General features: G+C 72.5%; 51 protein-coding genes and 1 riboswitch. Of the genes, 20 read left to right on the forward strand and 31 right to left on the reverse strand.

Annotated elements, in window-relative coordinates:
- Positions 1–78: 78 nt before the first annotated feature.
- Positions 79–1,014: an IS110 family RNA-guided transposase gene (locus IEX37_RS13975; RefSeq protein WP_188756904.1), complete on the reverse strand. Its 936-nt coding sequence runs from the start codon at positions 1,012–1,014 to the stop codon at positions 79–81.
- Between the two features lie 1,006 nt (positions 1,015–2,020).
- On the opposite strand from IEX37_RS13975, the gene IEX37_RS13980 reads away from it, so the two are divergent.
- Both IEX37_RS13980 and IEX37_RS13985 read left to right on the forward strand, forming a co-directional pair.
- The gene (locus IEX37_RS13980; protein ID WP_188756905.1) at positions 2,021–2,245 is read left to right on the forward strand and encodes a DUF3107 domain-containing protein; all 225 of its coding nucleotides are present in this window, start codon (positions 2,021–2,023) and stop codon (positions 2,243–2,245) included.
- Between the two features lie 7 nt (positions 2,246–2,252).
- Complete coding sequence (locus IEX37_RS13985; protein ID WP_188756906.1) at positions 2,253–2,543, forward strand: hypothetical protein; 291 nt, start codon at positions 2,253–2,255, stop codon at positions 2,541–2,543.
- A gap of 15 nt (positions 2,544–2,558) precedes the next feature.
- On the opposite strand, the gene IEX37_RS13990 is transcribed toward IEX37_RS13985, so the two are convergent.
- Both IEX37_RS13990 and IEX37_RS13995 read right to left on the reverse strand, forming a co-directional pair.
- A complete protein-coding gene (locus tag IEX37_RS13990) occupies positions 2,559–3,746 on the reverse strand; it encodes a MarP family serine protease (protein WP_188756907.1) in 1,188 nt (395 codons plus the stop codon).
- 38 nt (positions 3,747–3,784) lie between these two features.
- Positions 3,785–4,501 carry a ferritin-like fold-containing protein gene (locus IEX37_RS13995; RefSeq protein ID WP_188756908.1) on the reverse strand — a complete coding sequence of 239 codons (717 nt, stop codon included), beginning with the start codon at positions 4,499–4,501 and terminating at the stop codon, positions 3,785–3,787.
- A gap of 186 nt (positions 4,502–4,687) precedes the next feature.
- Here IEX37_RS13995 and IEX37_RS14000 point away from each other — a divergent pair, with 186 nt between their 5' ends.
- Positions 4,688–6,145 carry a DEAD/DEAH box helicase gene (locus IEX37_RS14000; protein WP_188756909.1) on the forward strand — a complete coding sequence of 486 codons (1,458 nt, stop codon included), beginning with the start codon at positions 4,688–4,690 and terminating at the stop codon, positions 6,143–6,145.
- A gap of 113 nt (positions 6,146–6,258) precedes the next feature.
- On the opposite strand, the gene IEX37_RS14005 is transcribed toward IEX37_RS14000, so the two are convergent.
- Positions 6,259–7,140, reverse strand: coding sequence for a PHP domain-containing protein (locus tag IEX37_RS14005; protein ID WP_229663285.1), 882 nt, complete (start codon positions 7,138–7,140; stop codon positions 6,259–6,261).
- 83 nt (positions 7,141–7,223) lie between these two features.
- Here IEX37_RS14005 and IEX37_RS14010 point away from each other — a divergent pair, with 83 nt between their 5' ends.
- Positions 7,224–8,252 carry an endonuclease/exonuclease/phosphatase family protein gene (locus IEX37_RS14010; protein ID WP_188756912.1) on the forward strand — a complete coding sequence of 343 codons (1,029 nt, stop codon included), beginning with the start codon at positions 7,224–7,226 and terminating at the stop codon, positions 8,250–8,252.
- A gap of 12 nt (positions 8,253–8,264) precedes the next feature.
- On the opposite strand, the gene IEX37_RS14015 is transcribed toward IEX37_RS14010, so the two are convergent.
- Positions 8,265–8,660 carry a DUF3054 domain-containing protein gene (locus IEX37_RS14015; RefSeq protein ID WP_188756913.1) on the reverse strand — a complete coding sequence of 132 codons (396 nt, stop codon included), beginning with the start codon at positions 8,658–8,660 and terminating at the stop codon, positions 8,265–8,267.
- Positions 8,661–8,729: 69 nt separating this feature from the next.
- Here IEX37_RS14015 and IEX37_RS14020 point away from each other — a divergent pair, with 69 nt between their 5' ends.
- Positions 8,730–10,136 (forward strand): aminopeptidase P family protein, encoded by a 1,407-nt coding sequence (locus IEX37_RS14020; RefSeq protein WP_188756915.1) that lies wholly within the window; start codon positions 8,730–8,732, stop codon positions 10,134–10,136.
- Here IEX37_RS14020 and IEX37_RS14025 read toward each other — a convergent pair.
- Positions 10,114–10,776, reverse strand: coding sequence for an alpha/beta hydrolase family protein (locus tag IEX37_RS14025; RefSeq protein ID WP_188756917.1), 663 nt, complete (start codon positions 10,774–10,776; stop codon positions 10,114–10,116). The two genes, IEX37_RS14020 and IEX37_RS14025, sit on opposite strands and share 23 nt — an antisense overlap.
- Positions 10,773–11,408: a YflT domain-containing protein gene (locus IEX37_RS14030; RefSeq protein WP_188756918.1), complete on the reverse strand. Its 636-nt coding sequence runs from the start codon at positions 11,406–11,408 to the stop codon at positions 10,773–10,775. The genes IEX37_RS14025 and IEX37_RS14030 overlap by 4 nt, the downstream gene beginning before the upstream one ends.
- 150 nt (positions 11,409–11,558) lie before the next feature.
- Here IEX37_RS14030 and IEX37_RS14035 point away from each other — a divergent pair, with 150 nt between their 5' ends.
- Genes IEX37_RS14035 through IEX37_RS14045 form a run of 3 tightly spaced genes read left to right on the forward strand, consistent with a single transcriptional unit; the run spans position 11,559 to position 14,547 of the window.
- Positions 11,559–12,851, forward strand: coding sequence for a magnesium transporter MgtE N-terminal domain-containing protein (locus IEX37_RS14035; protein WP_188756920.1), 1,293 nt, complete (start codon positions 11,559–11,561; stop codon positions 12,849–12,851).
- A complete protein-coding gene (locus tag IEX37_RS14040) occupies positions 12,851–13,402 on the forward strand; it encodes a DUF1003 domain-containing protein (RefSeq protein WP_188756922.1) in 552 nt (183 codons plus the stop codon). The genes IEX37_RS14035 and IEX37_RS14040 overlap by 1 nt, the downstream gene beginning before the upstream one ends.
- Positions 13,399–14,547, forward strand: a complete 1,149-nt coding sequence (locus IEX37_RS14045; protein ID WP_188756924.1) for an Mrp/NBP35 family ATP-binding protein — start codon at positions 13,399–13,401, stop codon at positions 14,545–14,547. Before IEX37_RS14040 ends, IEX37_RS14045 begins: the two co-directional genes overlap by 4 nt.
- Positions 14,548–14,566: 19 nt before the next feature.
- Here IEX37_RS14045 and IEX37_RS14050 read toward each other — a convergent pair whose 3' ends face one another.
- Positions 14,567–14,947 (reverse strand): twin-arginine translocase TatA/TatE family subunit, encoded by a 381-nt coding sequence (locus IEX37_RS14050; RefSeq protein ID WP_188756925.1) that lies wholly within the window; start codon positions 14,945–14,947, stop codon positions 14,567–14,569.
- Between the two features lie 78 nt (positions 14,948–15,025).
- Here IEX37_RS14050 and IEX37_RS14055 point away from each other — a divergent pair, with 78 nt between their 5' ends.
- Positions 15,026–15,655, forward strand: coding sequence for an O-methyltransferase (locus tag IEX37_RS14055; RefSeq protein WP_188756927.1), 630 nt, complete (start codon positions 15,026–15,028; stop codon positions 15,653–15,655).
- 58 nt (positions 15,656–15,713) lie between these two features.
- On the opposite strand, the gene IEX37_RS14060 is transcribed toward IEX37_RS14055, so the two are convergent.
- The 3 genes from IEX37_RS14060 to dapE all read right to left on the reverse strand — a co-directional run bounded on the left by IEX37_RS14060 (position 15,714) and on the right by dapE (position 18,291).
- Positions 15,714–15,884 (reverse strand): DUF3117 domain-containing protein, encoded by a 171-nt coding sequence (locus IEX37_RS14060; RefSeq protein WP_188756929.1) that lies wholly within the window; start codon positions 15,882–15,884, stop codon positions 15,714–15,716.
- Positions 15,885–16,000: 116 nt separating this feature from the next.
- Positions 16,001–17,233, reverse strand: a complete 1,233-nt coding sequence (locus IEX37_RS14065; RefSeq protein ID WP_188756930.1) for a hypothetical protein — start codon at positions 17,231–17,233, stop codon at positions 16,001–16,003.
- A complete protein-coding gene (gene dapE, locus IEX37_RS14070; protein ID WP_188756932.1) occupies positions 17,215–18,291 on the reverse strand; it encodes a succinyl-diaminopimelate desuccinylase in 1,077 nt (358 codons plus the stop codon). The genes IEX37_RS14065 and dapE overlap by 19 nt, the downstream gene beginning before the upstream one ends.
- Before the next feature lie 81 nt (positions 18,292–18,372).
- On the opposite strand from dapE, the gene dapD reads away from it, so the two are divergent.
- On the forward strand, positions 18,373–19,317 hold the full coding sequence (gene dapD / locus IEX37_RS14075) for a 2,3,4,5-tetrahydropyridine-2,6-dicarboxylate N-succinyltransferase (protein WP_188756933.1): 945 nt from the start codon (positions 18,373–18,375) through the stop codon (positions 19,315–19,317).
- 15 nt (positions 19,318–19,332) lie between these two features.
- On the opposite strand, the gene IEX37_RS14080 is transcribed toward dapD, so the two are convergent.
- The 13 genes from IEX37_RS14080 to IEX37_RS14140 all read right to left on the reverse strand — a co-directional run bounded on the left by IEX37_RS14080 (position 19,333) and on the right by IEX37_RS14140 (position 32,427).
- Positions 19,333–20,631, reverse strand: a complete 1,299-nt coding sequence (locus tag IEX37_RS14080) for a citrate synthase (protein WP_229663286.1) — start codon at positions 20,629–20,631, stop codon at positions 19,333–19,335.
- 201 nt (positions 20,632–20,832) lie between these two features.
- Positions 20,833–21,948: a succinyldiaminopimelate transaminase gene (gene dapC, locus IEX37_RS14085; RefSeq protein ID WP_188756937.1), complete on the reverse strand. Its 1,116-nt coding sequence runs from the start codon at positions 21,946–21,948 to the stop codon at positions 20,833–20,835.
- Positions 21,949–22,019: 71 nt separating this feature from the next.
- Positions 22,020–22,346: a ferredoxin gene (gene fdxA / locus IEX37_RS14090; RefSeq protein ID WP_188756939.1), complete on the reverse strand. Its 327-nt coding sequence runs from the start codon at positions 22,344–22,346 to the stop codon at positions 22,020–22,022.
- Complete coding sequence (locus tag IEX37_RS14095) at positions 22,343–22,810, reverse strand: histidinol dehydrogenase (protein ID WP_229663287.1); 468 nt, start codon at positions 22,808–22,810, stop codon at positions 22,343–22,345. Before IEX37_RS14095 ends, fdxA begins: the two co-directional genes overlap by 4 nt.
- Positions 22,811–22,838: 28 nt before the next feature.
- Complete coding sequence (locus tag IEX37_RS14100; protein ID WP_188756942.1) at positions 22,839–23,153, reverse strand: AzlD domain-containing protein; 315 nt, start codon at positions 23,151–23,153, stop codon at positions 22,839–22,841.
- On the reverse strand, positions 23,150–23,899 hold the full coding sequence (locus IEX37_RS14105; protein WP_188756943.1) for an AzlC family ABC transporter permease: 750 nt from the start codon (positions 23,897–23,899) through the stop codon (positions 23,150–23,152). The genes IEX37_RS14100 and IEX37_RS14105 overlap by 4 nt, the downstream gene beginning before the upstream one ends.
- 20 nt (positions 23,900–23,919) lie before the next feature.
- The gene (locus IEX37_RS14110) at positions 23,920–24,411 is read right to left on the reverse strand and encodes an NUDIX hydrolase (protein ID WP_188756945.1); all 492 of its coding nucleotides are present in this window, start codon (positions 24,409–24,411) and stop codon (positions 23,920–23,922) included.
- Between the two features lies 1 nt (position 24,412).
- Complete coding sequence (gene typA, locus IEX37_RS14115; RefSeq protein ID WP_188756947.1) at positions 24,413–26,317, reverse strand: translational GTPase TypA; 1,905 nt, start codon at positions 26,315–26,317, stop codon at positions 24,413–24,415.
- Between the two features lie 99 nt (positions 26,318–26,416).
- Positions 26,417–26,995 (reverse strand): PH domain-containing protein, encoded by a 579-nt coding sequence (locus IEX37_RS14120; RefSeq protein ID WP_188756949.1) that lies wholly within the window; start codon positions 26,993–26,995, stop codon positions 26,417–26,419.
- 1 nt (position 26,996) lies between these two features.
- Positions 26,997–28,703 carry an ABC transporter ATP-binding protein gene (locus IEX37_RS14125; protein ID WP_373286269.1) on the reverse strand — a complete coding sequence of 569 codons (1,707 nt, stop codon included), beginning with the start codon at positions 28,701–28,703 and terminating at the stop codon, positions 26,997–26,999.
- A complete protein-coding gene (locus IEX37_RS14130) occupies positions 28,700–29,632 on the reverse strand; it encodes an ABC transporter permease (protein ID WP_188756951.1) in 933 nt (310 codons plus the stop codon). Before IEX37_RS14130 ends, IEX37_RS14125 begins: the two co-directional genes overlap by 4 nt.
- Positions 29,622–30,551 carry an ABC transporter permease gene (locus IEX37_RS14135; RefSeq protein WP_188756953.1) on the reverse strand — a complete coding sequence of 310 codons (930 nt, stop codon included), beginning with the start codon at positions 30,549–30,551 and terminating at the stop codon, positions 29,622–29,624. Before IEX37_RS14135 ends, IEX37_RS14130 begins: the two co-directional genes overlap by 11 nt.
- A gap of 211 nt (positions 30,552–30,762) precedes the next feature.
- Positions 30,763–32,427 (reverse strand): peptide ABC transporter substrate-binding protein, encoded by a 1,665-nt coding sequence (locus IEX37_RS14140; protein ID WP_188756954.1) that lies wholly within the window; start codon positions 32,425–32,427, stop codon positions 30,763–30,765.
- 231 nt (positions 32,428–32,658) lie between these two features.
- Here IEX37_RS14140 and IEX37_RS14145 point away from each other — a divergent pair, with 231 nt between their 5' ends.
- Positions 32,659–33,444, forward strand: coding sequence for a CPBP family intramembrane glutamic endopeptidase (locus tag IEX37_RS14145; protein ID WP_229663289.1), 786 nt, complete (start codon positions 32,659–32,661; stop codon positions 33,442–33,444).
- 135 nt (positions 33,445–33,579) lie between these two features.
- Here IEX37_RS14145 and IEX37_RS14150 read toward each other — a convergent pair whose 3' ends face one another.
- The 3 genes from IEX37_RS14150 to thiM form a co-directional block, all read right to left on the reverse strand.
- A complete protein-coding gene (locus IEX37_RS14150) occupies positions 33,580–35,070 on the reverse strand; it encodes a bifunctional hydroxymethylpyrimidine kinase/phosphomethylpyrimidine kinase (RefSeq protein ID WP_229663290.1) in 1,491 nt (496 codons plus the stop codon).
- A complete protein-coding gene (gene thiE / locus IEX37_RS14155) occupies positions 35,067–35,759 on the reverse strand; it encodes a thiamine phosphate synthase (RefSeq protein WP_188756957.1) in 693 nt (230 codons plus the stop codon). The genes IEX37_RS14150 and thiE overlap by 4 nt, the downstream gene beginning before the upstream one ends.
- The gene (gene thiM, locus IEX37_RS14160; protein WP_188756958.1) at positions 35,759–36,655 is read right to left on the reverse strand and encodes a hydroxyethylthiazole kinase; all 897 of its coding nucleotides are present in this window, start codon (positions 36,653–36,655) and stop codon (positions 35,759–35,761) included. The genes thiE and thiM overlap by 1 nt, the downstream gene beginning before the upstream one ends.
- A riboswitch (TPP riboswitch) is annotated at positions 36,647–36,741 on the reverse strand. Its footprint overlaps the gene before it by 9 nt.
- A gap of 80 nt (positions 36,742–36,821) precedes the next feature.
- Between thiM and IEX37_RS14165 the strand changes: the two genes are divergently transcribed.
- The 5 genes from IEX37_RS14165 to IEX37_RS14185 all read left to right on the forward strand — a co-directional run bounded on the left by IEX37_RS14165 (position 36,822) and on the right by IEX37_RS14185 (position 42,530).
- Positions 36,822–37,520, forward strand: a complete 699-nt coding sequence (locus tag IEX37_RS14165) for an NUDIX hydrolase (RefSeq protein WP_188756960.1) — start codon at positions 36,822–36,824, stop codon at positions 37,518–37,520.
- A 79-nt stretch (positions 37,521–37,599) separates the two neighbouring features.
- Positions 37,600–38,937, forward strand: coding sequence for a quinolinate synthase NadA (gene nadA, locus IEX37_RS14170; protein WP_188756961.1), 1,338 nt, complete (start codon positions 37,600–37,602; stop codon positions 38,935–38,937).
- A 2-nt stretch (positions 38,938–38,939) separates the two neighbouring features.
- A complete protein-coding gene (nadB, locus tag IEX37_RS14175) occupies positions 38,940–40,520 on the forward strand; it encodes an L-aspartate oxidase (protein ID WP_188756964.1) in 1,581 nt (526 codons plus the stop codon).
- Positions 40,514–41,380 carry a carboxylating nicotinate-nucleotide diphosphorylase gene (nadC, locus tag IEX37_RS14180; RefSeq protein WP_188756966.1) on the forward strand — a complete coding sequence of 289 codons (867 nt, stop codon included), beginning with the start codon at positions 40,514–40,516 and terminating at the stop codon, positions 41,378–41,380. The genes nadB and nadC overlap by 7 nt, the downstream gene beginning before the upstream one ends.
- A gap of 7 nt (positions 41,381–41,387) precedes the next feature.
- Positions 41,388–42,530: a cysteine desulfurase family protein gene (locus IEX37_RS14185; RefSeq protein ID WP_188756968.1), complete on the forward strand. Its 1,143-nt coding sequence runs from the start codon at positions 41,388–41,390 to the stop codon at positions 42,528–42,530.
- 6 nt (positions 42,531–42,536) lie between these two features.
- Here IEX37_RS14185 and IEX37_RS14190 read toward each other — a convergent pair whose 3' ends face one another.
- Entirely contained in the window at positions 42,537–44,459 is a 1,923-nt protein-coding gene (locus tag IEX37_RS14190; protein WP_188756987.1) for an ABC transporter ATP-binding protein, read from the reverse strand.
- 230 nt (positions 44,460–44,689) lie between these two features.
- Here IEX37_RS14190 and IEX37_RS14195 point away from each other — a divergent pair, with 230 nt between their 5' ends.
- Positions 44,690–46,204, forward strand: coding sequence for a DHA2 family efflux MFS transporter permease subunit (locus IEX37_RS14195; protein ID WP_188756970.1), 1,515 nt, complete (start codon positions 44,690–44,692; stop codon positions 46,202–46,204).
- Between the two features lie 15 nt (positions 46,205–46,219).
- On the opposite strand, the gene IEX37_RS14200 is transcribed toward IEX37_RS14195, so the two are convergent.
- Together IEX37_RS14200 and IEX37_RS14205 are read right to left on the reverse strand one after the other, a co-directional pair.
- Entirely contained in the window at positions 46,220–46,381 is a 162-nt protein-coding gene (locus IEX37_RS14200; RefSeq protein ID WP_188756972.1) for a hypothetical protein, read from the reverse strand.
- A gap of 63 nt (positions 46,382–46,444) precedes the next feature.
- Positions 46,445–47,050: a flavodoxin family protein gene (locus IEX37_RS14205; RefSeq protein WP_188756974.1), complete on the reverse strand. Its 606-nt coding sequence runs from the start codon at positions 47,048–47,050 to the stop codon at positions 46,445–46,447.
- Positions 47,051–47,236: 186 nt separating this feature from the next.
- Between IEX37_RS14205 and IEX37_RS14210 the strand changes: the two genes are divergently transcribed.
- The gene (locus IEX37_RS14210) at positions 47,237–48,679 is read left to right on the forward strand and encodes a flotillin family protein (RefSeq protein WP_188756975.1); all 1,443 of its coding nucleotides are present in this window, start codon (positions 47,237–47,239) and stop codon (positions 48,677–48,679) included.
- Positions 48,680–48,789: 110 nt separating this feature from the next.
- Here the strand turns inward: IEX37_RS14210 and IEX37_RS14215 are convergent, their stop codons facing one another.
- Positions 48,790–49,893 carry a serine hydrolase domain-containing protein gene (locus IEX37_RS14215; protein ID WP_188756978.1) on the reverse strand — a complete coding sequence of 368 codons (1,104 nt, stop codon included), beginning with the start codon at positions 49,891–49,893 and terminating at the stop codon, positions 48,790–48,792.
- Between the two features lie 92 nt (positions 49,894–49,985).
- Between IEX37_RS14215 and IEX37_RS14220 the strand changes: the two genes are divergently transcribed.
- Together IEX37_RS14220 and IEX37_RS14225 are read left to right on the forward strand one after the other, a co-directional pair.
- Positions 49,986–50,561 (forward strand): mismatch-specific DNA-glycosylase, encoded by a 576-nt coding sequence (locus tag IEX37_RS14220; RefSeq protein ID WP_188756980.1) that lies wholly within the window; start codon positions 49,986–49,988, stop codon positions 50,559–50,561.
- 198 nt (positions 50,562–50,759) lie between these two features.
- Positions 50,760–51,731 (forward strand): DUF222 domain-containing protein (locus IEX37_RS14225; RefSeq protein ID WP_188756981.1); only part of this gene is annotated, 972 nt, incomplete at its 3' end.

The raw sequence follows: 51,731 nt of genomic DNA on the forward strand, positions 1-51,731 counted from the left end.
GTCTACTACGCTGACCTCGAAACGCCATCCCACCCGGTGCTGGCACCCGCATAGGAGCGGCAGAGAACCGGGGACGGTTCAGGGGTCGGTTTTCAGTCTGCCGACGGCGATGAGGTGGAGTGCCTTGTTGGCTTGCCGGTCGCCGCCGCGGTTGAGTCTCATGCGGCGGGTCTTGCCTGAGGAGGCGGGCAGGGGTGCCGTGCCGGTGAGCTTGGCGAAAGCGGCCTCGGAGCGGAATCGGTCGAGGTTCTGCCCGGCGGTGACCAGCAGCTGAGCGGCGGTGAGAGTGCCGATCTGGGGGCGGGCGACCAGGGTGGGCACGGCGGTGGCGACCAGCGGGGCGAGGGCTTTCTCCGCGTCTTTCATCTCCTTGTCCAATGCCTGGATGCGGCGGGCCAGGGCGCGCAGCGCGTGCCGGGCGGCGTGGGCGGGCTCGTGCAACCGGGTCAGGTCGGGACGCAGCGCGGCGGCTTTGACGACCCGGGCGGGCGTTGTCAACGGCAGCAGGAGCTCACGCAGTTCCTCCGGGGCGGTGGTGACCAGGTCCCGGAGCTGCGAGACCGCGGCGGTGCGGGCCTTCACCGCGCCGCTGCGGGCCACCAACAGCGCCCGGACCGCCTCGACGACTCCGGTGGACACCTTCGGGCGTCCCGTGGCGGTGCCGGCCAGGACAGCGCGGGCGGCGTGCTCTGCGTCGATCGCGTCGGACTTGCCTTGCCGGGCGCGGGTGGTCTTGTCGGGCCGGTTCACCTCGAACACGTCCATGCCCTCGGCCAACAGCTGCCGGGTCAGGCCCGCACCATAAGAACCGGTCGATTCAACACCGAACGCCTCGACCTGCCCATACCCAGCGGCCCAGTCCATCACCTCGCGGTAACCAGCCGCGGAGGCAGCGAACTCCGCATCAGCCACGCGCCGCCCCGTGGTGTCGATGATGACCGCGTGATGAGCGCGTTGATGCGTGTCGACCCCGACGATCAGTCGCGGTTGCGGGGTCTCGAGCGTGATTGTCATGCTGGAACCGTCTCCATCCGGTCTACGTCCTGATGGATGACCTCACCGGGTCGGGCGGACACAACAGTGATGAGCCTATGCAGGGTCCTATGAAGTCACTCCCGCCCGATCCGGCCATCCGGCACTGAAGGGCACGGGCCCCCGGGAACGTGCTCGACTCGTCGGTTTCAGGACAGTCAACGACGCCAGTTTCGACTCAGGTCAGAACCACCACCCAAGAACCCACCACCATCCTCACTGTTTCGACTCCGCGGCTCCGCCGCTCCGCTCAACGAGCAACCAAGAGCCCCTACCCCCGCCCCCCCCCCTACCCCTACCCACCGACCTCAACCCCTGTGCGAGCGAAGCGAGCGTGCGGGCGCGAAGCGCCGGCGCGCTGAAGCGAAGCGCAAGCGCCTCCCTCGCGGAGCGGCCCCTCGGGGGCCCGACGCGTGGGAGAAAAAAGAACAGAGCGAAGCGAGCGTGCGGGCGCGAGTGCGCCCGCCAACCAGGCGCGCAGCGCCGGCGCGCTGAAGCGAAGCGCAAGCGCCTCCCCCGAGGAGCGGCCCCTCCGGGGCCCGACGAGCGGGAGGAAAAAGAAACACCACCAACCCCGGCTTCGACTTCGCCGCTGACGCGGCTCCGCTCAGCCCGTTTCGACTCCGCGGCTACGCCGCTCCGCTCAACGACCGGACCTGGACGTCACGTGACCTCCGGGTCGTTGAGCGGAGCGAAGCGGAGTCGAAACGGGTTGAGCGAGCGAAGCGAGTCGCAACCAAGCTCTACCCCGCCCCGACTTCAACCCGGCGCGAGCGCGTCAGTGCGGGCGCGAGTGCGCCCGCCACCAGGCGCGAAGCGCCGACGCGCGCAGCAAAGCGAAGCGCCTCCCCCGAGGAGCGGCCCCACCGGGGCCCGACGAGCGGGAGAAAAAGAAGACCGTAGGCGGAAAAAGAACAGACCACGAACTGCCCTAGAGTTGACGGTACGGTCCGTTTCCGGGCCGAGGCGCGACGAAAGGCAGTCATCCGTGGAGATCCGCATCGGAATCACGAACACCGGCCGCGAGCTCAGCTTCGAGACGTCGGAGAGCGCCGAGGCCGTGAAGTCCACCATCGCGTCGGCGCTCGACCAGGGCGACAGCCACCTCAGCTTCACGGATGTGAAGGGCAACTCCTACATCGTGCCGACGGCGAACCTGGCGTTCATCGAGGTCGGCACGGAGGAGTCTCGCCGCGTCGGCTTCGTGGCCTGAGCCGCGCGTGTACATCCTGCTGGCCCTCATCGCCGCGGTCGCGCTGGGCGTGGCCGTGCACTTCGCGCTGCCTCGCCGGCCGCTGCGCGGCGTCGCGCTCGCCCCGTCGTTGGCGGGTGCGGCGGGCGCTGTGGCGTACGGCGTGTGCACGTGGGCGGGGCTCGGTGAGGCGAACCCGTGGCAGTGGGTCATCTCGCTCGTCGCCGCCGTTGCGGTGTCCGTGGGCGGGACGCTGCTGCTCACCCGCGTGCGCGCCGCGCACGACGAGGCGGAGGCGCGCCGCCTAGGTGTCGCCTGATCGCTCGGGAGGCGGTCAGCGGCGGATGCAGCGCCCGGGCTCGACCGGCTCCTCGGAGCCGTCGAGCTGTGCGAGCACGGGAAGAAGCTCCGCCGTGGTCATCGCGTAGCCGACGTCCGGGCGCACTTCGTCGCGCGCGAACACGACGCCCGCGACCGCTCCGGACTCGGTGAGCAGCGGGCCGCCGGAGTTGCCCGGTGCGATCTCCGCGGCGAGCGTGTAGAGCGCCCGCTCCGAGGGCGCCCCGCCGTAGATGTCGGCGATCGGCGCCGTTCCCACTCCCGCGATACCCGCCGGCACCGTGCGGAACGGTCCGCCGTGCGGGTAGCCCTGCACGACGGCACCGGCTCCGGTCTCGAGCGGCTCGACGATCCTCAGGGGTGGCGCGTCGACGTCGACGGCGATGACCGCGAGGTCGTCGACGGGGTCGAAGTACACGACCCGGCCGTCCCGCGCCGGTCGCCCGGGCAGCTCGACGACCGGCGTGTCGACGCCCGCGACGACGTGCGCGTTCGTCACGACCCGGCCCTCCGCCGCCACGAAGCCCGTTCCCGTGGAGCTCGTGCCGCACGCGTACGCGACGCCGGAGATGCGGGCCACGGACCGTCCGGCCTCCGCGAGCGCGGGATCGCTCGTGTCGATCTGGTCGGCGCGGGGCGCGATAGACAGGTCGGCGTCGTCGAGCAGGCCGTCGATCGCGGGCAGCAGCGCGTCGCCGAGCACCGTCGAGTGCAGCCGGGCGAACGCCTCGGCGATGGGCTCGGGCGTGAATCTGTCGATCGTCCGCAGCACGGTGGACGACGCGACCGAGGACGACACGACGGGGATGCCGGCCGCGGCGATCCCCGACCCCGCGAGCGAGATCGCGAGCGCCGCCGCGACGACTCCCAGCACGCCGCCCAGCAGGCGCTCGGCCACCCGCAGTCGCAGCCGATCGGCGCCGCGGCGGACGAGCACGCCGATGACCGCGCCGATCGCGGTTCCCCCGGCGAGCAGCAGGACGGCGCCGCCGACGATCGCAATGCCGCGCCACTCCCGGTCGGGCACGGCATCCGCGATCAGGGGAAGCAGCCATGGCGCCGCGATGCCACCGGCGACGAGACCGCACAGCGACCCGAGCGCTGAGAACAGACCCGCTCGCAGGCCCGCCACGAGCGCTCCGAGGAGCAGGACGACGATCACGACGTCGGCGAGCTGCAGCATGTCGTCTCCTCCCGGGCCCGGGGCGCACCCCCGGGAACCTACGCGGCCAGTCCCAGCCCGTCCATCCGCCGCGCGTGCGCGGCCATGAGCGCGGTGAACACCGGCTCCACCTTCTTCTCGTCGTCGCTCCCGAGCCGCTGGGGCCGCAGCGCGGCGCGCGCGATCAGCAGGGTGTCGCCCACCAGTCGGCGGGCCCACAGGGACAGCAGCGAGCGCATCTCCTCGTCGCTCTCGATCGTCCCGTGCAGCAGCTCGACGATCTGCTGGCGGTCGCTGCCGACGCTCAGGACCTTGGCGACCCGTCGCCCGGTCTCGCCGTAGCTCGACGCGAGCGCCAGGTAGAAGTCGTCGAGCATGCCCGCCGTGATGTGGACCGACAGCATGGTCTCCCGAGGCCGTGCTCCGACCGTGGCGCGGCGGAACGCGTCGAGCTGGTCCTGGAACGGGCGCATGATCTCGGTCGGCTCGTCGCCGCGGTCGCGGATGATGTCCACGATGGCGCGGTGCTTGACGAGCGCGGCGCCGGCGGCCAGCGACAGCGCCTCTTTCTCCTCCAGCTCGGGCGTCGCGCGGATCAGCCGCGTGAGCGTCTCGAAGTAGCCCAGCTGCAGGTACGCCGCCTGCCCCAGGAAGGTCTCGACGTCCGGAGCGAGCTCCTCGAAGTCGACGCGCCTCGCATCGCCCATGTCGCCGCGCGGCCGCAGGCGCAGCATCCGCGCCGGCGGGCGCCGGCGCCGGAAGAACCAGTTCACCACGGCGCCCAGCCTACGTCGTGGGGAGCGCGCCGCCCCACAGCGCCGCCGCCCGGGAGCGTTCAGGTCGCTCCGCTAGGCTGGTGGCGTCCCCGGCGACGGATCGGGGCCGCCGCGCCTGGAGCTGACAAGGGCGTGGATCGCACTTCTTCAGTGCAGCGCAGGCTGCAGACAGGCTCTCATCACATCGTGACTACCTTCTCCGACCTCGGCGTCGACCAGGACATCGTCGACGCCCTCGCCGCGAAGGGGATCGTCGACGCGTTCCCCATCCAGGAGCAGACCATCCCGCTCGCCCTCCCCGGTCAGGACGTGATCGGCCAGGCCAAGACGGGCACCGGCAAGACCTTCGGATTCGGCATCCCCGTCGTCCAGCGCCTCGGCCTGAACCCGGAGCCGGGCGTCAAGGCGCTCATCGTCGTGCCGACGCGCGAGCTCGCCGTGCAGGTCTACGAGGACCTCGACCTGCTGACGTCCAACCGCTCGACCAGCGTGGTGGCGATCTACGGCGGAAAGGCCTACGAGGGTCAGATCGACCAGCTCAAGGCGGGCGCGCAGATCGTGGTCGGCACGCCCGGGCGGCTGATCGACCTCGCGGGGCAGCGTCTGCTCGACCTCTCGAACGCGACCGAGGTCGTGCTCGACGAGGCCGACAAGATGCTCGATCTCGGCTTCCTCGCGGACATCGAGAAGATCTTCCAGAAGGTCGCGCAGGTGCGCCACACGCAGCTGTTCAGCGCGACGATGCCCGGTCCGATCGTCACGCTCGCGCGCCGGTTCATGTCGAACCCGATCCACATCCGCGCGAACGATCCCGACGAGGGCCTGACCCAGGCCAACATCGAACACATCATCTACCGCGCCCACTCGCTGGACAAGGACGAGATCATCGCCCGCATCCTGCAGGCCGAGGGCCGGGGCAAGACCGTGATCTTCACGCGCACCAAGCGCGCGGCGCAGCGCCTGGTCGACGAGCTGAGCGACCGCGGCTTCAACGTCGGCGGCGTGCACGGCGACATGGGCCAGGAGCAGCGCGAGCGTTCGATGGCGGCGTTCAAGGCGGGCAAGAAGGACGTGCTGGTCGCGACGGACGTCGCCGCGCGCGGTATCGACGTGGACGACGTCACGCACGTCATCAACCACACGATCCCGGACGACGAGAAGACGTACCTGCACCGCGCGGGACGCACGGGACGCGCGGGACGCACGGGCATCGCCGTGACGTTCGTCGACTGGGACGACCTGCACAAATGGGCGCTCATCAACCGGGCGCTCGACTTCGGCCAGCCGGAGCCGACGGAGACCTATTCGTCGAGCCCGCACCTGTACACCGACCTGAACATCCCCGAGGGCACGAAGGGCCGCCTCACGACCGCCCCGAAGTCGGAGAAGCCGCGCACCGAGCGACGCTCGCAGGGTGCCGGCCCCGCCGCCGGCCCGGGTGAGGCCGGGGACAAGCCGCGTCGCCGCCGCCGCCGCCGGTCCGGCGAAGCGGGCGACGGCGCGCAGTCCGAGGACGCGCAGACCCGCCCCGACGGCGCCGGCACGCACGACGGCGAGGGCAAGGAGCACCACGACGGCAAGCCCGCGCCGGCCCGTCGCCGCCGTCGCCGCCGCCCGTCCGGTCAGGCCCCCCAGGGCGCGTAACACTCCCGGCGTTGACTAGCGCCGGTGCGGCTTACTAGCGCTCCCCGGCCTAGTGAACTGCACCGGCGCTAGTCAACGCCCAGGCGTCGGGCGGACGGCCGGAAGCCGCCGCGTCAGGCCGGGTAGACCGGCGTCGTGCCCGAGGCGCGGTCGATGATGCGCTGCACCATCGCGTCGGCCGTGGTGTTCTCGCCGGGGAGGTTCGGTTTGCCGCGGCCGTGGTAGTCGCTCGACCCCGTGACGATGAGGTCGCGCGCCGCGGCGATCCGGCGGAGGGTGGCCTTGCCGGCCTCGGTGTTCTCGCGGTGCTCGATCTCGAAACCGGCGAGACCGGCGTCGATCAGGGCGTGCAGCACGGGCTCGGGCATCATGCGCCCGCGGCCCGCGGGGGTGGGATGCGCGACGATCACCACGCCACCCGCGCGCGTGACCAGCTCGACCACGCGGAACGGATCCGGCGCATAGTGGGGCTCGTAGTAGCCCTCTCGCGGATGGAGGATGCCGGCGAACGCCTCCGTGCGATCTTGCGCGAGGCCGCGCGCCACCAGCGCGTCGGCGATGTGCGGCCGGCCCACGGTCGCGTCCTGGGTCGTCTGGGCCAGCACGTCGTCCCACGTGAGGTCGTAGTCGCGGGCGATGTTCGCGACGATGCGCTCCGCCCGCCCCACGCGGTCGCCGCGTATGCGTTCGATCTCCTCCCGCAGAGCCGCGTCGTCGGGGTCGAACAGGTACGACAGCAGGTGCACGCTCCGCCACTCGTGCTTGGCCGAGAACTCCATGCCCGGCAGGAACGTCATGCCGAGGGACGTCGCGGCCTCGGCCGCCTCGGCCCAGCCCGCCGTCGTGTCGTGGTCGGTCAGCGCGATCGTCCGCAGGCCGTGGCGGTGCGCGGACGCGACCACCTCCGCGGGAGGCTCCGTGCCGTCGGAGCGCAGCGAGTGCAGGTGCAGATCGCTCGGCCCCGAGAACCGCCGCCTGCCGTCACCGTCGCCCACATCCCGATCGTAGACCGCGCGAACTGGGCGCGCCCACCGCGCGCATCCGCCGCTTTCCCAGGTCATCGACCTAATGTCGAGGCGTGCTGCGCTTGCTCGGGTTCCTCACCGCGGCGTTGTTCGCTGTCGCGACCGCCGCCGTCACGTGGCCGCAGTTCTTCCGCCTCGAGCAGACGGCGCCGTTCGCGCAGATCGTCTCGCTCCGGGGCGTCATGGTCGCCGGCTTCGCGGGCCTGACGCTCGTCTTCCTGCTGTTCGCGATCGCCCGCCCGCTGCGCGGCTTCGCCATGGTGATGGCGCTCGTCTCGGCGGTCGGCGCGATCGCCGGCGGCGTCACGCTGGGCATGCGCGGTTACGGCGCGTCGCTGCCCGCCGCGACCGATACGAGCATCCGCGTCATGACCTGGAACACCGCGGGCGAGGCCACGGGCGCCTACGACATCGCGCAGACGGCGGTCGCGATGGACGCCGACATCGTCGCGCTTCCCGAGACCGCCGAGCGGGTGGGCACCGAGGTCGCCGTGCAGATGCGGGAGCTGGGCCGCCCGATGTGGGTGCACCACGTGCAGTACAACAAGGAGATCGAGCTCGGCCCGCACTCGTGGGTGACGACGATCCTGATCTCGCCCGAGCTCGGCGACTACGCGGTCATCCCGTCGTCCGACGACGGATCCAGCAACACGCAGCTGCTGCCGAGCGCCGTCGTGATGCCGGTGGACGGCACGGGCCCCACGGTCGTCGCGGTGCACGCCGTCGCGCCGCGACCCGCCTACATGGACGTGTGGCAGCAGGACCTGCGTTGGATCGCGGACCAGTGCCCCGCCGGTGCGAACGTCATCGTGGCGGGCGACTTCAACGCGACACTCGACCACATGGCGTCCCTGGGCCTGGGCGGCGGCGACCTCGGCTACTGCCGCGACGCCGCCGCGACGACCGGGAACGGCGCGATCGGCACCTGGCCGACGGACGTTCCCGCGCTGCTGTCCGCACCGATCGACCACGTGATGCACTCCGAGCACTGGGAGGCGACCGGATCCGTCGTGCTCACGAACCTCGACGGCGCGGGCAGCGATCACCGTCCGCTCGTCGTGCAGCTCGAGCCCGTCGGCTGACCGGCACCGCTCTCAGCGGCGCTCGGCCCGGGCGGCGCGCACGCGGCGCGCGACGGCCAGGACGAGCCTCCAGCCCACCAGCGTCACCAGCAGCGTCACGGCCGCCACGATGACGAACGGCAGCGCCGTGCCCTGTCCCGACACGGCACGCAGCAGCATCCCCCCGCCGAGCGTCACGAACCACACGACCAGTCCGGCGGCGATCCCGTCCGTCCGGCCCCGCAGCACCACGACCGCCGCGGATGCCAGCAGGAGCGACACGCCGAAGGGCCACAGCGCGCCCAGATAGCCGACCGGGTCGACCAGCGCCGCGTCGCCGTGCGTGTCGCGTCCCAGCGCCACGAACGCGATCACGAAGGCCAGGTCGATGCCCAGCGCCGTGAGCGGCTGACGGGTCGCGGAGTGCATCGCTCCAGCATACGAAAGCGGTCGCCGCGCACCCGGCGCCGTGTCAGCGGTCGGTGAGACACTGGAGGCATGAGCGACACGACCGAGAGGACCGAGGCGGCCACGACCGAGGGCGTCGTCAATCGCCGTCAGCCCTATCCGCAGGGCTTCCTGGACACGATCTCCGAGGGATGGGCCGAGCGCCCCGAGCAGCTGCCCCCGCTGCGGGAGCAGGCGCCGTACGCCGCCGTGCGGCGGCGGGCCGTGTCGGAGGCGTTCCCCGGCAAGAGGCTCGTGATCCCGGCCGGCACGCTCAAGCAGCGCAGCAACGACACCGACTACCCCTTCCGCGTGCACTCGGCGTTCGCGCACCTGACCGGCTGGGCCGCGGACTCCGAACCCGGCGCCGTGCTCGTGTTCGACCCCGTCGACGGCGGGCACGACGTCACGCTGTACTTCCGCGAGCGCGCCGACCGCACGACCGCGGAGTTCTACTCGGATGCCGCCATCGGCGAGTTCTGGATCGGCCCTCGCCCGGCGCTTCCCGGCGTGGCGGGCGAGCTGGGCATCCCGACGGCTCACATCGACGCGTTCGAGACGCGCGAGGGCGATCTGGTCGTCGACGAGGATGCGGAGCTGACGCGCTTCCTCTCCGAGCTGCGCCTCCGGAAGGACGAGTACGAGATCGCGCAGCTGCGCCTGGCCGTGCAGGTGACCGCGGACGGATTCGACGACATCGTGCGCGAGCTGCCCCGCATCATCGAGCACCCGCGGGGCGAGCGCGTCGTCGAGGGCGTGTTCCACCGGCGCGCGCGCAGCGACGGGAACTGGGAGGGCTACGACACGATCGCCGCGTCGGGCCCGCACGCGTGCTACCTGCACTGGACCCGCAACGACGGCGCCGTCCTCCCGGGAGACCTGATCCTGATCGACGCGGGCGCCGAGGTCGACAGCCTCTACACAGCCGACATCACGCGCACGCTCCCCGTCAGCGGCACCTTCTCGCCCATCCAGCGCCGCATCTACGAGACGGTGCGCGAAGCCGCCGACGCCGCGTTCGGCGCCGCCCGGCCCGGAGCGAAGTTCCGGGAGGTGCACGAGGCCGCCATGGAGGTGCTCGCCCGGCGCACCGCGGAGTGGGGTCTGCTGCCGGTTACGGCCGAGGAGGCCCTGGACGGCGAGCGCGGCGGTCACCACCGCCGCTACATGGTGCACGGCACGAGTCACCACCTCGGCATCGACGTGCACGACTGCGCGCAGGCCCGTCGCGAGATGTACTACGACGGTGTCCTGGAACCCGGGATGGTCTTCACGATCGAGCCGGGCCTGTACTTCCAGATCGACGACCTGACGGTCCCGGAGGAGTACCGCGGCATCGGCGTGCGCATCGAAGACGACATCCTGATGACCGAGGACGGTCCCGTCAACCTCTCGGCCGGCATCCCCCGCACAGCGGACGAGGTGGAGGCGTGGATCAGCGGACGAAGCGTGCGATGAGGGGCGCGAGTCGCGCGCCGATGACGTCGGCGCCGCGACGCTGTCCCTTCACCTCGAAGGAGTGGTTCGCGTCGGCGACCCACTCGACCGTCGCGTCCCGGCACGTCGCGACCACCTCGTCGAACTGCGAGCGCGGCTGGATGAACGGGTCGTTCTCGCCCGCGACGAAGAGCTGGGGCTGATCGATCGCGGGGAGGTGCTCCGCGCGCGGCCGCTCGGGCTTGCCGGGCGGATGCAGCGGATAGCCGAGATACGCCAGGCCGGCGACTCCGAAACCTCCCTCAGCGGCCGCCATCGACGCCATCCTGCCGCCGTAGGACTTGCCCGCCGCCCAGACGGGCAGCCCCTCGCCGGCGGCGGACTCGACGACCGCGCGCCACGTCGCGACGGCGTCCGCGGGGCGTCCGGGCATGCGCCGCCCCGCCTCGACGTACGGGAAGTTGAAGCGCACGACGGTGAGACCCGCCGTGGCGAGGGCGCCCGCGAGTCCCGCGAGGAACGGATGCCGCATTCCGGCGCCCGCGCCGTGCGCGAGGCACACCACGGCCCGGGGCTCTGCGGCGTGGTCGATGAGGAGCGGTACCTCGGCCGACGCGCCCTTCGGCAGCGTGACGGAGACGCGCCGCGCTTCGTCCGTCACGCCCGGCCCCGGTCGTCTCCCCTGCCCTCGTCCTCGGGGGCGGCGCCCTCGGGACCCTCGGGGGCCTCCGCCTCAGGCGCGGGAGGCGTCGCGGGATCGATCCGCACGCCGTAGCGCGGCGGCTCGCTGAGCGACGGAGACGACGAGGGCGTCACCGGGCGCGGCGGCGCGGACGGCCCCAGCACGCGGCGTGCGGTGCCCACGCTGCGCGGCAGCACCGTCACCTCGTAGTGATCGGCCGCGACCTGCATGACGCTCGCGAAGTCGCGACGCCGGCGCAGCAGCGCGTAGCTGATCAGGCGCACGAGCATCCCGATCGCGATGCCCACGAACATCATGCCGACGAACACCTGCATCGGGATGCCGGGAGACCAGATCACGACCATGGCGGCGAACAGCAATCCGAGCAGGACGCCGTTGACGGCCCCCGACCACGCCGCCTGGGCGTACCCGAGCCGGCCGGTGACCTTCTCGATCGACCGGAGCGCGGTGCCCACGATAGCGATGTCGGCGGCGGGCACCTCGGACGCGATGAGACGCGACACCGCCTTCTGCGCGGCCTCGTACTCCTTGAAGCTCGCGACGGTCTCGCCGACCTCGAACGTGCGCCCCATCCCGGCCATCATGCTCATGGGCGCCATTCTCGCACGCGCACCCCGCGGGCCCCTGGACGGCCCCGCGCCCCGCCCGCGCGCCCACGCTCCCGCCCGCTGTACCCCTGACGCGGCGCGGGGCCTCCGGCGCCGCGGCCGCGCGCAGGGCCGCGCGACTACTCTGGGACCATGAGCACCCAGAGGGTTTTCGTGGCACGCCTGGCCGGCTGCCCCGTCTTCGACCCCGCCGGAGACCGGCTCGGCAAGGTGCGCGACGTCGTGGTCGTCTACCGCAGCAACGCGGCGCCCCGCGTCATCGGCCTCGTGTGCGAAATCCCGGGACGCCGTCAGGTGTTCGTCTCGATCGGGCGCGTCACCTCGATCTCGTCCAGCCAGGTCATCACGACCGGTCTCATCAACGTGCGTCGCTTCCAGCCCAGGGCCGACGAGGTGCGCGTGCTGGCGGAGGTCGTCGGCCGGCGGGTCCACTTCGTCGACGGCAGCGGATCCGCCGTGATCGAGGACGTCGCGATCGAGCCGAACCGCGTGGGCGACTGGGCCATCGGGCAGCTCTTCCTGAGGAAGCCCAAGACCAGCGCGTCACCGTTCGCGAAGGGGCCGACGACGTTCGCCGCGTGGAACGAGGTGCGCGAGCAGCACACCCCGGGCCAGGCGCAGTCGGCGGAGGCCCTCGCGGCGAGCTTCGCGGAACTGCATCCCGCGGACCTCGCCAACACGCTCCTGGATCTGCCGGAGGAGCGCATGATCGAGGTCGCGGAGGAGCTCTCGGACGAGCGGCTCGCGGACGCGCTCGAGGAGATGCCCGAGGACGAGCAGGTGCACATCCTGGAGAAGCTCGGCGATGAGCGCGCCGCGAACGTGCTCGACGCCATGGAGCCCGACGACGCCGCCGACCTGCTCGCCGAGTTCGCGCCGCAGCGCTCCGAGGAGCTGCTGCAGCTCATGGAGCCCGACGAGGCGGAGGACGTGCGCATGCTGCTGCGCTACGGCCCCGACACCGCGGGCGGCCTCATGACGACCGAACCGATCATCATGTCGGCCGATGCGACGATCGCCGAGGCGCTGGCGCTCATCCGACGCCACGAGCTGCACCCGGCCCTCGCCGCGAGCGTGTTCGTCACGCTGCCGCCGTACGAGACGCCGACCGGCCGCTTCCTCGGCGCCGTGCACTTCCAGCGCATGCTGCGCTACCCGCCGCACGAGCGCGTGGGCGCGATCCTCGACGACACGCTCGAGCCGGTGACCGTGACGGCCACGGCGGCCGAGGTCGCGCGCCTGCTGGCCAGCTACGACCTCGTCTCGCTGCCCGTCGTGGATCAGGCGCGGCGCCTGGTCGGAGCCATCAGCGTCGACGACATGCTGGACTACCTGCTGCCCGACGACTGGCGTTCGCACGACGCGGGCGCGCCGCTGCCGCCCGCTCCCACGACCGGCACGATCCCGACGATCGGACGCGGCTGATGTCGCCGCGCGAGACCGCCCGCCCCGAGGCGGTGCGGGGCCGGAAGCCGCGCCTGGCCTCCGCCGGTCCCGCACGGGACCGGGACCGGTTCGGACGCGCCACGGAGTGGATCGCGCGGGCGATGGGAACCCCCGCGTTCCTGATCGGGCTGACGCTGTTCTGCCTCCTCTGGATGCTGTGGAACTCGCTCGCCCCCGAGGCGTGGCGCTTCGACTCCTCGGCGCTGGGGTTCACCGCGCTCACGCTCGCGCTCTCGCTCCAGGCGTCGTACGCCGCGCCGCTCATCCTGCTCGCCCAGAACCGGCAGGACGACCGGGACCGCGTGCAGATGGAGCAGGACCGGCAGCGCGCCGAGCGCAACCTCGCCGACACGGAGTACCTCGCACGCGAGATCGTCGCGCTGCGCCTCGCCCTGGGTGACCTGGAGCAGCGCGTCGTGAGCCGGGAAGCCCTGCGCGAAGAGCTACGGGAGGAGCTCCGCGGGCTCCTGGTGGAGCTCGACGCGCGAGCCGATCGGGACGCGGCGCCGCCGCGGGACGAGCGCGGATGAGCGACCTCGCCGAGCGCGTCCGCGCGGCCGTCGGCGCCGTCGCGGACCCCGAGCTGCGCCGCCCCCTCTCCGAGCTCGACATGGTGCGCGCCGTCGAGTCCGACGGCTCCGACGTGCGCGTGCAGATCGCACTGACGATCGTCGGGTGCCCGGCCGCCGACCGCATCGAGGCCGACGTGCGCCGCGCCGCGGCATCCGTCGAGGGGGTCGGATCCGTCGCGGTCGACCTCGGGGTCATGACGCCCGCCGAGCGGCAGGCGCTCACGGCCCGGCTGCGCCCGGCCCGGGTCATGCCGTTCGGACCCGACTCGCTCACGCGCGTGATCGCCGTGACCAGCGGCAAGGGCGGCGTCGGCAAGTCCACGGTCACCGCGAACCTCGCCGTCGCGCTGGCCCAGCGGGGCCTGGCCGTGGGGCTGATCGACGCCGACGTGCACGGGTTCTCGATCCCGCCGCTGCTGGGGCTGGCGAAGGACGGCGAGATCGCCCAGCCCACGCGCGTCGACCAGCTCATGCTGCCGCCCGTCGCGCACGGGGTGAAGACCATCTCGATCGGGATGTTCCTGCAGAGCGGCGACGGCGCCGCCGGCGGCCGCCAGGGCGCGGTCGCGTGGCGGGGCCCCATGCTGCACCGCACCGTGCAGCAGTTCCTCACCGACGTGTACTTCGGCGACCTGGACGTGCTGCTGCTCGACATGCCGCCCGGCACGGGCGACGTGGCCATCTCGGTGGGGCAGCTGCTCCCCCACGCCGACGTGCTCGTGGTCACCACCCCGCAGGCCGCGGCGTCGGACGTCGCCGTGCGCAGCGGTCTCGTCGCTCGTCAGACGGGTCAGCGCGTGATCGGGGTCGTGGAGAACATGGCGTCGATGACGCTGCCCGACGGCACGGCGCTCGACCTGTTCGGCTCGGGCGGCGGCGCCGAGGTGGCCGCGGCCCTGTCCGCCGCCGGAGACGAGGTGACCGTGCTCGCGTCCATCCCCCTCAGCCCCGCGCTGCGAGCGGACGGCGACGCCGGCGAGCCCGTCGTGGTGGCACACCCCGGGGACGCGGCCGCCGCCGAGATCGTCCGCCTCGCCGAGCGCATCGCCGCCGAGCCGCGCCGTCTCGCGGGCCGTCGGCTTCCGGTCGCGCCCGTCCGCTGATCGCTCCCCACGGGTGGGGTCAGGTCGCCTCGGAGTCGAAGGGCGGCGGCGCATCCGCGGAGAAGAGCTCGTAGGCGACGGGCGGCCGCCGCGGCGGAGCGACTGCGGCGGCGACGGCCGGCGAGGGCGCGGAGGGAGGCGGGGTGTCCTCCAGGAGCGCCTCTCGGATGATCCGGCGCGGGTCGTACTGGCGCGGGTCGAGCTTGCGCCAGTCGACCTCGTCGAACTCGTCGCCCATCTCCTCGCGCACCCGCGTGCGCGCCCCCTGCGCGAAGTCCCGCGCGCGCTTGACGAACTGCGCCAGCAGCTCGGCATACCGGGGCAGCCGCTCCGGACCGATGAGGAGAGCGGCGATCACGCCGATCACCAGCACCTTCTCGAAGGTGAGCCCGAAGAACATGGATTCAGCGTACCGGCCGCGCCTGCGCGTTCCCCGCGCCGCCGAACCGTAGGCTGGAGGCCGATTCAGGAGGTTCCATTGAGCGACCAGGACGCGATCGCGCGCTTCGCGCGCGAGACCGTGATCGAGCCAGATCACATCGCCCGCGCCCGCCTCCATGCCCTCGAGCTGGGAGCCGCCCCCGTCAGCGCGGGCGTCGGCGCGCAGTGCGCCGTCATCGCCGCCGCGAGCGCCGCCCGCTCGATCATCGAGATCGGCACGGGCGCCGGCGTGTCCGGCCTGTGGCTGCTGCGCGGCGCGCCGCGGGCGGTCCTCACGACGATCGACAACGAGCCCGAGCACCTCGGCGCGGCGCGCCAGGGCTTCACCCACGCCAAGGTGCCGTCATCGCGCGTGCGCATGATCACGGGCCGCGCCGCGGACGTGCTTCCCCGCATGAACGAGGCGTCCTACGACATCGTGCTCGTCGACGCCGATCCCGAGAACGTCATCGACTATGTCGCGCACGGCCTGCGGCTCGCGCGGGCGGGCGGCACGGTCCTGGTGCCGCGCGTGCTCAACGCGCGGGTCGCCGATCCCGTGCAGCGCGACCCGCTCACGGTTGCGTACCGCACCCTGCTGCAGGAGACGCAGTCCTCCCCCGCCGTGATCCCGGCGCTGTCCACGACCGGCGAGGGCCTGCTGCAGCTCACCACGGTCACGGAGTGACCGCGCACAGAAGAGGGGCCGGATCCGATGGATCCGGCCCCTCTTCTCACGACGTCGGTCAGGCGTTCACGACCTCGCCGAGCACACCGTAAAGCTCCTTCGCCTCATCGTCGTTGACGGAGACGACGAGACGACCGCCGCCCTCGAGGGGGACACGCACGATGATGAGGCGCCCCTCCTTCACGGCCTCCATAGGTCCGTCACCGGTTCTGGGCTTCATGGCTGCCATCGTGGCTCCCTTTCGTCATGGACTCCCACGCCGAGTTTACCGTCAGCGCGCCCGCGCGGCCCAACGGCGCCGGCGACACTCCGCGCGGTGTCGTCCCGAACCGGGGCGGGCGCCGCTCACGGGATCTGCCAGAACCGGTTCCCCGAGCCGTACATCGCGGCGATCCACACGGCCTGACCGAGGAGGCACAGGGCGAGCACCGACACGCGCAGCGCGCGCGACCTCGGCGCCGCGACGGCTCCCCACAGCGGCGACAGCGGCAGCAGCAGCCGGAACGTGCTCGACTGGGGGAAGAACACGGCGAACAGATACAGCAGATAGCTCGCCGCCCACAGGCGCACCTCGATGCCCAGCCGGCGCACGGGAGGCGCGAAGAACATCCCGACCACCGCCGCCACCAGGAGCACCAGGGCGGCGTAGCCCATCCAGGCCGGCATCCCCCACAGCCGGAACCAGATCCCGGCCGCCTCGACCCAGCCCTCGAACGGCACGAACACGCCGAACGCGTCGGACCACGCGCGGCGCCACGCCAGTTCGGTCTCCAGGTACGCCTGCGGATTGCCGGTGACCGCGCCGGCGATCAGCTGCCAGGCGAAGCCGACGGCCGTCGCGAGCGCGCCCAGCGCGACGATGTGCGCGATCTCGGCCCCCGGCAGCGGGTCGACCGCACGACGACGCCAGCGCCAGATGCCGTAGAGACCGAGCATCAGCGCGAGCGCGAGCACGCCCGGCCGGGTGAAGGCGAGCACCGGGATGACGCCGTACAGCCACCACCACCGCCGCAGCGCGACGCACAGCAGGGCACAGAACAGCAGCAGGAGGAACAGCGATTCGGCATAGCCAACCTGGAACATCGCGGCCACAGGGGCGGATGCGAAGAAGGCCACGGCCCACAGCGACGCGCTCTCGTCCTGCCGCAGCCGCAGCAGCCGGTACAGCACGAGACACGCGAGGTAGCCGGACGCGAGCGACACGGCGAGCGCGCCGGCGCCCCACGAGCCCAGCCCCACCGCGTTCGCGACGTGCGCATACACCGGCATGAACGCCCACGCGTTCTCCGCGATGTCGCCCGAATCGGAGGTGGGCGGCACCGCCGGGTACCCGAAGACGGCGACGGACCAGTACCACTGGGCGTCCCATCCCAGCACGAAGTCCCCGAGCGAGGGCGACTCGCCGAACCGGGACTCGGCGGTCGAGGCGCGCGCGGCCAGCAGGAGGAACCCGGTCGTGACGAGCCGCGCCGCCAGGTAGATCGCCGCGATGCGCGCCGCGACCGGAAGCCGCCGCCACGCGTCGCCGCGCGAGCCGGACGGCGCGGGAGCGGGTCGGGTCAGCGAGCCGTCAGCCATGCGCGCAGTCCCCGCTCGACCTCCTCGATCTGGGCGACCGGCACGCGCTCCTCGTCGTGGTGCGCCAGCAGCGGGTCGCCGGGGCCGTAGTTGACGGCCGGCACGCCCAGCCGGGAGAAGCGCGCCACGTCCGTCCAGCCGTACTTGGGCCGCGGCGCGCCTCCGACGGCCTGCAGGAAGCGCTGGGCCAGCGGCGCGTCGAGACCCGGTCGCGCCCCGCCGGCGAGGTCGGCGATCTCCACCTCGAAGCCTTCGAAGACCCCGCGCACGTGGGCGACCGCCTCCTCCTCGCTCCTGCTCGGCGCGAACCGGAAGTTGACCTGCACCTCGCACAGGTCCGGGATGACGTTGCCCGCGACGCCGCCCGAGATGGCCACGGCGTTCAGGCCCTCCCGGTACTCGAGGCCTTCGACGGAGATCGTGCGGGGCCGGTACTCGGCCAGGCGGGCGAGCACGGGCGCAGCCGCGTGGATCGCGTTCTCGCCGATCCACGAGCGTGCGCTGTGAGCGCGCACTCCGTGCGTGCGCACGATGGCGCGCAGCGTGCCGTTGCAGCCCCCCTCGACGAGACCGGCCGTCGGCTCCCCCAGGATCGCGAAGTCGCCCGCGAACAGATCGGGGCGGGACGCGGCGAGGCGCGTGAGGCCGCTGTGCTCAGCGGCGACCTCCTCGTGGTCGTACCACATCCACGTGATGTCGACGGCGGGGTCGACCAGCTCCGCGGCGAGCTTGAGCTGAACCGCGACTCCGGCCTTCATGTCGACCGTGCCGCGACCCCAGATGTACGGCTCGCCGTCGATCGTCACGTCCCGCGTGGGCACGTTCCCGTTGATCGGCACCGTGTCGATGTGCCCCGCGATGACGACGCGCTGCGCGTGCCCGGCGTCGGTCCGGGCCACGATCGTGTCGCCGTCGCGATGCACCTCCAGGTGCGGCAGTGGCGCGATCGCCCGCTCGATGGCGTCCGCGAGCGCGCCCTCGTGGTCCGACACGCTCGGGATGTCGCAGATCGCCCGCGTGATGTCGGGCGAGGAGGCGGTGAGGTCGAGCGCGCGCATGCCTCCACTCTAGGAGTGCGCGCACGCCCCGCGCGTCGGGCGGCACCGGGAGGGCCGGGCATCGTCCCTAGGATGGAGGGCATGGATGAGCGCTGGATCTCAGGAGTTGGCCTTGCGACGATCGCCGCGGACGGCACCATGCTGGACACGTGGTACCCGGCTCCGCGAGAGGGACGCGCGGACAGCACGACCGACGAGTACGACAACCTCGATCGGCTCGCGGCGCCCGACGACCGCCGCAACGTCACGCTCGAGGCCGTGACGGTCGAGATCGACCTCGCCGCGCCGCCCGCGTCGACACCCGACGCCTACCTGCGCCTGCACGCGCTGTCCCACCGCCTCGTCCGGCCCAACGAGCTCAACCTGGACGGCATCTTCGGTCACCTGCCGACCGTCGCCTGGACGAACGCCGGGCCCATGCACCCCGACGACGCGACGCGGCTGCGCCCCTACCTCCAGCGCGACGGCGTCCAGGTCGTCTCGCTCGACAAGTTCCCGCGCCTGACCGACTACGTCACGCCCGAGGGCGTGCGCATCGGCGACGCGTCGCGTGTGCGCCTGGGCGCCTACCTCTCGCCCGGCACGACCGTCATGCACGAGGGCTTCGTGAACTTCAACGCCGGCACCCTCGGTGCCTCGATGGTCGAGGGCCGCATCTCCCAGGGGGTCGTGGTGGGCGACGGCAGCGACATCGGCGGCGGTGCCTCGATCATGGGCACGCTCTCGGGCGGCGGCAAGCACCGTGTCGCGATCGGCGCGCGGTCGCTGCTCGGCGCCAACGCGGGCGTCGGCATCTCGATCGGCGACGACTGCGTCGTCGAGGCGGGGCTCTACCTGACGGCCGGCACCAAGGTCGTCCTCGCCGACGAGCCGGTCACGGCGGACGGCACCCCGCGCGTGGTCAAGGGCGCCCAGCTCTCCGGATCGAGCGGCCTGCTCTACCTGCGCAACTCGCTCACCGGCGCGATCGAGGCCCGCCGCCGCACCGGCGTCGGCGTCACCCTCAACCCCGCCCTGCACGCCTGAGCGGCCGAGGGACGACTACACCCCCGGGTAGTCGCGCTCGGGCGAGCCCGTGTACAGCTGCTGCGGACGGCCGATCTTCGTCTTGGGGTCCTGGTGCAGCTCGCGCCAGTGCGCCAGCCAGCCCGGGAGCCGGCCGATCGCGAACAGGACCGTGAACATCCGGGTGGGGAAGCCCATCGCCTTGTAGATGACGCCCGTGTAGAAGTCGACGTTCGGGTAGAGACGGCGCTCCTTGAAGTAGTCGTCGTTCAGCGCGATCTCCTCGAGCTCCTTGGCGAGATCGAGCAGCGGGTCGTGCACGCCGAGGGCCTCCAGCACCTCGTCGGCGGACTGCTTGACCAGCTTCGCGCGCGGGTCGTAGTTCTTGTAGACGCGGTGCCCGAAGCCCATGAGCTTCACGCCGTCTTCCTTGTTCTTGACCTTCTCCACGAAGCGCTGCACGCCCTGGCCCGAGTCGCGGATCTGCGCGAGCATCGTGAGGACGGCCTCGTTGGCGCCGCCGTGCAGCGGACCGGAGAGCGCGTGGATGCCGGCCGAGATCGAGGCGAACTGGTCGGCACCGGTCGAGCCGACGAGGCGGACGGTCGACGTCGACGCGTTCTGCTCGTGGTCCTCGTGCAGGATCAGCAGGCGCTCGAGCGCGCGCGACATGACCGGGTCGACCTCGTACTCCTCGCTGAGGACGCCGAAGTTCAGCTTCAGGAAGTTGTCGACGAAGCTCAGCGAGTTGTCGGGGTACAGGAACGCCTGGCCGACGCTCTTCTTGTGCGCGTACGCCGCGATCACCGGCAGCTTGGCGAGCAGGCGCACCATGTTGAGCTCGACGTGGTCGGGGTTGGCCGGGTCCGACTCGTCCTCGTAGTACGTCGACAGGGCCGAGACGCCCGACGAGAGCACGGCCATGGGGTGCGCCGTGTGCGGCAGAGCCGTGAAGAAGCGCTCCTTGAGGTCCTCGTGGAGCAGCGTGTGGTGCCGGATGCGGTCGTCGAAGCGCTCCAGCTGCTCCGGGGTGGGCAGCTCGCCGTAAATGAGAAGCCACGCGACCTCGAGGTAGCTCGAGTGCGTGGCCAGGTGCTCGATCGGGTAGCCGCGGTAGCGCAGAATGCCCTGGTCACCGTCGATGAACGTGATGTCGGACTTCGTGGCCGCGGTGTTGACGAACCCGTAGTCGAGGGCCGTGTAGCCCGTCTGGCGCGTCAGCGTGGACACGTCGATGCTGGATGCACCGCTCACGGCGGGCAGTACCGGGAACTCGGCGGTCTTGTCACCGATGGTCAGGGTGGCCTTGTCGGGCAGCTGTCCCGCGTCGCTCACGGCGCCTCCTTGCGATTGCATGTCGCGATTGGTGTCGCATTCAAGGGAGTCGGCGCGCCGCCATGTTCCACGCCGGCGCGTCCTCGGGCGGCGCTCCGTTGATCCGGGACCACCCCGTACAGCCTATCGGGCACGGAGAGCACCTGTGACACTCGCCGAAGTCCGGTCGGATCCGTTGCGGAAACCTCTAAGCGGCGCCCGTCACCGCGGCGCCGCGGACCGCAGGCGCGCCGCCGCCTCCGCGACGCGCTCGTCCGTCGCGGTGAGCGACAGGCGCACGTGCTGCGGGAAGAACGGGCCGTAGAAGACGCCGGGTCCGGCCAGGATGCCCAGCTCCGCCAGCCGCCCCATCGACTCCCACGCGTCGCGGCCCTCGGTCGCCCACAGGTACAGCCCCGCCTCGCTGCCGTCGATGCGGAAGCCGGCCGCCTCGAGCGCGGGCCGGAGCAGCTCCCGGCGCGCGCGGTAGCGCTCCCGCTGCTCGTCGACGTGGGCGTCGTCGTGCAGCGCGACCGTCATGGCGTGCTGCACGGGCGCGGGCGGCATGAGGCCGAGGTGCTTGCGGGCGGCGAGCAGGTCGGCGATGATGCGCGCGCACCCGGCGACGAACGCGGCGCGGTAACCGGCGAGGTTGGACTGCTTGCTCAGCGAGTACACGCTCAGCACGCCGGCGCGGCTGTCGCCGATCACCCGCGGATCGAGGATGCTCGGCACCGGCGTGACATCCCACGGTGCGTCCCACCCGAGCTCCGCGTAGCATTCGTCGCCTGCGATCACGGCACCGAGCTCGCGGGCGCGCTCGACCGCGCGGCGCAGCGCGTCGACGTCCCACACGCGGCCGTCCGGGTTGCCGGGCGAGTTGATCCACACGAGGCGGGTGCCGGGGGGCCACTCCTCCGGATCGTCGGAGGCGAGCGGCGTGGCGCCGACGACCCGCGCCCCGACCTCGTAGGTGGGGTACGCGGCGCGCGGGTGGACGACGGTGTCGCCCGGCCCCAGACCCAGCAGCGTCGGCAGCAGCGCGACGAGCTCCTTCGAGCCGATCGTGGGCAGCACGTTACGGGGCTCGAGGCCCGGGACGCCCCGGCGACGGGCGTACCACGCCGCGATGGCCTCGCGCAGCGGCGGGGTGCCCACGGTCTGCGGGTACGCGTGCGCGTCGGTCGCCTCGGCGAGCGCCTCGCGGATCACCGCGGGCGTCGGATCGACCGGGGAGCCGATGGACAGGTCGCACAGGCCCCCCTCATGCGCGCGGGCGCGCTCCGCGTAGGGGGCGACCGCGTCCCACGGGTAGTCGGCCAGGTCGCGGACGCTCACTTCGGGTCCCTTCGGTCGCTCCGCGCAGCACCTGCGGTCGCGCCGGGCGATCGGCGCTCACCGCGCACGGCTCAGTGCTCGTTCCCCTGGGGCGGCAGCGCCGCGACGACGGGGTGGTCCTTCGGGATGACGCCCACCTTGGCCGCGCCTCCCGGGGAGCCGACCTCCTCGAAGAACTCGACGTTCGCCTTGTAGTAGTCCTGCCACTCGTCCGGCAGGTCGTCCTCGTAGTAGATCGCCTCGACCGGGCACACCGGCTCGCACGCGCCGCAGTCCACGCACTCGTCCGGGTGGATGTAGAGCATGCGATCGCCCTCGTAGATGCAGTCGACCGGGCACTCATCGATGCAGGCACGGTCCTTGACGTCCACGCAGGGAAGAGCGATCACATAAGTCACGGGTCGATTCTACGCGTCCCCGACTGGACGTCCCCCGAGCCGGCGGCATCTCCCGTCCGCCGCGTCCCGGGCCCGGCCGCGGGACCCGTCCGCAGCCGCGCAGGGTCGGGCCAAGCCGCGACGAGCAGGACCACCCCGGGAAGCGCGTAGCTCCACACGAGCCCGAGCGGGAACTCCCCCGGCGCACTCTGCGGCACCACGACGGATCCGCCGGGCCCCGTCCCCGAGTACACCGCCAGCAGCGCGATCATCGCGAAGCCGGCCGCCCAGGTGACCCAGCGCGCCTCCACGAGCAGGCGGAGCGCGACGAGCAGCGCGCCGCACCCGACGAGCGCGAGGACGAGACCCACCGGCAGCGGACCGGCCGTGTACGCGTGTGCGATCGTCCCGGCGACGCCGAACACCGCGCCGGCCGCGACAGCCAGCGCGCCCACGGCGATCCGATTCGGCCAGCTCACGCGCATCCCTCCAGCGTAGGGCGCCCCGCGCCGGTCACGCGGCCAGGCCCGCCGCCCGCAGCAGGGCCGCGACCACCGCTGCCGCGAGCACGACGACGAGGAAGGGCGCCCGGAACCACAGCAGGATCCCCGCCACAGCGAGCGCGGGCACACGGGCGTCGACCGTGATCGCCCGTCCGTCACCGAGCGTCTGCACCGCCACGAGCGCGCTCAGCAGCGCGACCGTCAGCAGGTCGGTGATGCGGGCCGGGCGGGGCCGCTCCAGCCACGCGGGCGGGGTGAGGTATCCGGCCATCTTGAGCACGACGCAGGCGATCGACGCGATCAGGATCGGCGTCCACAGCGTCATCGCGCGCTCCCCTTCCGGGGCGTGCCGGGTGGGGCGCCGTCCGCGGCGTCGTCGCGCCCGAGCCAGTTGAACCAGCCGACGACGACCGCGACGACCGCGGCGACGAGCACCGGGACCCCGGGGATCAGCGCGGGCGTGAGCGCGGCGGCCACCACCGCGGCGGCCACTCCCACCGCGATCGCCTGGCGCGACCGCAATCGCGGCCACAGCAGCGCCAGGAAGGCCGCGGCGGCCGCGGCGTCGAGGCCGTAGGCGCGCACGTCGCCGAGCACGTCGCCGAGCAGCGCGCCGGCCAGCGTCGTCAGATTCCAGCCGATGTAGATGCCCACGCCCGTGACCCAGAAGCCGATGCGCCGGGCGCGCGGCTCGGTGTGGGCGAGCGCGACGGCCGTGGACTCGTCGATGGTGAAGGGCGCCGCGGCGACGCGCGCGCCCCAGGAGGTGCCCACGACGGGGTTCATGCGCACGGCGTAGGCGACGTTGCGCGCGCCCAGCAGCACGGCGGAGGCGATCGCCGAGGGCGCGGCGGCCAGACCGCCCGACGCGATCACCCCGACGAAGGCGAACTGCGACCCCCCGGTGAACATGAGCAGGCTCAGCACGCACGTCTGCCATACGTCGAGTCCCGCGGCCACCGCGAGCGCCCCAAACGACACACCGTAGGCGCTCGTCGCGACCGCGACCGCGATGCCCTGTCGCCATGCGCTCCGGGTCTCGGCGGTGACGGGAGGGCGCGGCGAACTCACCCGTGTGAGCCTACCGAGGGTCACGACCGCTCGAAGCGGGCCACTTCGCCGCCCGTGGCCGCCTGCCGGATCCGGTCCCGCATGTCGGCGTTGAGGTCATCCAGCGCGTCGAGCTCGTCGAGCGGCCACCAGAACGCCTCGCTGTTCTCGCCGTCCGCCGGCGAGGGCTCCCCCGACACGTAGCGGCAGCGGAACACGAGGTCCAGGTACTGGGACCGGTCGCCGTTGGGATACGTCATGGGTGGCAACGCGCGCACCCACGACAGCACCTCGGCCTCCGCGACGACGTCGGCCTCTTCGAGCACCTCGCGCACGGCCGCGATCGCCGGCTCCTCCCCTGGATCGACGATGCCGGTGACGGGCGTCAGCCAGCCGTTGTCGGTGCGGCGCACGAGCAGCACCTCGTCGCCGCGGTCACCACGGCGCAGCACGACCGCCGTCACGCCCGTCAGCCACAGCAGTTCGTGCCCGACCTTCTCCCGGAGGCGGAGGACGAACTCGGGAGTGGGCACGTCAGCCCTGACGCTTGAGGCGCGACGCCGCGCGGCCGCGCTCGGTCGCGTCGAGGATCACCTTGCGGATGCGGACGGCCTCGGGCGTGACCTCCACGCACTCGTCCTCGCGCGCGAACTCCAGGCACTCCTCGAGCGAGAGCTGGCGCGGCGGAGTGAGCTTCTCGAGCTCGTCGGCGGTGGACGAGCGCATGTTCGTGAGCTTCTTCTCCTTGGTGATGTTCACGTCCATGTCCTCGGACCGCGTGTTCTCACCGACGACCATGCCCTCGTACACCTCGTCCGTGGGCTGCACGAAGAACGTCATGCGCTCCTGCAGCGCCATCATCGCGAACGGCGTCGCGACGCCCGCACGGTCGGCGACGATCGAGCCGCGCTCGCGCGCCACGATCTGACCGGCCCACTCGCCGTAGCCGTGCGCGATCGCGTTCGCGATGCCCGTGCCGCGCGTGATCGAGAGGAACTCGGTGCGGAAGCCGATGAGGCCGCGCGACGGCACGATGAACTCCATGCGGATCCAGCCGGTGCCGTGGTTGGTCATGCCGTCCATGCGGCCCTTGCGGGCGGCCATGAGCTGCGTGACGGCGCCGAGGTGCTCCTCGGGCACGTCGATCGTGAGGTGCTCGTACGGCTCCTCGATCTTGCCGTCCTCGCCCTTGCGGGTGACCACCTGGGGCTTGCCCACGGTGAGCTCGAAGCCCTCGCGCCGCATGTTCTCGACGAGGATCGCGAGCTGCAGCTCGCCGCGGCCCTGCACCTCCCAGGCATCGGGCTTGCCGATGTCGACGACGCGGATCGAGACGTTGCCGATCAGCTCGCGGTCGAGGCGGTCCTTCACCATGCGCGCGGTGAGCTTGTGGCCCTTGACCTTGCCCACCAGGGGCGAGGTGTTGGTGCCGATCGTCATCGAGATCGACGGCTCGTCGACCGTGATGGCGGGCAGCGGGCGCACGTCCTCGGGATCGGCGATCGTCTCGCCGATCGTGATGTCCTCGAAGCCGGCGATCGCGACGATGTCGCCCGGGCCGGCCTCCTCGGCCGGGTATCGCTCGAGCGCGCGCGTCAGGAACAGCTCGGTGATGCGGGCGTTGGAGTGCGAGCCGTCGTGGCGCACCCAGGCGACCGTCTGACCCTTGCGGATACGCCCGTTGAACACGCGCAGCAACGCGAGACGGCCGAGGAACGGCGAGGAGTCGAGGTTCGTGACCCACGCCTGCAGCGGCGCCTCGTCGTCGTACTCGGGCGCGGGGACGTGCTCGAGGATCGCCCGGAACAGCGGCTCGAGGTCGTCGTTGTCCGGCAGCGAGCCGTCGGCGGGGCGGTTGCGCGACGCCGCACCGGCGCGGCCCGAGGCGTACACGACCGGCACGTCGAGCAGCGCGTCGACGTCGAGGTCGGGCACGTCGTCGACCAGGTCGCTCGCGAGCCCGAGCAGCAGGTCGTGGGCCTCGCCCTCGACCTCGGCGATGCGCGCGTCGGGGCGGTCGGTCTTGTTGACCAGCAGGATGACCGGGAGCTTGGCCTCGAGCGCCTTGCGCAGCACGAAGCGCGTCTGCGGCAGCGGACCCTCCGACGCGTCGACCAGCAGCACCACGCCGTCCACCATCGACAGACCGCGCTCGACCTCGCCGCCGAAGTCGGCGTGGCCGGGGGTGTCGATCACGTTGATCGTGATCGGGGTCTCGGTGTGCGTGCCGTTGTAGGTGATCGCCGTGTTCTTGGCGAGGATCGTGATGCCCTTCTCACGCTCCAGGTCGTTCGAGTCCATCGCGCGCTCCTCCACGTGCGCGTGCTCGCCGAAGGAGCCCGTCTGTCGCAGCATCGCATCGACCAGGGTCGTCTTGCCGTGGTCGACGTGCGCGACGATCGCGACGTTGCGGAGGTCGGAACGGAAGGCGCGCGCCATGGATGATCCTTGTCAGAGCGAGGGAGGTGACCCGGAGCCGGGACAGTCGATCCTACCGTGCCCTGCCGCGCCCGGGCTGAGCGCCGCCGCGGGCGCGCGTCAGCCGGCGATCGCGACGGCGACCGCGCACCATGCGACGATGAGCGCTCCGGCGACCACGGCGGGCACGTCCCACGTGCGGGTCACCGTCGCGGGTTCCCCGGCCGGCGCCGAGGCGAGGGCAGCCTCGTGGAGACCGCGCAGCACGTCGAGCGTCTCCTCCGCCTCCGCCTCGCGGGAGGACGGGCGGCCCGACAGGCGGGGCCGGTAGCGCCGCGGAGCGGCGACCGCCCATGCCTGCAGCACGGTCTTTCCGCGGCCCGAGCCGGCCGGCTCGACCAGGTGCAGCTCGAGCTGCCAGCGCATCACGATGTCGGCCACGGCCGTCCACGGCACCTCGGCCACGCGCAGCACGTTGTGGATCCGCACGCCGCGGTCGGTGACGACCACGCGCGGCGCGTACATGAGGATGTACACGAGCCACAGGATGAGGAGCAGCCACGGCGCGACGAGCACGGTCTGGTCCCATCCACCGCGGACGACGAGGTCCGCGAACAGGAGCAGCGCGACGATCACCGCGGCCACGAGAGAGAAGGTCCCCGCCGGGGCGCGGAGGACGCGCCGCTCCTGCTCCGCCATGTCAGCGGCCGCCGAGCTGCACCGACGCGCCCGGGATGGCGTCGAGCAGGCGCTGCGTGTACGCCTCCCGAGGCGATGCGAAGATCTCGTCCACGGTGCCCTGCTCCACGACGCGCCCTCTCTCCATGACGCACACCATATCGGCCGCGACGCGCACGACCGCGAGATCGTGCGTGATGAAGAGGTACGTCAGACCGAGTTCGGCCTGCAGCTCCGCCAGCAGCTTCAGGATCTGATCCTGCACCAGCACGTCGAGCGCCGACACCGCCTCATCGAGCACGACGATCGACGGCTTGAGCGCAAGCGCGCGCGCGATCGCGACGCGCTGGCGCTGCCCGCCCGACAGCTCGTTCGGGTAGCGCCACGCCAGCTCGCGCGGCAGCGACACCTGCTCCAGCAGCTCGAACACCCGCTCGCGGCGCGAGTCGCCGTCGCCGACGCCGTGCACGTTCAGCGGCTCCGCGACGAGGTTGCCGATGCTGCGCAGCGGGTCGAGCGAGCCGTAGGGGTCCTGGAACACCGGCTGCATGCGGCGGCGCAGGGCGAAGACGTCCTTGCGGCTCATGGTCGTCGTGTCGCGCCCGTCGAACAGGATCTGCCCGCTCGTGACCGTCTCCAGCTGGAGCACCATCTTCGCCACGGTCGACTTGCCCGAGCCGGACTCCCCCACCAGCGCCAGCGTCTTGCCGCGCGGGATGGCGAACGACACGTTGTCGACGGCGCGGAACGGCTCGCTGCGGAAGCCGCCCCTGCGGATGCGGTAGTCCTTGACGAGGTCGCGCACCTCGACCACCGGCGGGTGCGCCTCGAGGACCTCCTCGGCGTGCTCCACGCCGCGCGACTCGACCGAGGCCTGGATGCGCTGCGATGCGAGGCTCGGTGCCGCCGCGACGAGGCGCTGCGTGTACGGGTGCCGCGGGTCCTCGAGGATGTCACGGCTGGGACCCGCCTCGACGACCTCGCCGCGGCTCATCACGACGATGCGGTCGGCCCGGTCGGCGGCCAGGCCCAGGTCGTGCGTGATGAACAGCACCGAGGTGCCCTTCTCGCGGGTGAGCGACGCCAGGTGGTCGAGGATGACGCGCTGCACCGTGACGTCGAGCGCGCTCGTCGGCTCGTCCGCGATCAGCAGCTTCGGGTCGGCGGCCAGGCCGATGCCGATCAGCGCGCGCTGGCGCATGCCGCCGGAGAACTGGTGCGGGAACTGGTGCAGGCGCCGCTCGGCGTCCGCCAGGCCGGCCTGCTTTAGCACCTCGATCGCGCGGGCCTCGACCTCCTTGCGTCCGGTCGCCAGGCCGTTGGCCCGCACGGCCTCCTTCACCTGGAAGCCGATCGACCACACCGGGTTGAGGTTCGACATGGGGTCCTGCGGGACGTAGCCGATGTCGCGGCCCCGGAGCGACTCCATCTCCCGCCGGCTCGCGGTCGTCAGCTCGACGCCGTCGAGCCGGATGCTGCCGGCCGTGACCTTCCCCGTGCCCGGCAGCAGGTCGATCACGGCGGCCGCGGTCGTCGACTTGCCCGAGCCGGACTCACCGACGATGGCGACCGTCTCCCCGGGGTAGACGTCGAGGTCGACGCCGTGCAGCACCTCGCGGGCCTTCTTGCCCGTGCCGAACGAGACCTTCAGGTCGCGGATGCTCAGAAGCGGCTCGGCCATCCCCGTCCCCTCTCTTGCCATGCGGGCGTCGCGTCGGGTCTCGGTCATCGCTGGGCCCTCGCCTTCGGGTCGACGGCGTCGCGCAGGAGCTCGCCGAGGGTGATGAAGGCCAGCACCGCGAGCGTGAGCGCGAGCGACGGCCAGAACAGCGCCATGGGAGCCGTGCGCAGCGACGTCTGCGCCTGACTGATGTCGGCGCCCCACGACACGGTGCTGCCGCCGAGTCCGACGCCGAGGAACGACAGCGTCGACTCGGCGACGATCGCGTGGCCGAGGCTGATCGTCGCGACCACGATGACCGGTGCCATGGCGTTGGGCAGCACGTGTACGAGGAGCGTCTTGAAGCGCGACATCCCCAGCGCGATCGAGGCCATGACGTAGTCCGACTGCTTCACGCGCAGCACCTCGGCGCGCACGATGCGCGCCGTGGACGCCCAGGAGAAGCCGCCGATCGCGAGCGCGAGCACGAGCTCGTTGCGGTGATCCGACAGCACCGACATCACGACGATCGCCGCGACGATGTAGGGGATCGTGAAGAAGATGTCGCCGATGCGCGACAGCAGCGAGTCGAGGAAGCCGCCGTAGAACGCCGCGAGCGCGCCCATCACGACGCCGATCGAGGTGCCGATGAGCGTCGCGAGCAGGCCGACGACGATCGACGTGCGCGTGCCCCACACCACGCGCGACCAGATGTCGCAGCCCTGGCGGGTGAACCCGAGCGGGTGCCCCGGCGCGGGGCCGGCGTTGCTGTTGCCGAGCTGACACACGCCGCCGGCGGGCGGGACCTGCGTGAACAGCGACGGCCATGCCGCCATGACGACGACCAGGGCGGCGACGACGACGGAGATCCAGAAGAGCGGGCGCCGGCGCAGGTCGCGCCAGGCGTCCAGCCACAGGTTGCTCTTCTTCTCGTCGACGTGCACCGCGTCGACGACGACCGTCGACGCGGGGGCGACGAAGCGCGTGTTACTTGACATAGCGGATCCTCGGGTCGAGCAGACCGTACAGCAGGTCCACGATGAGGTTGATGAGCACGTAGATCACCACGAAGATCGTCACGAAGGACACGACCGTCGGGTTCTCGCCGCGCGAGATCGCGTGGTACAGCACGTTGCCGACGCCGGGGACGTTGAAGATGGCCTCCGTGACGGTGGCCCCGACCATCAGGATGCCGAACTGCGTCGCGACGTCCGTGACCATGGGGATCATGGAGTTGCGCAGCACGTGGACGGGGATGACGCGGCGGCGCGAGAGGCCCTTGCTGTATGCGGTGCGGACCCAGTCCTGACCCAGCGTCTCGATCGTCGACGAGCGCGTGAGCCGCATGCTCGTGGCGTAGATGCTGAGGGCGAGCACGATGGCGGGCAGCCACAGGTCGCCCCAGTCGTTGTTGCCGCCGACCGTGGGGCTGAACCAGCCCAGCTGCACGCCGAGCACGAACTGCGCGACGAAGGCGACGACGAAGACGGGCACCGCCACGAAGATCAGCGCGATCACGAGCATCACGTGGTCGTACCACGTGCCCTTCGCGAGGGCCGAGGTCAGGCCGACGAAGATCGCGATCACGAACGCGATCGCGACGGCCATCACGGCGAGGCGCAGGGTGACGGGGAACGCCCGGGCGAGGGTGTCGATGACCGGACGACCGTTGAAGCCGACGCCGAAGTCGAGACGGAAGACGCCACCGATGTAGTTCAGGTACTGCACGATGAAGGGCTGGTCGAGCAGGTACTGCGCGCGCAGCCGCGCCAGCACGGCCTCGGGCGGCTGCCTGTCGCCGAACAGCGCGGCGATGGGGTCGCCGGGCATGGCGAACACCAGGAAGTAGATCAGCAGGGTGGTTCCGAGGAACACGGGGATCACCTGCAGGATCCGTTTGAGGATGTAGACGGCCACCCTCCGCCTCCCTTCCGGGGACTTGGTTCATGAGCTGCGCGGCGCCGCGCAGGAGGCTCGTCGGCTGCGCGAGCGGGGAAGAGGCGCGATCAGATGCGCCGGAGCCGCACACATCTTTCCTCTCCTCTGCTGGGAGAACGGTGTGCCGACCAGCACGGTGCGAGGCGGTGGCGCGAACGCCACCGCCTCGCACGGTGTCACTCAGACCTCTTTACTCGGCCTTGGTGATGTCGTGGTAGAGCGGCACCGAGTTCCAGCCGAACTCGACGTTGTCGACACCCTGCGCCCAGCCGCCGGCCACGTTCGAGTAGAACAGCGGCAGTGCCGGCAGGTCGCGGAGGAGGACCTCCTGGGCCTGCTGGAAGTAGCCGTTGGCCTCGTCCGGGTCGGTCGACGTGATGCCCTGCTGCAGCAGGCCGTCGAACTCGGCGCTCGAGTAGTCACCGTCGTTCGAGCCGGCGTTGGTCGCGTAGAGCGGGCCCAGGAAGTTGTACAGGCCCGGGTAGTCGGCCTGCCAGCCGGTACGGAACGCCGACGTCATGGAGCGCGCGCCCACGTCGCCGCGGAGCTCGGCGAACGTCGCGTAGGGCATGCCCTCCGCGTCGATGCCCAGCGCGCCGTTGATGGAGTTGACGACCGCGGTCACCCAGGCCTCGTGGCCACCGTCGGCGTTGTAGGCGATGCCGAACGTGCCCTCCCACGGGCTGATCGCGTCGGCCTCGGCCCACAGCTCGGCCGCACGCTCGGGGTTGTACTCGAGCACCTCCGAGCCCTCGAGCGAGTCGCTCCAGCCGTCGATGACCGGCGACGTGAAGTCACTGGCGGGCGTGCGGGTGCCGAGGAAGATGACCTCCGCGATCTCCTCGCGGTTGATCGCCATCGAGATCGCCTGGCGGCGCAGCGTGCCCTCCTCGCCCTCGAAGTGCGGGAGGTACTCGGGGATCGTGATCGACTGGAAGATCGCCGCGGGCTGGTTGACGAAGTTGCCGTCCAGCTCCTGCTCGGCGACCTCGAGCGAGGAGTCCGGGATCGCGTCGAGCACGTCCAGGTTGCCCGCGAGCAGGTCAGCGTACGCCGCATCCTGCGACGCGTAGAACTCGATCGTGAGCCCGCCGTTCTGCGGTGCGCGCGGCCCGTCGTACTCCGGGTTCGCGACCAGCTCGATGCGCACCTCGTGCTCCCACGCGTCCTCGCTCGCGAGCATGTAGGGGCCGTTGCCGACGGGGCTCTCGCCGAACGCCTCCGGGTCCTCGAACGCGATGTCGGGGAGCGGGTAGTAGGCCGAGTAGCCCAGGCGCTGCGCGAAGTCCGAAGCCGGCTTGTTGAGCGTGATCGTGAACGTGTAGTCGTCGATCTGCTCGAGCCCGGTCAGGTCGCCGTCGGCACCGTAGATGTCGTCGTCGGGGTCGTTCGGGTCACCCGGGTCGTTGATGAAGCCCTCGATGTCCTCGAAGAAGTACGCGTTGTAGTGACCGTTGTCGATCTGCGCGCCGTAGTTCCACGCCTTGATGAAGTTGTCGGCCGTGACCTCTTCGCCGTCGGTGAAGGTCAGGCCCTCGCGGAGCTTGACGGTCAGCTGGGTCGGCGAGTCGACCGTGATCTCCTCGGCGACCTCGTTGACGACGGCGCCGTCGGCCTCGTACGAGATGAGGCCGGCGAAGATCGCGTCGAGGATCTTCCCGCCGCCGACCTCGTTGGTCATGGTCGGCCAGAGCGGGTTCTCCGGCTCCGAGCCGTTGGTGGTGATGATGGCGTCCGCCGACCCGTCGGCAGTGTCGTTGCCGGTGCCGCCGCCGTTGCTCGCGCAGCCGGCGAGCGCGAGCGCGCTGACACCGAGCAGCGCGACGCCCGACAGGGCGATCTTGTTGCGCTTCACAGGTTCCTCCTGGAGAAGGGATGGGAAATGGTCCGCGACACAGGGGGCCGCGAACGATAGCGACGACTCTAAGCCGCTGTGCGGACTGCCCCAAACTCGGCGTTGAACCGTTACATACCTTTTACCCAGTTCCTGAGAGGTTGCGCACTTTGCCCCCACCACTCGGGATATCAGGTATATTGCGCGGCTGCGCGCGCGGGGAAACCACCTCTCCTGTGTCAATCTGACGTGGTGACCGCCCCCGATCCCTTCCCCCGACCGGCGCCGCGGACGTCGCGGACGCGGCTGCGCGTGGAGATCCTGATCGTGCTCGCCCTGACGCTCGGGCAATCTGCGCTCTACTCCGTCCTGACGCTCGTGCGCCGGCTCCTCGACCCCCGCCCGCTCTCCGAGCAGTCGGCTCAGCTCAACCGCCCGCTCGACTCCGCCGCCGTCTGGGACGCGGTGTACCGCGTGCTCGACGTCGCATTCGACCTCGCTCTCGTCGCGCTGGTGGTCTACCTGCTCTGGGAGCCCGGCCGCAACGCGCTGCGCCGGCTCGGGCTCGACTTCTCGCGGGCCGGGCGCGACGCGCTGGGCGGGCTCGCTCTCGTGGCGGTCATCGGCATCCCCGGTCTCGCGCTGTACGCGGCCGGGCGCGCGGCCGGCATCACGGTGTCGGTCGTGGCATCGCCCCTGGACGCCGCCTGGTGGACGATCCCCCTGCTGGTGCTCTCCGCGGTGCGGGCGGGCCTCATCGAGGAGGTCATCGTCGTGGGCTACCTGGCGGACCGCCTCTCGCGCCTCGGATGGGGATCGTGGTCGACCATCGTCTCGACCTCGCTGCTGCGCGGCGCGTACCACGCCTACCAGGGCTTCGGCGCCATCGTGGGCAACATCGCGATGGGCATCGTGTTCGGCTGGTGCTACCGCCGATGGGGCCGCCTCATGCCACTGGTGATCGCCCACACGGCGATCGACGTCATCGCGTTCGTGGGTTATCCCCTCGCGGTGATGCTGTGGCCCGGCCTCTTCTGAGGCGCACCGCGGCGCGCCATCGGTGCGCACGAGAACACGCCGCGGTCGATGACCTCCCGCACCGCCCGGTGCTCGGCGAGGTCGGCATGTAGCGCACGTCGGGAGAACCCGGCGGGCCAGGGCCTCCGCCGCCGGTCACGGCGTCGTCGCGCCGGTCTGCGCGAAGAACGCCAGCTCGTGCCGACAGGACGTCTCGAACGCGGCGCGCATCCGGGCGACGCGATCGTCCGAGGCCGCACGCGCCGCGCGCCGGGTCCACGCGATGGCCTCCGCCGTCGCCGACGCGAAGCCCGGATCGCCGTAGGCGTCGAGCCACTCCGCGTACGGGTGTCCCTCGCGGGACACGGACGCCAGGCGCGCGCCGAGGTCCTGGTACAGCCAGAAGCACGGCAGCAGCGCGGCGACGAGCACGGCGTGGTCGCCCGCTTGCGCTGCGCGCTCCAGGTGGGCGAGGTAGGCGGCCGTCTCGGCCGAGGGGGCCGCCGCGTGCGGGGACGAACCGTCGTCGGCCCCGCCCGGCGCGAGATAGGAACGGTGCAGCGCGAGCTCCTCCGTGACGCACCGACGCGCCGCCTCGGCCCAGAAGGCGCTCTCCGCGGAATCCGGCGCGAGTTCCGACGCCCGCTCGAGCAGCCTCGCGTAGGCGCCGAGATACAGCGCGTCCTGCTCGAGGTACGCGGCGAATCGAGCGGGGTCGAGCGAGCCGTCGGCGAGCTGGCGGACGAACCAGACCTCGTCGAGCTCGCGCCGCAGCGCGGCGATGTCCTCCCACCAGGCGTCCGGCTCCGCGGACCGGCGCGGCGGACGTTCGCCCGACCAGAGTGCGTGGGCGTGGTGGAGCGGCCCGTGCCCGCCGGGGCGCCCGACGTCCAGAGCATCCGCCGCCTCGATCGCGCGGCGCACCCAGGCACGCGCCAGGCGGGTCGCCCAGGGCCAATCGCGCTCCCGGGCATAGAGCGTCGCGAGCGCGGAGGACAGCGAGCAGCCGGTGCCGTGGGTGCTCGTGGTCGGGATGCGCTCGTCGTCGAACGTCGCGATCGGGCCGTCGGGGCCCACGAGCGCGTCGGGGCAGCGGGGACCGTCGAGGTGCCCGCCCTTGGCGAGCACGAGCACGTCGTGCCGGGCCGCGAGCCCTCGCACCTGCCGAAGCGCGACGCCCCAGTCGCGCGCCACGGGCTCGTCCACGAGCGCGGCGAGCTCGGGGAGATTGGGGGTCACGACGTCGGCCCGCGCGATCAGCCCGTGCAGCGCGCGCTCCGCCTCCGGGTCGAGCAGCCGGTCGCCGCTCGTGGCGACCATGACCGGGTCGAGCACGACGGGAGGGCGCTCGGGCAGTGCGTCGAGCCAGGCGGACACCGTGTCGATCGCGGCGGCCGTGCCGAGCATCCCGATCTTCACGGCGTCGATCCGCACGTCGGAGGCGAGCGTGTCGAGCTGCTGCCGCAGGAAGCCCGTCGGCGGCGCGTGGACGGCGCTGACGCCCTGGGTGCTCTGGGCCGTGAGGGCCGTGAGGGCCGCCATGCCGTATCCGCCGCACGCCATGATCGACTTGATGTCCGCCTGCACGCCGGCCCCGCCCGACGGGTCGGATCCGGCGACGGCGAGGACGTGGGGAATGCCGCTCACGACCGCACCCTCCCCTCCGCGGGGGCCACGGGCGCCGCGTCCTCCCATTCCCGCCGCAGTGCGGCCGCCGCGGCTCGCGGATCCGGGCTCGCGCACACGGCGCGCACCACGGCGAGGCCCGCGGCTCCGGCCGCGCGGGCGGCCGCGGCGTCCCCCGGGCCGACTCCTCCGATCGCCACGCACGGGAACTCGGCGGCGAGAGCGACGAACGCCGCGAAGCCGTCCCATCCGAGCGGATCGGGGTGGTCCTTCTTCGTGGGGGTCGCCCGGATCGCGCCGACGCCGAGGTAGTCGACCGTGCCCGCCGGCAGACGCCGCAGCGCCGCGAGCTCGGACGCCCGGCTCGCGCTGAGCCCCACGACGGCGTCCGGCCCGACGAGCCGCCGCACGCGCTCCGCCGGCAGATCGCTCTGCCCCACGTGCACGCCGTCGACCGGGAGCCCGTCGGCACGGGCGGCGAGGTAGACGTCGACGCGGTCGTTGACCAGCAGCGTGGCGCGTCCGGCGATACGCCGCGCGCAGTCCGCGACCGCCTCGAGAAGCTCCGCGGCCGACAGGTCCTTTCCGCGCACCTGCACGACGGTCGCGCCGCCCTCCACCGCCGCGGCGGCCAGCTCGGCGACCGAGCGTCCGTGGATGCTCGCGGCGTCAGCGACGAGATAGGTGGCGAGGTCTGCCGCGGCGATCATCACTGCGCACCCGTCTCGCCGGCTCGGGCGCGGCCGCGCAGCGCGGCCGGTTCGACGCGCGCGATCTCGTCCAGGAAACGGACGGCGAAGGTGCCCGGGCCGTCCGCCGCGAGGGCCGCACGCTCGGAGGACACCGCGTACAGCGCGTGGGCCGCGACCGCACCGGCCAAGGACGAGTCCGGAGAGGCGAGGCCGCGGGCGGCCGCCACCGCCGCCGCCACGACCGCACCGAGGGCGCAGCCGCCACCGGTGACCCTGGTCAGCAGCGGGCTGCCGCCCGGCACGCGCACGACGCGCGCTCCGTCCGTGATGAGGTCGACCGGGCCGGACACCGCGACCACGGCACCCGTGGCGCCCGACAGCGCCATCGCGGCGTCGCCGGTCCCCTCGACGTCGTCGGTCGAGTCCACGCCGCGGCCGCCGCGGCCGGCACCGGCGAGCGCGAGCACCTCGGACGCGTTGCCGCGGATCACCGCGGGTCCGAAGGTCAGCAGTTCGCGCGCGAAGGCGCTCCGCAGCGAGAGCGAGCCGACGCCCACCGGGTCGAGCACCCACGGCGTGCCCGCCGCCCGGGCGGCCTGCGCCGCCTCCCGCATCGCCTCGCGCTGCTCGCCCGAGGGCGTGCCGAGGTTGATCAGCAGCGCCGACGCCAGGCGTGCGCACTCGCCCGCCTCCCCCGGGACGTCCGCCATCACCGGTGCAGCGCCTGTCGCGAGCAGCACGTTGGCCGTGAAGTTCGTGACCACGGCGTTCGTCACGCACTGCACCATCGGCGCGCTCTCGCGCAGCCGGGCGTGAACCGCCGCCGCGTCCGGCACTCCCGCGGGCCCGGCCGCCTCGGCAGTGCCGCCGGCGTCCGCCCGGTCCTCATCCGTCCGTGGGTACGCGTCACCCATCAGCGACATCCCTCCGCTCGTCCTAACGAGATCAGGTGATTACGGGTGTGATCTCAGTCCCCGAAGGGACACCCCGTGTCACTGCGCCCGAGCATACCCGCCGAGACGGGCACGCGCATGGGCACGGCACACCAGCACGGGCACGGCGCACGGATACGCTCGGAGGGTGAGCCCGTCGCCCTCCCCGTCCGCCGCCGACGCGATCCGCGTCGCGGTCTCGGCGGTGATCTTCTCCCTGCGCGCGCACCCCGGCGCGGACAAGCTCATGATCCCGCTCGTCCGCCGCACCCGGGATCCGCACGAGGGGATGTGGGCGCTCCCCGGCGGCTGGCTCGATGAGACCGAGGGACTGGACGAGGCGGCGGCGCGCACGCTCGCGGAGACGACGGCACTGACCCCGAGCTACCTCGAGCAGCTGTACACGTTCGGAGACGTCGACCGCTCCCCGACCCGCGTCGTGTCCGTCGTGTACTGGGCACTGCTGCGGTCGGACCTCGTCGATGCGCAGCGCTCGGTCGCGGGCGCGCCCGAGAACGTCGAGTGGTTCGACGTCGACGCGCTGCCTCCCCTGGCCTTCGATCACAACCGCATCGCCGGCTACGCGCTGTGGCGCCTGCGCAACAAGGTCGGGTACAGCCGGATCGCCGCGGGCCTGCTCCCCGACGAGTTCACGCTGACCGAGCTGCGGGCGGTCTACGAGTCGGTGCTCGGCCGCAGGCTCGACCCCTCCAACTTCCGGCGCCTGCTCGAGGGATCGGAGGCGCTCGTGCCGACCGAATCGTTCCGCACCGGCAAGCACCGTCCGGCGCGCCTCTTCCGCTACAACGCCGACGCCGAGACCGACAAGCGCGGCCCGCTGGACTGACCGCGTTTGCACTTCAGGTCGGATCGACCTAATGTGACCTCACAGTTAGTGTCGTCACGACCAGAAGGCGCGGTGCACCATGACCGTCTCTCCCCTGACCCTGTCCGCGCGCGACGGGATCGACGCCTCCGTCGACCGCGGCATCCGTGCGATCGTCTCGGGGGCTGCGAGCGGCGAGACCTGCGCGACCGAGCTCGCCGCGGCACCCTGGACGTTCGACGCCGCTCCCGGATACGGGCCGGGCGCCTCCATGGGGGATGTCATCCCGGCGGGCGCGCCGCGACAGGGGGCCCTCCCGGCCCAGTACCGCGAGGCGAGCGAGGACGAGCTGCACCAGCGGATCCGCGACGCCAAGGCGGCGCTGGGGAGCCGCCTCGTGATCCTCGGGCACTTCTACCAGCGCGACGAGGTCGTGCGGCACGCCGACTACGTGGGCGACTCGTTCCAGCTCGCGAACGCCGCCAAGGCCCACCCGGAGGCCGAGGCGATCGTCTTCTGCGGCGTGCACTTCATGGCCGAGACGGCCGACCTGCTCTCGGGCCCCGACCAGGCGGTGATCCTGCCGAACCTGGCCGCGGGCTGCTCCATGGCCGACATGGCCGACATCGACCAGGTCGAGGACTGCTGGGAGCAGCTGGAGGACGTGTACGGCCCGCTCGACCAGCGGGACGCCGACGGGCTGCTGCCCGTCATCCCCGTGACCTACATGAACTCCTCCGCGGCCATCAAGGGCTTCGTCGGGCGCCACCACGGCATCGTGTGCACGTCGTCGAACGCCCGCACGGTGCTCGAGTGGGCGTTCGCGCGGGGCCGCCGCGTGCTGTTCTTCCCCGACCAGCACCTCGGACGCAACACGGCCAAGGCGATGGGCGTGCCGCTCGAGGCCATGCCGATGTGGAATCCCCACCGACCGCTCGGCGGCTCCGACGAGCCCACCCTGCGGGACGCGCGCGTCATCCTCTGGCACGGCTTCTGCTCCGTGCACCGCCGCTTCACGGTCGAGCAGATCGAGAAGGCGCGCGCGGAGCATCCGGGGGTCCGCGTCATCGTGCACCCCGAATGCCCCATGCCCGTCGTCGACGCGGCCGACGAGGCGGGCTCCACCGACGTCATCCGCCGCGCCATCGAGGAGGCCACGACGCCCACGACCTTCGCGATCGGCACCGAGATCAACCTCGTGCAGCGGCTGGCCGCCCAGCATCCGCAGCACACGATCTTCTGCCTCGATCCGGTCGTGTGCCCGTGCTCCACGATGTACCGGATCCACCCGGGCTACCTGGCGTGGACGCTCGAGGAGCTCGTGGCGGGACGCACGGTCAACCGCATCTCGGTACCGGCCGACGTCGCGGAGCCGGCGCGCCTCGCGCTGGATCGCATGCTCGCGTGCGTGCCGCAGGCGCCTGCCCGAAGGGCCTGAGGATGACGAGCGTCCTCGTCTTCGGCAGCGGCATCGCGGGGCTCACCTGCGCGCTGCACGCGGTGCGCCACCGGATGGACGTCGTGCTCGTGACCAAGGCGGCGGCCGACCAGGGGGCCACGCGGTACGCGCAGGGCGGCATCGCGGGCGTCGTCTTCCCCGAGGACCACGTCGAGGCCCACATCGCGGACACCCTGGCGGCCGGCGCGGGGCTGTGCGACGAGAGGGCCGTCCGGGTGCTCGTGACGGAGGGGCCGGACCGGATCAGGGAACTGGTCCGGCGGGGCGTCGCGTTCGACCGCGACGCCGCGGGACGGCTGCGCCGGGGCCTCGAGGGCGCGCACTCGTTCCCCCGCATCCTTCACGCGGGAGGCGACGCCACGGGCCTCGCGATCGAGCAGGCCCTGCTGCGGGCGGTCCGAGAGGCGGGTGTCGGGGTCCTGGAGCACGCCTCGCTCGTCGACCTCGCGGTCGCGGACGGCGCGGTCGAAGGAGCCCGCGTCCTCGTCGACGGCCGGGAGCTCGCCCTCTCCGCCGACGCCGTCGTCCTGGCCACGGGCGGCGCGGGGCAGCTCTACGCGCGCACGACGAGCCCCGCCGTGGCGACCGGTGACGGGATCGCCGCCGCGCTGCGCGCCGGCGCCGAGACGCGGCATCTCGAGTTCGTCCAGTTCCACCCCACGGTGCTCGCGGCCGACCACGACGCGCGCGCCGCCGGCGCCTTCCTCATCTCGGAGGCCGTGCGGGGTGAGGGCGCCGTGCTCCTCGACGAGCGCGGGCGGCGGTTCGCGCACGCGGCGCATCTGGACGGCGAGCTCGCGCCCCGCGACGTCGTCGCCCGCGCCATCGCGGCGACCATGGCGGCCCAGGACGGCCGTCCCGTGCGGCTCGACGCGACGCGGCTCGGCGCGCGCACGCTGCGCACGCGCTTCCCCTCGATCGACGCCGCACTCCGCGAGCGCGGCCTCGACTGGGCCTCCGAGCCGGTTCCCGTCGCCCCCGCGGCGCACTACTTCATGGGCGGGGTGCGCACCGACCTGTGGGGCCGCACCACGGTCGCCGGCCTCTACGCGGTCGGTGAGACCGCGGCGACCGGTGCGCACGGGGCCAATCGCCTGGCCTCGAACTCGCTGCTGGAGGGCGCCGTGTTCGGCGCGCGTGCCGCCGCCGCCATCGCGCGCGGGCGCGCCGCGACGCCCGTCGCCATGGGCGACCCCACCGCGCATCCGCCTGCCCCCGCACCCGCCGCCGCGTCCGCCGACCGGGGCGCGCCGTTCTCGCGCGTCGCGCTCCAGCGCCTCATGTGGCAGGACGTCGGCCTGCTGCGCGACGCGGCCGGCCTGGATCGGGCGGCGCGCACGATCGCGGCGTGGCGCCGCACCCGAGCGGAGGGCGCCGCGGTACCGGAGCGCGAGGACGGGAACCTGCTCCTCGTCGCCGAGGCGGTCGTCGCCGCCGCACGCGCGCGCCGCACCTCGGTGGGCGCGCACTTCCGCCGCGACGCCCCCGCCGCCGCGCGCGCCGCCCGCGGGCGCGCCGTCCCCGCTCGCCCCGTTCCGTCCCCGGCAGGAGCCCCATGCTGACCCCCCGCCTGATCGACCGTGTCGTGGGCGCCGCCCTCGACGAGGACGCCCCGTGGGGCGACCTGACGAGCCAGACGCTGCTGCCCGCGGCCGCGACCGCGGACGCCGCGCTCGTCGCGCGCGAGCCGGGGGTGTTCAGCGGTGGCGACGTCTTCGCCGCGGCGTTCCGCCTCACCGACCCCGCCGCGGACGTGGACCTGCTCGTGCCGGACGGCGCGTCCTTCGGGCCCGGCGAGACGCTCGCGACCGTCACGGGCGCGGCCCGCGCCGTCCTGACGGCCGAACGGGTCGCCCTCAACTTCGCGCAGCGCATGTCGGGCATCGCGACGCTCACCTCGCGCTACGTGGCCGAGGTCGCGCACACGCGCGCGCGCATCGCCGACACGCGCAAGACGACGCCCGGGCTGCGGGCGTTCGAGCGTCACGCCGTGCGGTCGGGCGGGGGCATGAACCACCGGTTCTCGCTGTCGGACGCCGTGATGGCCAAGGACAACCATCTCGCGGTGCTCACGGCGGGTGCGGAGGCGGACGGGCCTCGCCTCACCGCCGCGCTGCGCGACGCCTTCCGCCGGCTGCCCCACACCACGCACGTGGAGGTGGAGGTCGACGCGATCGAGCAGATCGAGCCCGTGCTCGCGGCCGGAGTGCACACCATCATGCTCGACAACTTCTCCCTCCCCGAGCTGCGCCGCGGCGTCGCGCTCGTCGCCGGACGCGCGATCGTGGAGGCTTCGGGAGGCGTGGACCTCGGCACGGTCCGCGCCGTCGCCGAGGCGGGCGTGGACGTCATCTCGGTGGGCGCGCTCACCCACTCCGCGCCCTCGCTCGACCTCGGGCTCGACGTGCGCGTCGCACGCTAGGACCGCCGTGCTGTACCTCGACAACGCCGCCACCACCCCCGTGCGGGGCGAGGTGCTCGAGGCGATGGCCCCGTACCTGACGGGCGAGTTCGGCAACGCCTCGAGCCGCCACACCCTCGGCGAGCGCGCGGCCGCGGCGCTCGAGGACGCGCGGGCGCGCGTCGCGGCGGTGCTGGGGATGCGGCGCGGCGACGTGGTCTTCACCTCCGGCGGGACCGAGGGCAACAACCTCGCCGTGAAGGGCATCGCGATCGCGGCCCTCCTGGGCCGCGGGGCGCGGCACATCGTGACGACGCCCATCGAGCACGAGTCGGTGCTCGCCTCCGCGGATCATCTCCGGCGCGTCCACGGGTTCGACGTGACGCTCGTGCCGGTCGACCGGGACGGCGTCGTCGATCCCGACGCGGTGGCCGCCGCGGTGCGGGACGACACCGCGCTCGTGTCCGTCGCGCTCGCGAACAACGAGGTCGGCACGGTGCAGGAGCTGCCCGCCGTCGCGGCGGCGGTCCGCGCGGTCGGGCGAGGCCTCCCGGTCCACAGCGACGCCGTGCAGGCCGCGGGCTGGCTGCCCCTGGCGGAACTGACCGTGGACGCCGTGACGATCGCCGGGCACAAGATCGGCGCCCCCAAGGGCACGGGCGCCGTCGGCGTGCGCGGCCGCGTGCCGCTCGAGCCGCTGCTGCACGGCGGCGGCCAGGAGCGCGGCCGGCGCAGCGGCACGGAATCGGTCGCGGGCGCCGTCGCCCTCGCGACGGCCCTCGAGCTGGCCGAGGCGGAGCGCCGGGCGGGTGCGCTGCACGTCGCGGAGGTCCGCGATCGGCTGGTCGCGAGGGTCGTCTCGCTCGTGCCGGACGCACAGCTCACGGGTCATCCCGAGCGGCGCCTGCCGGGCACGGCGAGCTTCGTGTTCCCGGGAGCCGCCGGCGAGGCCGTGCTGCTCGAGCTCGAGCGGCGCGGGGTCGTGTCCTCGAGCGGCTCCGCGTGCGCGGCGGGCAGCTCCGACCCGTCTCACGTGCTGCTGGCGATGGGGGTTGACCCGGACCTCGCGCTCACCGCCGTGCGCCTCACGCTCGGACACCGCCCGGATCCGCGGATCGAGCCCGTCGCCGAGGCGCTCGCCGCCGCGGTCGCCGCCGTCCGGGGGCGCTGAACCCGCTCAGACTCCCGGGGAGCGGTCCGCCGCGCGGGCGTCCTCCGGCTCGGCTTCCAGGCTCCGCGACGCCGAGAGCTGCTCCTCGGCCAGCTCGGCGTACAGTCCGCCGAGCGCGAGCAGCTCGGCGTGGGTGCCGGATTCGACGATCCGGCCCCCCTCCACGACGTGGATCACGTCGGCATCGATCACGGTGGACAGCCGATGCGCGATCGACAGCGTGGTCCGCCCGCGCGCCGCGGTCTCGAGCGCGTCCTGCACGATGCGTTCCGACACGGTGTCGAGGGCGCTCGTGGCCTCGTCCAGCAGCAGGACGGGCGGGTCCTTGAGCAGCACACGCGCGATCGCGACACGCTGCTTCTCGCCGCCCGAGAGGCGATAGCCCCGCTCCCCCACGACCGTGTCGTAGCCGTCCTCGAAGCCCGCGATGATGTGGTGGATGTTCGCCTTGCGGCAGGCCTGTTCGATCTCGGCGTCCGTGGCGTCCGGCTGGGCGTACCGCAGGTTCTCGCGGATGCTCGCGTGGAAGAGGTAGGTCTCCTGCGACACGATGCCGACGTGGTCCACGATCGACTCCTGCGACAGCCGCCGCACGTCCTCGCCCGCGAACAGCACCTCCCCCGAGGACGCCTCGTACAGGCGCGGCGCGAGATACAGCACGGTGGTCTTGCCTGCGCCGCTCGGCCCGACGAAGGCGACCTGCTGCCCGGGCTCCGCGACGAACGACACGCGGTCGAGGGTGGGGCGCGAGTCCGGCGCGGCATCGGGGTAGCGGAACGAGACGTCGCGGAACTCGATGCGCCCCACGGGTCCCCGCGCCCGCTCGACCGGGAGCGCATCCGGAGCGTCCTCGATCGCGGGGCGCAGGTCCAGGTACTCGAAGATGCGCGCGAAGAGAGCGGCCGACGTCTGCACGTCGAGCGCGACGCGCATGAGCCCGATGAGCGGCTGCAGCAGACGCGCCTGCACGGTCGTGAAGGCGACGATCGTGCCGGCCGTGAGGGCGCCCGCATCCCCCGCGATGAGGAATCCGGACACGAGGTAGATGACGGCCGGCACGCTGGACATCAGGACGTGCACGACCGCGAAGAAGCCCTGACCGCTCATGGCCTGGCGTACCTGGAGCCGGATCTGGTTGGCGTTCTCGCGCGCGTAGCGCTCGGACTCGGTGCGCTGGCGGTTGAACGACTTGGACAGCAGGATGCCCGAGACGCTCAGCGTCTCCTGCGTGATGGCGGTCAGCTCCGACAGGGAGTGCTGCGTCTGCGCCGCGATCCTGGCCCGCACCTGTCCGACCCGGCGCTGCACCACGACGAGCACCGGCATGAGCACGACGGCGATGAGCGTGAGCCGCCAATCGATCAGGATCATGGCCACGAGCGACGCGATCACGGTGACGCTGTTGCCCAGGATGCTCGCCACCGTGTTGGTCAGCACCCCCGACACCCCACCGACGTCGTTCTGCAGCCGGGACTGGATGACGCCGGTCTTGGTGCGCGTGAAGAACCCCAGCTCCATGGCCTGGAGGTGCTCGAACATGCGCACGCGCAGATCGCCCGTGACGCGGTTGCCGACGTTCGACGTGAACCACGTCTGCAGGACACCGACGAGCGCGCTGGCGATGTACAGGCCCACCATCAGCAGCACCAGTCGCACGAGCAGGTCCAGCTCCACGGCCCCGCCCCCGGTCGGGAACAGCGCGTCGTCGAAGATGCGCTGGATCACCAGGGGCGGCACGACCCCCAGCGCCGCGCCCACGATCACGAGGAGCCCGGTGACCGCGATCCGGCCGCGGTAGGGCCGGAACAGGGCGACGACGCGGCGGCGCAGGTGCGGGACGACGGGCGCCTGGGCGTTCAGCCGGCGCAGGCTCTCCTCGTCCATGCGGCCGATCCCGCCGTGGCCGCCTCCGCCGCCCCTCAGCCCCATGCTCATTCGGCCAGCCTAGGTCGTGTGCGGCGCTCGCCGGATCCGCGAGGCGGACCCGGGCTCAGCGTGACGGGACGGTGAATTCCTCCGGCGCCGGGAATGCGGCGTCCGACCCCGCGGTTAGGCTGGAGCGTCGGCCTTCGGGTGCCCTCGACGCTGCCCCGAGCTGTCGCCGGCCCGCCCGTCCGACGCGCCTCTTGCTCGGCCTCGGACCCGTCGAGGAGACATCCATGACCGCCACCCACTCCGGCACCGACTCCGGCACGATCCGCGTGCCCGCCCCCGAGATCGATCCCCGCGGCATGCGGGTCATCTGGCTGCTGCTGATCGCCGCGTTCGTCGCGATCCTCAACGAGACGACCATGACGGTGGCGATCCCGCACCTCAACGCGGATCTCGGGGTGCCGCCGGAGCTCGGGCAGTGGCTGACGAGCGCGTTCATGCTCACCATGGCGATCGTGATCCCGACGACCGGATTCCTCCTGCAGAGGCTCACCACGCGCGGGGCATTCCTCCTGGCCATGTCGCTGTTCACGGCGGGCACCCTGCTGTGCCTGGTCGCTCCCGGGTTCAGCTTCCTGCTGCTCGGCCGCATCGTGCAGGCCGCCGGCACCGCCATCATCATGCCCCTGCTGATGACGACCGTGATGTCGGTGGTACCGCCGCACGCGCGCGGACGCATCATGGGCCGCGTGGGCATCGTGATCTCCCTGGCGCCCGCGATCGGCCCGACGCTGTCCGGCGTGATCCTCGACGTGCTCACCTGGCGCTGGATCTTCGGGATCGTGCTGCCGATCTCGATCGCCGCCCTGGCGATCGGCGCCTGGCTGCTCACCAACCTCGGCGAGACCTCGCGTGCACCGCTCGACTCCCCCTCGGTCGTGCTGTCCGCGCTCGGGTTCGGCGGCCTGGTGTTCGGGCTGAGCCAGCTCGGCGGCGCGCACGGTGCCGAAGCGGCGACCGAGGCGGAGACGGCCGTGCTGTCGCAGGGTGCCGCGATCGGCATCGTCGTGGCGGCCGCGGCGGTCCTGGCGCTCTTCGTCTGGCGGCAGCTGCGCCTGGCGCGGCGCGACGACGCGCTGCTGGATCTGCGCGTGTTCCGGTCGCGGAACTTCACCGTCGCGATCGTCGTGATCACCGTGATCTCCCTCGCGATGTTCGGCACGTTCACGGCCCTGCCTCTGTACCTCCAGAACGTCGTGGGGCTGACGGCGACGGAGTCGGGCCTGGTGGTGCTGCCCGGCGCGGTCATGATGGGCCTGCTCGGCCCGATCGTGGGCAGGATCTACGACGTCCGCGGCCCGCTGGTGCTGCTCGTGCCGGGCACGCTGCTCGTGGCGGCGACGCTGGGCTTCTACGCCACCGTGACCGAGCACACGCCGGTGGTGGCGCTGGTCGTGGCGCAGACCACGATGTCGATCGGCATGGCCATGTCGTTCACGCCGCTGTTCTCCGCGTCCCTGGGATCGCTCGAGCGGCGCTTCTACTCGCACGGCTCCGCGGTGCTCAACACGCTCCAGCAGGTCGCCGGGGCCGCGGGCGTGGCGCTCCTCATCACGACGATGTCGTCCGTCTCGGCCACCGGCGTGGCGGAGGGCCTGAGCGAGGCCGCGGCCGGTGCGGCCGGCACGCGCACCGCGTTCCTGATCGCCGCACTCGTGGCGGTGGGAGCGGTCGTCTCGGCGTGCTTCATCCGCAAGCCGGCCGATCAGGAGGGCGACGCGCCGGCCCTGCCGGGGCACTGAGCCGCGGCGCGGCGCTCAGTCCGCCGGCCGGCAGACCCCGCCGCAGCAGACGGCGCCGTCCGGCGCAGACTGGTCGAGCAGTCGCAGCGGCACAGCCTCGGGGCGGGCCGAGGTGTCGGCCGGGGCCGTTCCGGGGGCATCGGCGCGGTGCTCCGCGCGCTCCTCACTCGGGCTCATGCCGGCCATCGTAACCCCGTGCCGCACACGCCAGGGCCGCGCCCGGAAGGGCGGCGCCCCGAGTCACTCCGGCGCCGGGTAGGGGTGCGCGCGCAGCAGCGCTGCCAGATGCACCGCATTGCGCGCGAGCGTCGCCGTCGTGGTCGCGACCTGTTCGGGGGTCTCGGCCAGGTCCTTGTAATCGGTGGTGTGCATGGCCTCGCCGTTCCAGTACACGCCGCCCTGCGAAGGGACGGTGTAGCCCGCGTCCACGAGGGCCTGGTACAGATCCGCCGTGATCTTGTGGGCCCCGTCCTCGTTGCCGACGACGACGGTGACGGCGACCTTGCCGGCGAGGATCGGCCGCCCCTCGTCGTCCGTCTCCGACAGCTCCGCGTCGAGGCGCTCGAGCACGCGCTGGGCGACGCTCGACATGTGCCCCATCCAGGTGGGCGTGCCGAAGACGAGAATGTCCGCGTCGAGGACCTTCCGCCGCAGCTGCGGCCACTCGTCGCCGTCGCCCATGTCGTTGCGGACTCCCGGTCTGACGTCGTAGTCGACCACCCTGACCTGTTCGGTGGCGGCGCCCCTCGCCGCGAGAGCCTCGAGCACCTGGGCGTTGAGGAGCGCCGTGCTCGACTGCGCGGGCGACGGGCTCAGGGTGCAGTTCAGCGCCAGCGCGCGGATCATCCGTGTCTCCCTTCCGACGAGCGCGCGTGTGTCCGCGCGCCGGGCCAGTCAAATGCTTCGCCGCCCAGCCCGCGCGGGGGTTGACAGGCGGCCGCCCGGAGGACGGAGCGCGACACGGCGGCCGGCGCAACGCTATGTTGAGAGCATTCGGACGCGCCGGCACGGAGCCGGCTGGAGGGGGACGAGATGGAACTCGCGGTCGCCGGCGGCATCGGCCTGATACTCCTGCTCGTGATCGGCGTGGCGGTCATCGCGCTCGTCGTGATCGCGATCCTGATCAGGGCGTGGTACCGCGTCGCACGCGCCGACGAGGCGCTCGTGATCGTCGGAAAGCGCCAGCGCGGGGCCGACGGCCAGTCGTCGCGCATCACCGTCATCACGGGCGGTGGCGCGATCGTCAACCCGCTCACGCAGCGCGCCGAGATGATCTCGTTGCGGGCGCGGCAGATCAAGATGGAGCCCACGGCGCAGTCCTCGAACGGCGTGACCGTCAACGTCAACGGCGTCGCGCTCGTCAAGATCGGCTCGGACCCGGAGTCCGTGCGCCGCGCCGCGGAGCGATTCGCCTCGCAGGACAAGGCGATCGAGCAGTTCACGACCGAGCAGCTGGAGGGTGCGCTTCGCGGTGTCGTGGCGACGCTCACGGTCGAGGAGCTCATGCGCGATCGGCAGCGCCTGTCGGATCAGATCGCCGAGGGCATCAAGAGCGATCTGTCGTCGCAGGGTCTCATCCTCGACTCGTTCCAGATCCAGGGCATCACCGACAGCAACGGGTACATCTCGGCCCTCGGCGCGACCGAGGTCGAGCGCGTCAAGCGTGACGCCGAAGTGGCGAAGATCAACGCCGATCGCGAGATCCGCGCCCGCCAGATCGCGACCGACGAGGCGAACCTCATCGAGCAGACCGCGCTCGACAAGAACACCGCCGCCGCGAAGGCCGAGGTGGGCCGCGCGAACGCGGAGGCCGAGCAGGCCGAGGCCCTGGCGCGCGCCGAGCGTCAGCAGGCGGTGCTGCTCCAGGAAGCGGAGAACACGCAGGCGCGGCTCGACTCCGAGGTCAAGCGCGTCGCCGACGCCGAGCTGTACCAGCGCGAGCGCGAGGCGGACGCGAGCGCGTACGCCGAGGTCAAGGCCGCCGAGGCGCGGGCCGAGATCGCCGAGCAGGAGGCGAAGGCGGTGCGTCTGCGTGCCGAGGCCGAGGCCGATGCGGTCCGCCTGGCGGGTGAGGCGCGCGCCACCGCGATCCGCGCCGAGGCCGACGCGCTGTCGCGCAACCAGGAGGCGCTGCTCGCGCAGCGCGCACTCGAGACGCTCGTGCCGATGATGACGGAGTTCGCGAAGGGCTACGACAAGGTCGGATCCATCACGGTGCTCGGCGGGGAGGGTGCGAGCGGTCACCTCGCGACCGAGTCGGCGACCGGCCTGCGCGCCTCGTTCGAGGCGGTGCGCGCCGCGACCGGCATCGACCTGTCGGCGATCATCCAGGGCCGTGCGGTCGGCGAGGCCTTCGCCGACGCGACCAACCGCCGCACCGCGACGCCGTCCGCCGCCCAGACCGCCGAGCCCGCGCCGACCCCGCCTGCCGCGGGTCCGACGGACGCCGCGGCGCCGAGCTCAGCCGCGGAGTAGATCGCAGCGCGCGCCGGCGCAGGACCGGCGCGGACGGTCGGCGCGCCGGAGGGGGTCGCGCCGGCCGGTGTCTCGACACGACGTGCCGCGGGACGCGCCCGCGGAGTGCGTCAGGCGGGCCACGCGGCGAGCAGGTCGTGGAACACCGCGGCGGGCAGGTTCGGCTGCGGGCCCGTGCCGTTCAGCAGCACCGCCACGACGCGGCCGCCCTCCGGCTCGTAGAGCGCGAGGGACTCGTAGCCGACGGCGCTGCCGAGATGGCCGATCCAGCCCTCCAGCTCCGCGATCGCGAAACCGTAGCCCTGTCCCGCCGCGAGCGTCTCCAGCCGGCGCTCGTGGGTGTCGGCGGAGACGAGCTCCCCCGTGCCGAGCGCTCGTGCCCACCGCGCCAGATCGTCCGCCGAGCCGACGAGGCCGCCCGCGGCGCCGAACCACCCGGCGCCCGTGTCGGGCAGGGCCTCGGCGCTCCCGTCGCTGCGGACCAGGTGTCCCAGGGCCATGTCCGGCGACGTGGACCCCTCGGGGTACGCCAGCGAGCCGAGCCCGAGGGGCCGCGCGACGTGCTCCTCGACCGCCTGCGGCCACGGGACGCCGCTCGCGCGCTCGATGATCTCGCCCAGCAGCACGGTGTTGGTGTTGGAGTAGTGGTACGACGTGCCCGGTGCGAACAGCGGCGGATGGGCGAACGCGATCTCCAGCAGCTCGGCGGCGCTCGGGTCGTACGCGGGATCGGACAGGAATCGCTCCGCCACATCCTGCTGTGTCGCATAGTCGGCCAGCCCCGAGCGCATGGTGGCGAGGTCCTCCACGACGATCTCCTCGCCGCCTGGAACGCCGTCCACGTAGTCGGCGACCGGCGCGTCGAGACGCAGGACGCCCTCGTCCGCGAGCTGGAGCGCGACGGTTCCGACGATCGCCTTCGTCACACTGCGGTAGCTGAAGCGCGTGTCCTCCGCGACCGGCCGCCCGGGCGCCGCGTCGCCCGTGACGACCGTGACGCCGGCGCCCGATCCGTCCTCCACCCGCACCGCCGCGCCCGGGATGCCCGTCCCGTCCAGCGCCCGCTGGACGATGTCGCGCACCTCGTCCGCGCTCCAGGCCGGCGTCATCTGCGCGGTGGGCGACGGCGGCGATGGCGCGCCGTCGGGGGCGCAGCCGGAGACGAGCGCCACGGCGAGCAGGAAGGCTGCGGCGGCCACAGGGCGGGTGCGCATGGCGGGCTCCTTTCGCGCGGTCGTCCATTATGGCGACGGCCCGGGCGAGGATACTGGGAGTCCCCTGCCGCCGACGCGATCGAGGAGGGTGCATGGGATTCACGCGCGAGCAGCTCGACGGCTTCCGCGACGCGGAGGTGCCGGACCTGATCGGGCCGGGCCTACGGCTGCTGTTCGTGGGCATCAACCCCGGGTTGTGGACCGCGGCCACCGGCACCCACTTCGCGCGGCCCGGCAATCGCTTCTATCCGGCGCTCGCCGCCGCGGGGATCATCGGCCACGCGCCGCGCACGGCGGAGGGGATCAGCGGGGAGGACCGCGAGATGCTCCTCTCGGCGGGCATCGGGATCTCCAACCTGGTCCACCGGGCGACGGCGCGCGCGGACGAGCTGAGCAGGGCCGAGCTGCGCGCGGGGGCCGCTCGGCTGGCCGCGGATGTCGCGCGCTGGCGACCGCCCGTCGTCGCGATCGTCGGGATCTCCGCGTACCGTCTCGGATTCGATCGGCCGCGGGCTCGCACGGGGCTCCAGCCCGAGTCGCTGAGCGGCGCTCAGCTCTGGGTCGTGCCCAACCCAAGCGGCCTCAACGCGCACGACACGGTCGACTCGCTCGCGAAGGCGTACGCCGAGCCGGCGCGTGCGGCGGGCCTCCTCCCGCGCGTCGACTGACCCGGGCGTTTCGTCTCGCGCTTCGCTGCGCTCGACCACCGGTTGCGCATGGCCGCCGCTCCACCCACGCACGGGCTGGCGCTTCACTCCTCGTCCACAGTCACCGCCGGAAGCGGGTTGTCCACGGGTTTCGTTTTGGGGTGCGGATCGGCGGTTTCTCCGCGCGGGAATGTCGGTGGTCGCCCCTACCGTGGAGGTATGGATCAGCGGTACACCACCGACGGGGAGGGGTTCCCCTCACCCGGTGATCTGCGTGCCCTGATCCACAACACGGGAGCGTTGAGCGACCCGGATCTGGTCGCGGCAGTCACCGCCGTGGAGGCGCTGGGACGGGTGGTCGACGCTGCCCGGGTGCGCTTGGCTGGGGAGGTTGAGACCCGCTCGGCCCGGGATGCGGATGATCGTCTGTCGGCGAGGTTCGGGTGCCGCACCGCGACGGAGCTCTTGGAGCGCACGACGCGGGCGTCGTCGAGGTCGATCAGCGCCCGTATCCGGTTGGACAAGCACACCCGACCCCGGGTGTCTCTCACGGGTGAGGAGCTCCCGGCCCGGTTCCCCCACGTCGGCGAAGCGTTACGGGACGGTGCCCTGGGGCTCGATGCCGCCCACGAGATCACGACAGCACTGGGCAAGGTAGAGGATCGTGCCGACCCCGTCCAGTGGGACGCGGCCGAGGCCACCACGGTGGCCTACGCCACCGGCACCCTGGACGAGCAGGCGGGGATGATCCCGCCGACATTCGCGGAGGTCGAGGTCCACGCCCGTACCTGGGCGACCTACCTCGACCAGGACGGCCCCGAACCGGACGCGGAACGCGCCGCCCGCAACCGGGGCCTCACCCTCGGCACGCCCCGGGACGGGGTCGTCCCCCTGCGCGGGTCCCTGCTCCCCGAGGTCGCCGCCGGGCTGCAGCGGCTGCTGGATGCGCACCTGAACCCCGCCGTCCGCTTCACCCCGGCGGTCGACCCCGAGGACCGGGACGAGCACACCCCCTGGTCGACCGAAGACGTGGTCGATGACCCGCGGACGAACGCGCAGAAGCGCCACGACGTCCTCGCCGTGATCATCCAAGCCGCCGCCAAGGCCACCGAGACGCCCACGCTCGGCGGTGCCGCCCCCACGCTGGTGGTCACCGTCGCTGAGGACGACCTCCACAACCCCACCGCAGCC

The sequence above is a fragment of the Microbacterium album genome (assembly GCF_014643695.1).
In the GTDB taxonomy this organism is placed as follows: Bacteria; Actinomycetota; Actinomycetes; order Actinomycetales; family Microbacteriaceae; genus Microbacterium; species Microbacterium album.

Coding starts and splice junctions, on each gene's coding strand:
- IEX37_RS14100 (WP_188756942.1), bottom strand. CDS start 23,153: ATGACGCTGTGGACGCCGATCCTGATCGCGTCGATCGCCTGCGTCGTG.
- dapE (WP_188756932.1), bottom strand. CDS start 18,291: ATGCGCGCGCTCGACCTCACCGCCTCCTCGCCCGACATCACGCGGGCG.
- thiM (WP_188756958.1), bottom strand. CDS start 36,655: ATGGGTGACGCGTACCCACGGACGGATGAGGACCGGGCGGACGCCGGC.
- IEX37_RS14095 (WP_229663287.1), bottom strand. CDS start 22,810: ATGCGCGTGAGCTGGCCGAATCGGATCGCCGTGGGCGCGCTGGCTGTC.
- nadA (WP_188756961.1), top strand. CDS start 37,600: ATGACCGTCTCTCCCCTGACCCTGTCCGCGCGCGACGGGATCGACGCC.
- thiE (WP_188756957.1), bottom strand. CDS start 35,759: ATGATCGCCGCGGCAGACCTCGCCACCTATCTCGTCGCTGACGCCGCG.
- IEX37_RS14120 (WP_188756949.1), bottom strand. CDS start 26,995: ATGGCGGAGCAGGAGCGGCGCGTCCTCCGCGCCCCGGCGGGGACCTTC.
- dapD (WP_188756933.1), top strand. CDS start 18,373: ATGGATGAGCGCTGGATCTCAGGAGTTGGCCTTGCGACGATCGCCGCG.
- IEX37_RS14210 (WP_188756975.1), top strand. CDS start 47,237: ATGGAACTCGCGGTCGCCGGCGGCATCGGCCTGATACTCCTGCTCGTG.
- IEX37_RS14030 (WP_188756918.1), bottom strand. CDS start 11,408: ATGAGCATGATGGCCGGGATGGGGCGCACGTTCGAGGTCGGCGAGACC.
- IEX37_RS14060 (WP_188756929.1), bottom strand. CDS start 15,884: ATGGCAGCCATGAAGCCCAGAACCGGTGACGGACCTATGGAGGCCGTG.
- IEX37_RS14190 (WP_188756987.1), bottom strand. CDS start 44,459: ATGGGGCTGAGGGGCGGCGGAGGCGGCCACGGCGGGATCGGCCGCATG.
- IEX37_RS14195 (WP_188756970.1), top strand. CDS start 44,690: ATGACCGCCACCCACTCCGGCACCGACTCCGGCACGATCCGCGTGCCC.
- IEX37_RS13975 (WP_188756904.1), bottom strand. CDS start 1,014: ATGACAATCACGCTCGAGACCCCGCAACCGCGACTGATCGTCGGGGTC.
- IEX37_RS14200 (WP_188756972.1), bottom strand. CDS start 46,381: ATGAGCCCGAGTGAGGAGCGCGCGGAGCACCGCGCCGATGCCCCCGGA.
- IEX37_RS14205 (WP_188756974.1), bottom strand. CDS start 47,050: ATGATCCGCGCGCTGGCGCTGAACTGCACCCTGAGCCCGTCGCCCGCG.
- nadC (WP_188756966.1), top strand. CDS start 40,514: ATGCTGACCCCCCGCCTGATCGACCGTGTCGTGGGCGCCGCCCTCGAC.
- IEX37_RS14015 (WP_188756913.1), bottom strand. CDS start 8,660: ATGCACTCCGCGACCCGTCAGCCGCTCACGGCGCTGGGCATCGACCTG.
- IEX37_RS14045 (WP_188756924.1), top strand. CDS start 13,399: ATGAGCGACCTCGCCGAGCGCGTCCGCGCGGCCGTCGGCGCCGTCGCG.
- IEX37_RS14215 (WP_188756978.1), bottom strand. CDS start 49,893: ATGCGCACCCGCCCTGTGGCCGCCGCAGCCTTCCTGCTCGCCGTGGCG.
- IEX37_RS14040 (WP_188756922.1), top strand. CDS start 12,851: ATGTCGCCGCGCGAGACCGCCCGCCCCGAGGCGGTGCGGGGCCGGAAG.
- IEX37_RS14065 (WP_188756930.1), bottom strand. CDS start 17,233: ATGGCTGACGGCTCGCTGACCCGACCCGCTCCCGCGCCGTCCGGCTCG.
- IEX37_RS14125 (WP_373286269.1), bottom strand. CDS start 28,703: ATGACCGAGACCCGACGCGACGCCCGCATGGCAAGAGAGGGGACGGGG.
- IEX37_RS14035 (WP_188756920.1), top strand. CDS start 11,559: ATGAGCACCCAGAGGGTTTTCGTGGCACGCCTGGCCGGCTGCCCCGTC.
- typA (WP_188756947.1), bottom strand. CDS start 26,317: ATGGCGCGCGCCTTCCGTTCCGACCTCCGCAACGTCGCGATCGTCGCG.
- IEX37_RS13990 (WP_188756907.1), bottom strand. CDS start 3,746: ATGCTGCAGCTCGCCGACGTCGTGATCGTCGTCCTGCTCCTCGGAGCG.
- IEX37_RS14050 (WP_188756925.1), bottom strand. CDS start 14,947: ATGTTCTTCGGGCTCACCTTCGAGAAGGTGCTGGTGATCGGCGTGATC.
- IEX37_RS14020 (WP_188756915.1), top strand. CDS start 8,730: ATGAGCGACACGACCGAGAGGACCGAGGCGGCCACGACCGAGGGCGTC.
- IEX37_RS14220 (WP_188756980.1), top strand. CDS start 49,986: ATGGGATTCACGCGCGAGCAGCTCGACGGCTTCCGCGACGCGGAGGTG.
- nadB (WP_188756964.1), top strand. CDS start 38,940: ATGACGAGCGTCCTCGTCTTCGGCAGCGGCATCGCGGGGCTCACCTGC.
- IEX37_RS14130 (WP_188756951.1), bottom strand. CDS start 29,632: ATGTCAAGTAACACGCGCTTCGTCGCCCCCGCGTCGACGGTCGTCGTC.